At 71.6% G+C, this 57,275-nt stretch carries 46 protein-coding genes; 19 read left to right on the top strand and 27 right to left on the bottom strand.

Annotated elements, in window-relative coordinates; translation table 11 throughout:
- Positions 1-1,456: 1,456 nt before the first annotated feature.
- The 3 genes from ACGFNU_RS39525 to ACGFNU_RS39515 form a co-directional block, all read right to left on the bottom strand.
- On the bottom strand, positions 1,457-2,806 hold the full coding sequence (locus ACGFNU_RS39525) for a DUF222 domain-containing protein (protein ID WP_392601731.1): 1,350 nt from the start codon (positions 2,804-2,806) through the stop codon (positions 1,457-1,459).
- A gap of 874 nt (positions 2,807-3,680) precedes the next feature.
- Complete coding sequence (locus ACGFNU_RS39520) at positions 3,681-4,433, bottom strand: putative protein N(5)-glutamine methyltransferase (RefSeq protein WP_392601730.1); 753 nt, start codon at positions 4,431-4,433, stop codon at positions 3,681-3,683.
- Positions 4,434-4,508: 75 nt separating this feature from the next.
- On the bottom strand, positions 4,509-5,114 hold the full coding sequence (locus ACGFNU_RS39515) for a TetR/AcrR family transcriptional regulator (protein WP_392601729.1): 606 nt from the start codon (positions 5,112-5,114) through the stop codon (positions 4,509-4,511).
- A gap of 72 nt (positions 5,115-5,186) precedes the next feature.
- Between ACGFNU_RS39515 and ACGFNU_RS39510 the strand changes: the two genes are divergently transcribed.
- Both ACGFNU_RS39510 and ACGFNU_RS39505 read left to right on the top strand, forming a co-directional pair.
- On the top strand, positions 5,187-5,297 hold the full coding sequence (locus tag ACGFNU_RS39510; protein WP_392601728.1) for an SDR family NAD(P)-dependent oxidoreductase: 111 nt from the start codon (positions 5,187-5,189) through the stop codon (positions 5,295-5,297).
- Positions 5,298-5,320: 23 nt separating this feature from the next.
- Positions 5,321-6,028: a hypothetical protein gene (locus ACGFNU_RS39505; RefSeq protein ID WP_392601727.1), complete on the top strand. Its 708-nt coding sequence runs from the start codon at positions 5,321-5,323 to the stop codon at positions 6,026-6,028.
- Positions 6,029-6,411: 383 nt separating this feature from the next.
- Here ACGFNU_RS39505 and ACGFNU_RS39500 read toward each other — a convergent pair whose 3' ends face one another.
- The 3 genes from ACGFNU_RS39500 to ACGFNU_RS39490 form a co-directional block, all read right to left on the bottom strand.
- On the bottom strand, positions 6,412-7,164 hold the full coding sequence (locus ACGFNU_RS39500; RefSeq protein WP_392601726.1) for an Asp/Glu racemase: 753 nt from the start codon (positions 7,162-7,164) through the stop codon (positions 6,412-6,414).
- Between the two features lie 9 nt (positions 7,165-7,173).
- Positions 7,174-8,202, bottom strand: a complete 1,029-nt coding sequence (locus tag ACGFNU_RS39495) for a leucyl aminopeptidase (RefSeq protein WP_392601725.1) — start codon at positions 8,200-8,202, stop codon at positions 7,174-7,176.
- 196 nt (positions 8,203-8,398) lie between these two features.
- Complete coding sequence (locus tag ACGFNU_RS39490; RefSeq protein WP_392601724.1) at positions 8,399-8,989, bottom strand: TetR/AcrR family transcriptional regulator; 591 nt, start codon at positions 8,987-8,989, stop codon at positions 8,399-8,401.
- Positions 8,990-9,042: 53 nt separating this feature from the next.
- Between ACGFNU_RS39490 and ACGFNU_RS39485 the strand changes: the two genes are divergently transcribed.
- The gene (locus ACGFNU_RS39485; RefSeq protein ID WP_392601723.1) at positions 9,043-10,485 is read left to right on the top strand and encodes an ABC1 kinase family protein; all 1,443 of its coding nucleotides are present in this window, start codon (positions 9,043-9,045) and stop codon (positions 10,483-10,485) included.
- On the top strand, positions 10,442-11,542 hold the full coding sequence (locus ACGFNU_RS39480) for a cytochrome P450 (protein ID WP_392601722.1): 1,101 nt from the start codon (positions 10,442-10,444) through the stop codon (positions 11,540-11,542). The genes ACGFNU_RS39485 and ACGFNU_RS39480 overlap by 44 nt, the downstream gene beginning before the upstream one ends.
- A gap of 24 nt (positions 11,543-11,566) precedes the next feature.
- Here ACGFNU_RS39480 and ACGFNU_RS39475 read toward each other — a convergent pair whose 3' ends face one another.
- The gene (locus tag ACGFNU_RS39475) at positions 11,567-12,487 is read right to left on the bottom strand and encodes a TIGR03621 family F420-dependent LLM class oxidoreductase (RefSeq protein ID WP_392601721.1); all 921 of its coding nucleotides are present in this window, start codon (positions 12,485-12,487) and stop codon (positions 11,567-11,569) included.
- A 109-nt stretch (positions 12,488-12,596) separates the two neighbouring features.
- Between ACGFNU_RS39475 and ACGFNU_RS39470 the strand changes: the two genes are divergently transcribed.
- The 4 genes from ACGFNU_RS39470 to ACGFNU_RS39455 are packed head-to-tail and all read left to right on the top strand — an operon-like array spanning position 12,597 to position 16,487.
- The gene (locus ACGFNU_RS39470) at positions 12,597-13,394 is read left to right on the top strand and encodes a phytanoyl-CoA dioxygenase family protein (RefSeq protein ID WP_392601720.1); all 798 of its coding nucleotides are present in this window, start codon (positions 12,597-12,599) and stop codon (positions 13,392-13,394) included.
- The gene (locus ACGFNU_RS39465; protein ID WP_392601719.1) at positions 13,391-14,428 is read left to right on the top strand and encodes a phosphotriesterase; all 1,038 of its coding nucleotides are present in this window, start codon (positions 13,391-13,393) and stop codon (positions 14,426-14,428) included. The genes ACGFNU_RS39470 and ACGFNU_RS39465 overlap by 4 nt, the downstream gene beginning before the upstream one ends.
- Positions 14,425-15,651, top strand: coding sequence for a cytochrome P450 (locus tag ACGFNU_RS39460; protein WP_392601718.1), 1,227 nt, complete (start codon positions 14,425-14,427; stop codon positions 15,649-15,651). The genes ACGFNU_RS39465 and ACGFNU_RS39460 overlap by 4 nt, the downstream gene beginning before the upstream one ends.
- Positions 15,648-16,487, top strand: a complete 840-nt coding sequence (locus tag ACGFNU_RS39455) for an SDR family NAD(P)-dependent oxidoreductase (RefSeq protein ID WP_392601717.1) — start codon at positions 15,648-15,650, stop codon at positions 16,485-16,487. The genes ACGFNU_RS39460 and ACGFNU_RS39455 overlap by 4 nt, the downstream gene beginning before the upstream one ends.
- On the opposite strand, the gene ACGFNU_RS39450 is transcribed toward ACGFNU_RS39455, so the two are convergent.
- From ACGFNU_RS39450 to ACGFNU_RS39440, 3 genes are all read right to left on the bottom strand, one after another.
- A complete protein-coding gene (locus tag ACGFNU_RS39450; protein ID WP_392601716.1) occupies positions 16,459-17,589 on the bottom strand; it encodes a S1C family serine protease in 1,131 nt (376 codons plus the stop codon). The genes ACGFNU_RS39455 and ACGFNU_RS39450 overlap by 29 nt on opposite strands.
- Before the next feature lie 214 nt (positions 17,590-17,803).
- Positions 17,804-18,361, bottom strand: coding sequence for a DivIVA domain-containing protein (locus ACGFNU_RS39445; protein ID WP_392601715.1), 558 nt, complete (start codon positions 18,359-18,361; stop codon positions 17,804-17,806).
- Positions 18,362-18,477: 116 nt separating this feature from the next.
- Entirely contained in the window at positions 18,478-19,458 is a 981-nt protein-coding gene (locus ACGFNU_RS39440) for a phosphotriesterase (RefSeq protein WP_392601714.1), read from the bottom strand.
- Positions 19,459-19,545: 87 nt separating this feature from the next.
- On the opposite strand from ACGFNU_RS39440, the gene ACGFNU_RS39435 reads away from it, so the two are divergent.
- The gene (locus tag ACGFNU_RS39435; protein WP_392601713.1) at positions 19,546-20,160 is read left to right on the top strand and encodes a TetR/AcrR family transcriptional regulator; all 615 of its coding nucleotides are present in this window, start codon (positions 19,546-19,548) and stop codon (positions 20,158-20,160) included.
- A gap of 69 nt (positions 20,161-20,229) precedes the next feature.
- Here the strand turns inward: ACGFNU_RS39435 and ACGFNU_RS39430 are convergent, their stop codons facing one another.
- Positions 20,230-21,093, bottom strand: a complete 864-nt coding sequence (locus ACGFNU_RS39430) for an epoxide hydrolase family protein (protein ID WP_392601712.1) — start codon at positions 21,091-21,093, stop codon at positions 20,230-20,232.
- A gap of 199 nt (positions 21,094-21,292) precedes the next feature.
- On the opposite strand from ACGFNU_RS39430, the gene ACGFNU_RS39425 reads away from it, so the two are divergent.
- Genes ACGFNU_RS39425 through ACGFNU_RS39415 form a run of 3 tightly spaced genes read left to right on the top strand, consistent with a single transcriptional unit; the run spans position 21,293 to position 23,147 of the window.
- Complete coding sequence (locus ACGFNU_RS39425) at positions 21,293-22,183, top strand: alpha/beta fold hydrolase (RefSeq protein ID WP_392601711.1); 891 nt, start codon at positions 21,293-21,295, stop codon at positions 22,181-22,183.
- Positions 22,180-22,677: an RNA polymerase sigma factor gene (locus tag ACGFNU_RS39420; RefSeq protein WP_392601710.1), complete on the top strand. Its 498-nt coding sequence runs from the start codon at positions 22,180-22,182 to the stop codon at positions 22,675-22,677. The genes ACGFNU_RS39425 and ACGFNU_RS39420 overlap by 4 nt, the downstream gene beginning before the upstream one ends.
- The gene (locus ACGFNU_RS39415; protein ID WP_392601709.1) at positions 22,674-23,147 is read left to right on the top strand and encodes a hypothetical protein; all 474 of its coding nucleotides are present in this window, start codon (positions 22,674-22,676) and stop codon (positions 23,145-23,147) included. The genes ACGFNU_RS39420 and ACGFNU_RS39415 overlap by 4 nt, the downstream gene beginning before the upstream one ends.
- A gap of 160 nt (positions 23,148-23,307) precedes the next feature.
- On the opposite strand, the gene ACGFNU_RS39410 is transcribed toward ACGFNU_RS39415, so the two are convergent.
- The 10 genes from ACGFNU_RS39410 to ACGFNU_RS39365 all read right to left on the bottom strand — a co-directional run bounded on the left by ACGFNU_RS39410 (position 23,308) and on the right by ACGFNU_RS39365 (position 38,249).
- Positions 23,308-23,913, bottom strand: a complete 606-nt coding sequence (locus ACGFNU_RS39410; RefSeq protein WP_392601708.1) for a DUF1707 domain-containing protein — start codon at positions 23,911-23,913, stop codon at positions 23,308-23,310.
- 405 nt (positions 23,914-24,318) lie between these two features.
- The gene (locus tag ACGFNU_RS39405) at positions 24,319-25,209 is read right to left on the bottom strand and encodes an LLM class flavin-dependent oxidoreductase (protein WP_392601707.1); all 891 of its coding nucleotides are present in this window, start codon (positions 25,207-25,209) and stop codon (positions 24,319-24,321) included.
- 19 nt (positions 25,210-25,228) lie between these two features.
- The gene (locus ACGFNU_RS39400; RefSeq protein ID WP_392601706.1) at positions 25,229-26,437 is read right to left on the bottom strand and encodes a multidrug effflux MFS transporter; all 1,209 of its coding nucleotides are present in this window, start codon (positions 26,435-26,437) and stop codon (positions 25,229-25,231) included.
- A 195-nt stretch (positions 26,438-26,632) separates the two neighbouring features.
- Positions 26,633-27,331: a PASTA domain-containing protein gene (locus ACGFNU_RS39395; protein WP_392601705.1), complete on the bottom strand. Its 699-nt coding sequence runs from the start codon at positions 27,329-27,331 to the stop codon at positions 26,633-26,635.
- A gap of 156 nt (positions 27,332-27,487) precedes the next feature.
- Positions 27,488-29,278, bottom strand: coding sequence for a hypothetical protein (locus ACGFNU_RS39390; protein ID WP_392601704.1), 1,791 nt, complete (start codon positions 29,276-29,278; stop codon positions 27,488-27,490).
- A gap of 2 nt (positions 29,279-29,280) precedes the next feature.
- The gene (locus tag ACGFNU_RS39385) at positions 29,281-31,746 is read right to left on the bottom strand and encodes a hypothetical protein (protein WP_392601703.1); all 2,466 of its coding nucleotides are present in this window, start codon (positions 31,744-31,746) and stop codon (positions 29,281-29,283) included.
- A 6-nt stretch (positions 31,747-31,752) separates the two neighbouring features.
- Positions 31,753-33,000 (bottom strand): hypothetical protein, encoded by a 1,248-nt coding sequence (locus tag ACGFNU_RS39380; protein WP_392602065.1) that lies wholly within the window; start codon positions 32,998-33,000, stop codon positions 31,753-31,755.
- 2 nt (positions 33,001-33,002) lie between these two features.
- Positions 33,003-35,687, bottom strand: a complete 2,685-nt coding sequence (locus tag ACGFNU_RS39375; RefSeq protein WP_392601702.1) for a hypothetical protein — start codon at positions 35,685-35,687, stop codon at positions 33,003-33,005.
- Positions 35,688-35,703: 16 nt separating this feature from the next.
- Entirely contained in the window at positions 35,704-37,383 is a 1,680-nt protein-coding gene (locus tag ACGFNU_RS39370; protein ID WP_392601701.1) for an Hsp70 family protein, read from the bottom strand.
- A gap of 35 nt (positions 37,384-37,418) precedes the next feature.
- Positions 37,419-38,249, bottom strand: coding sequence for a nucleotide exchange factor GrpE (locus ACGFNU_RS39365; RefSeq protein WP_392601700.1), 831 nt, complete (start codon positions 38,247-38,249; stop codon positions 37,419-37,421).
- Positions 38,250-38,431: 182 nt separating this feature from the next.
- Here ACGFNU_RS39365 and ACGFNU_RS39360 point away from each other — a divergent pair, with 182 nt between their 5' ends.
- A complete protein-coding gene (locus ACGFNU_RS39360; RefSeq protein WP_392601699.1) occupies positions 38,432-39,085 on the top strand; it encodes an amino acid-binding protein in 654 nt (217 codons plus the stop codon).
- A gap of 221 nt (positions 39,086-39,306) precedes the next feature.
- Positions 39,307-40,857 carry an AMP-binding protein gene (locus ACGFNU_RS39355; protein ID WP_392601698.1) on the top strand — a complete coding sequence of 517 codons (1,551 nt, stop codon included), beginning with the start codon at positions 39,307-39,309 and terminating at the stop codon, positions 40,855-40,857.
- Positions 40,858-40,860: 3 nt separating this feature from the next.
- On the opposite strand, the gene ACGFNU_RS39350 is transcribed toward ACGFNU_RS39355, so the two are convergent.
- Positions 40,861-41,775 (bottom strand): carbohydrate kinase family protein, encoded by a 915-nt coding sequence (locus ACGFNU_RS39350; RefSeq protein ID WP_392601697.1) that lies wholly within the window; start codon positions 41,773-41,775, stop codon positions 40,861-40,863.
- Between the two features lie 73 nt (positions 41,776-41,848).
- Here ACGFNU_RS39350 and ACGFNU_RS39345 point away from each other — a divergent pair, with 73 nt between their 5' ends.
- The 3 genes from ACGFNU_RS39345 to ACGFNU_RS39335 are packed head-to-tail and all read left to right on the top strand — an operon-like array spanning position 41,849 to position 43,828.
- On the top strand, positions 41,849-42,508 hold the full coding sequence (locus ACGFNU_RS39345) for a class II aldolase/adducin family protein (RefSeq protein ID WP_392601696.1): 660 nt from the start codon (positions 41,849-41,851) through the stop codon (positions 42,506-42,508).
- A gap of 56 nt (positions 42,509-42,564) precedes the next feature.
- Positions 42,565-43,368, top strand: coding sequence for an enoyl-CoA hydratase (locus ACGFNU_RS39340; RefSeq protein WP_392601695.1), 804 nt, complete (start codon positions 42,565-42,567; stop codon positions 43,366-43,368).
- Positions 43,369-43,396: 28 nt separating this feature from the next.
- On the top strand, positions 43,397-43,828 hold the full coding sequence (locus tag ACGFNU_RS39335; RefSeq protein ID WP_392601694.1) for a TIGR03668 family PPOX class F420-dependent oxidoreductase: 432 nt from the start codon (positions 43,397-43,399) through the stop codon (positions 43,826-43,828).
- Here the strand turns inward: ACGFNU_RS39335 and ACGFNU_RS39330 are convergent.
- The 5 genes from ACGFNU_RS39330 to sbnA form a co-directional block, all read right to left on the bottom strand.
- Positions 43,825-44,820 carry an ADP-ribosylglycohydrolase family protein gene (locus ACGFNU_RS39330; protein WP_392601693.1) on the bottom strand — a complete coding sequence of 332 codons (996 nt, stop codon included), beginning with the start codon at positions 44,818-44,820 and terminating at the stop codon, positions 43,825-43,827. The two genes, ACGFNU_RS39335 and ACGFNU_RS39330, sit on opposite strands and share 4 nt — an antisense overlap.
- An 18-nt stretch (positions 44,821-44,838) precedes the next feature.
- Positions 44,839-46,008: an acyl-CoA dehydrogenase family protein gene (locus ACGFNU_RS39325; RefSeq protein WP_392601692.1), complete on the bottom strand. Its 1,170-nt coding sequence runs from the start codon at positions 46,006-46,008 to the stop codon at positions 44,839-44,841.
- A 75-nt stretch (positions 46,009-46,083) separates the two neighbouring features.
- Positions 46,084-46,317 carry a hypothetical protein gene (locus tag ACGFNU_RS39320; RefSeq protein WP_392601691.1) on the bottom strand — a complete coding sequence of 78 codons (234 nt, stop codon included), beginning with the start codon at positions 46,315-46,317 and terminating at the stop codon, positions 46,084-46,086.
- Between the two features lie 58 nt (positions 46,318-46,375).
- Positions 46,376-47,401, bottom strand: a complete 1,026-nt coding sequence (gene sbnB, locus ACGFNU_RS39315) for a 2,3-diaminopropionate biosynthesis protein SbnB (RefSeq protein WP_392601690.1) — start codon at positions 47,399-47,401, stop codon at positions 46,376-46,378.
- Between the two features lie 44 nt (positions 47,402-47,445).
- The gene (gene sbnA / locus ACGFNU_RS39310; protein ID WP_392601689.1) at positions 47,446-48,459 is read right to left on the bottom strand and encodes a 2,3-diaminopropionate biosynthesis protein SbnA; all 1,014 of its coding nucleotides are present in this window, start codon (positions 48,457-48,459) and stop codon (positions 47,446-47,448) included.
- Positions 48,460-48,803: 344 nt separating this feature from the next.
- On the opposite strand from sbnA, the gene ACGFNU_RS39305 reads away from it, so the two are divergent.
- Both ACGFNU_RS39305 and ACGFNU_RS39300 read left to right on the top strand, forming a co-directional pair.
- Positions 48,804-50,345 carry an amino acid adenylation domain-containing protein gene (locus ACGFNU_RS39305; RefSeq protein WP_392601688.1) on the top strand — a complete coding sequence of 514 codons (1,542 nt, stop codon included), beginning with the start codon at positions 48,804-48,806 and terminating at the stop codon, positions 50,343-50,345.
- Between the two features lie 451 nt (positions 50,346-50,796).
- On the top strand, positions 50,797-57,275 hold a 6,479-nt coding region (locus tag ACGFNU_RS39300; RefSeq protein ID WP_392601687.1), incomplete at its 3' end, for an amino acid adenylation domain-containing protein.

Here is a 57,275-nt window from a genome sequence, read left to right as displayed (position 1 = left end):
TCTTGCCAGGTCATTCTGGCTGGCAGCCCCGCGCCACCCCGTCGTCGCCCGCCTAGATCAGCTGCAGACGCCGAGTCTGGGGAGGGCACTCAGCTTCGAGGAAGCCGCCCGGACAACCGTGCGGCTCACCTGCTCCAAGACCCCGCCGCTGCGCGGGGGTGGCTGGTGTTGCTGGCAGGCGATCATGCTCACGTCTGCAGCCACCATCGGCATCGGTCGCCCCTCTGATGTGGCTGGTCGTCCGTCTGGGAGCCATCACGGGGCGGGGATTCGAGCTTGGCAGCGAGGTGAGCGGGGGCCTGGGTTAGGCGCGGGCGTGACCACACATTCGATGGTGAGAGAAGAGCCATGCCGCGCTGCGCGCGGGGTGGCTGCCACTGCTGTGTCGCGGGCCATGCTCTCCCGCAGCCGCAGCCGCAGCTAGGCCCCGCCTGCAGCGGCCTTGAGTTTCGAGAGCTCGGCATCGGCCACCCCCTGGGTGTGGCTGGTTGCCCGTCTGCCGGTTGTCGCGGGGCTGGGGCTCGAACTTGGCAGCTGGGCGAGCGGGGGTGGGGGCGGGTTGCGTACGTGACCGCCAGTTCGGTGGTGAGGGATGGACTTGCCGCGCTGCGCGCGGGGGGAGGGGCGCTGCTCCTGCGTCGTGATCATGCTCATGTCCGCAGTGGTTCAAAGCCCGAGACGCTCGGTCTCGGCTTCCCCTTTGGTGTGGCTGTTTGTCCGTGTGCGGGTGGTCGTGTGGCTGGGGTTCGAGCTTGGCAGCGAGGTGAGCGGGGGGTGGGGGCGGTTGCGTATGTGACCGCACGTCTGGTGGCGAGGGGTGGGTCTTGCTGCGCTGCGCGCGGGGAGGGCGGCGCTGCTGCTGCGTTGCGCTGCTGCTGTGTTGTGGTGGTGCTTGTGCCTGTTGCGGTTGTTGATTTTGGGGGTGGTGTTGGTTGGTTTGTTTGGGCTGGTTGGTTGCCGGTCTGTGGCTGTTGTGTGGTGGGGCTTGAGTTGGGTGGTGAGGTGGGCCGGAGCAGTGCGTCAGTGTGGCTGCGCGTCAACGTGGCTGCGCGTTCGGGTGGTCGGGGGCGGGCGTTGTCGCGTTGCGTGTGGTGCGGGGGGTGTTGTCGCGTGTGGGGCGCCGGGGGTGGGGTGTGGGCTGCGGGGCGGGGTGTTGGGGGCTGCGCGTGGAGGTGGGCGGTGGCTGCTGCTGCTGCGTCGCATCCGCGCTTATGTGTGTGCTGGTGTGGGGGTGGCTTGGGTGTGGGGCTGGTTGGTGTGGTGGTGGTCTGGGTCCGGTTGGTGTTGGTGGTGGTTGCCGGTGTGGGTTGCGGTGGCGTTTGGGGGAGGGTTCGGGGTTGGCGTGGGCTGTTGGACTTGATCGTGGTGGTGGTGAGAGTTGGGTGGGTGGGTGTGGGCGTGCCTGTAGGCCCGGTGCGTTGGTTGCGCCGGGCTGCAGGCTGGAGCTATGGGTGGGTCAGGCCGCGTGGTGGTCGTTGCGCCACGGGTTGTCGGCCTGATCAACCAGTCTTCGTCTGGACCGTGCGGCCTTCCCCTTGGGCGGGAGTGTCCGGTAGATGTAGCGTCCGTCCTCCCCCTTGTTGATCTGTATTTGCTCGGGGTTGGCGTGTTTCCACCGGTTGTGCCACCCGCAGCACAACGCCAGCTTGTCGATGTCGGTGGGGCTGTGACCCAGCGCCCACCCATCGACATGGTCGATCTCGCACAGCAAGCCGGGCACTTCACAGCCGCGGACCGCACAGGTGTCGTAGAGGGTTTCCAGCACCTGGCGCTGGGCGGGGCTGGCGATCCGGGCGGTGCGGCCCAGATACAGCGGCACCCCCTTTGACCCCAGGATCAGGGTGGAGATTCCGGCGTTGAGCGCCAGCCGCCTAACCTGCGCCGCGGGAATCGGTGTCCCGTCGCGCAACCGTCCCGGAGTGTCATCGCCGGTCAAGGTGTCCAGGTGGGCGATGACGGTGACACGGCTGTCCTTGTGGCCTTGGGACAGCAGGGTGGTCAACGCCGCAGCGGTGCGTTCGGCCCGGTCCCGCAGATCGTCGCCCCCAGCGGGTTTGGCCAACGGCGCCAGTGTGCCGTCGAGGATGGCGGTGTCTTCGGGGTTGAGCCAGCCTTTGAGGTAGCAGCCGCCGTCGAGGGACCGGTTGGCCGTCAGCCAGGACCGGGCGTAACCGCGTCGGATGTCTTCAGGCGGAGTCTCGGTGCCGTTGGCTTCGTTGACCCGGTCGTGGAGGGTCGTGCCGAGTTGCGCGATCTGCAGCGGTGACACGCCGCCGTCGGCGGCGGTCAAAAGGATCTGTTCGCCTTCGGCGCAGTCTTGGTCGTTGTCCAGGCGTTGGAGGGCGTCAGCGATGGTGGCGGCATACCCATGCGACAGTGTCCCGGCCGCCAGCCGTTCGCGCACCTGGTGCAGGCGGTGTAGTTGCCGGGCCAGGGTGATGCGTTCGTGGATACGGCCGCCGCGCATCCCCATCCGGCACCGCAGCCACGCCTGGGTGGACGCCAGGCCCCAGTCCTTCATCTGCCCGAACCGATCCACCACACCGATCAGCTCGGCCAACGGCAATTCACCTTGATCGAGGACGGCGGCCAGTGTTTCGGCGAGTTCCATGGCTTCGGCGCCGGTTTGGGTGCGGGGCCGGTGGGTGAGTGCAGTGATGATCGTGGCGGCGGCTTCGACCAGTTGCTGGTCGGAAGCGGCCTCCAGGTCGCGGTCTGCCACGATCGAATGCATGGGTTCATTGTATCGCTTTTTCACGGATAGTGACGAACCGTTTACATGATCGGTGTGGCGTTTTCTGGTCATTGATTTTTTGGAACCTTGAGGTGGGTTGTCGTCCCACGGTGGTGGGGTGGTTGCGGGCGGGTGAGTCAGAGATTAAGTCGGCTGATCTAGGCCGCCGGTTGAGCGGAGCCGAAATGACTCATTACGCTCCTGTCCGGCTTTTTGGGGGTTGTGGTCACGTTGGTTGCGGTTGCGGGAGTCCAGTCATGTGCGAAGGGTGGGGGTGGGCTGTGGCCTGGGGTTGCGCCGGGAATCCGCGCTCCGCGCAGCCAAGGCACGAACCTCAGCCACCAGGGGAGCCCCGCGCGCCCGAACAAACCCCGGGCCGCCGCCTCCTTTCTTGTCGATGCCGCTTTTAGATCTCCAGCCCCACCCCACCTGCCAGCCGGGCAGAATGGTTCTTCAGAGGGGTGACCGATGCCGCCAGCCGCGAAGCGGCAATGACTCAAATAGGTGATCAGGCGGTAGAACGCTCCAGAACCAAGCCCTGTTACTGTCGCTCGCGTGTCCGTGGCGAAGTTACGCGCTTCACAAGGTGTCCACGTCCGAAACTTGTGTGTCTGATGGTCGCAAGCGCATTCTGTCCGCGAAATAGCGAGGGATCATTGTTCGCCTCGCCTCCCCTCGAAGGCAGGCCCATTTACGAGCAGAACTTTTCTTGTCTAGATCAAGGAAACGCCCGCGACGGCGCCCGCGATTCTTCAGGTGGACGTCTAGAGAAAGAGAGGCCAAGGCGCCTTGTCGGGTTCTGTTGCCGACACATTGAGATTCCAATCGCGTGGACGAGAAGCATCGGGTCGGGCGGTCGTTTGGAGGCGGCTGAAGTGGTGGCCTGAGTGGTTGTGACGGCGGCGCCGCTCTTGTCGGAACGGCGCCGCCTCTGGGGTCTCTGGCGTCAGCGTCTGCCGATGATGACGGTGGCGTTCAGGTCGTCGGAGTGGGCTATCCGGGTCTCGAGGCCTGCTTGGGTGAAGGCTTCGCGGGCGGTTTCGGCTTGCCGCTTGCTGGTCTCGATCAGGAGGTGACCGCCGGGGGACAGCCAGTCCGGCGCGGCGGCGGTGACGCGGCGGAGGATGTCCAGGCCGTCCGCGCCGCCGTCTAGCGCTACCTGGGGTTCGTGGTCGCGGGCCTCGGAGGGGAGCAGGGGGACTTCGTCCGTGGGGACGTAGGGCGTGTTGGCGAGGAGCGTGTCGATGCGGCCGCGGAGGCGCGCGGGGAGGGGCTCGAAGAGGTCACCTTCGTACACTTGCCCGTTGGTGATGTTGCGGCGGGCGCAGCGTACGGCGGCTGGTTCGATGTCGGCCGCGTGCAGGTCGATGTCGTCGAGCACAGAGGCCAGGGCGGCGCCTAGGGCGCCGGAGCCGCAGCAGAGGTCGACCACGGTGGCTGGGGGAGTGGTCAGGGCTACTGCCTGGTCGATGAGGAACTCGGTGCGGCGGCGGGGGACGAAGACGCCGGGGGAGACGTGGATGCGCAGGCCGTAGAACTCTGCCCAGCCCAGGACGTGTTCTAGGGGGAGGCCGGCGACGCGGCGTTCCACCATGGCGTCCAGCTCGGTGGCGCTGCGGGCGGTGGAGGTCAGGAGGGCGGCTTCGTCTTCGGCGAAGACGCAGCCTGCGGCGCGGAGCCGGGTGATGATGTCGGACACGAGAGCCTCTCGGGACGAGGGGTGCTCTCTCAGCCGAGGCGGCGAGAGGTGAGAGCACCCGACCATGAACTGGCGTTAACGGGTCTCACCTCCTTTGGCCGTGCCTGGGTCTGTAACGGTATCGGATGCCTGCCGGAGGTAGCCGAACAGGTCGTCGATCAGGTCTTCGGGGTCGGCGTGACCTTTGCCTCCGGCGGCCAGGTGGCCGGCCGCGGCTAGGTCGGCGGCGCCGTGGGCGAGGGAACGGATCAGGGATGCCAGGCGGACGGGGTCTCCCGGTGGGAGGGCGCCGGCCTGCTGGGCGGCGGTGACCAGGTCGACCAGGGCTGTCTGGGCGTTGTGCGCGGCCTCGCCCAAGCCCTCGGCGTCGGCCGTCCAGGTGCCGAAGACGAGCTTGAACCGGTTGGGGTGGAGTTGTGCCCAGGCGACGTAGTCGTGCATCGCGGCGCGGAGCGCCTCGCCGGGTGGACGGTCGCGGAGGGCCGACAGGGAGGCGCTGCGCCGGGCGAGTTCCCGGGCCGCGACGGCCGCGAGGAGTGCCTCTTTGCCCGCGAAGTGCTTGTAGGGCGCGTTGTGCGAGACGCCGACGCGGGCGCCGACCTCGCGCAGCGTCACGGCGTCGGCGCCGCCCTCGTCCAGAAGGCCGGTGGCCGCGTCGACCAGCGCCTCCCGGGTGCCCATCCAGGCAGCCTAGCGGCGGTTGACGTTGTCAACCCCATGTCCCAGGTTGACAACGTCAACCTGGGAGGCGCGATGAGGCGTGTGGTGGTGACCGGGGCGACGTCCGGGATCGGCGAGGCGATCGCGCGGCGGCTCGCCGCGGACTCGGTGGTGGTGATGGTCGGACGTGAGACGCGAGATTGAAGGCGGCGGCGGAGCGTGTGCGAGTGGCCGTGCCGGATGCTGAGCTGCAGCTTGAACGGGCCGATCTGGCGTTGATGAGGGACGTGCGAGAACTCGCGGAGCGGCTACCGGCGGTGGACGTCGTGATCTCCAACGCGGCCGTGATCGCAGAGCTCGACGACATCACGGAGGAGGGCGTCCAGCGGACGCTGGCGACCAACCATCTCGCGCCCCATCTGCTGATGCGGCTCCTCGCGGGAGAGCGGGCGGCGCGCTTCGTGGTCGTGGGCGCCGACCCCGGGGCCCTGGCCCGGGTGCCGGTCGATGTCGATGACCTGAGGTCGGTCCGGGGCCTCGGCAAGGTGCCGGGCATGCGGCCATTCGCGCTGTATGGACGAACCAAGAACATGAACGCGATGTTCGTCTACGCGCTGGCCAGACGGCTTGACGGTACGACGGTCACGGTGAACGGCGCACATCCGGGCATCATCAAGGGCACCGGCCTCGGGCGGGACGCGCGAGGCGCCTTGAAGGCCTTCGGCGCGGCGATGCAGGCCAATCCGCTGCTGAAGGGACCCGACGCGGGCGCCGACACACCCGCCTGGCTGGCCACGTCGAACAACGTCGATGGTGTGACGGGACGGTTCTTCGTCGACCGCGAACAGGTCGATACCGCACCGCACACCACCGACGCCGAACGGTGCGACCGCCTGTGGGACGAGAGCGCGCGGCTCGTCGGGCTCGATCCTTAGGCGGGCGTGTCGAGACCTCCTGGCGGACGCCTTCTCGCGAGCACTGCCCTGGCAGGTGCCAGCCGGCCCGCCCGGCGCTGCCCTGGCGAAGGCGGTGCTGACTGGCTGACTGCCCTGGCTGGCGCTGGCCCGGCGCCTGCGCTGCCGAGCACTGACCTAGCTGGTGCCGGTCGCTCCGGCTGACGCTGCGCTGACGGGCGTCCGCCTTGCGGGCGCGGTGCTGGTGAGCCTGGCTTGGCAGGTGTCCGGGCCTGGCGGACGTTGCCCTGGCGCCTGCGCTGACGGCCGCTGGCCTTGCGGCCGCTGGCTTGGCGGATGCTGGCTTGGTGGACGTCGGTCCGGCTGGTGCTGGCTTGTCGGGTTTCTGGGCTGGTGGGGTCTGGCTAGTGGGCGCCTGAGAGGAGGCTTCCTGCGTTCGGGACGGTGGTCTCTAGGCCTAGCTTCGACAGGACGCTGTATGTGGTGGCGGTCGCGGCGGAGAGGACGGGGAGGTCCGCTTCGTCCTGGACGGCCTGGATCGCGGCGAGGGACGGCATCTGGACGCAGGCCGAGAGGACCAGGGCGTCGGCGTTGGTCAGGGAGAGTTCGCGCCAATGGTCGCGCAGGTCGGCGGGGTCCAGGCGGCCTACGGCCAGGTTGTCGGGGACTTCCAGGCTCAAGGCGTCGACCACCTCGACGCCCGCGTCCTCGATGTAGTCCACGACCTTCTGGGTGAGCGGCTTCATGTACGGGGCGATGATCGCGATGCGTTTCGCGTTGAGGGCGGCGAGGCCCGTGAGGAGCGCTCCGGCGCTGGACACGACGGGGGCCTGCGAGCCTTCGGCGCGGAGGACCTCGCGGATGGAGTCCTCGGCCGTGCAGTGGTAGCGCGGGCCCTGCGCCATGATCGCCACGAGGCAGGCGGTGGTGACGATGTCGGGGCGGGCGTCGGCGAGTTCGGCCGCGGCGCGTTCGGCCTGGGCGTTCATGGCGCGGAGCTGCTCGGGCGTCACGTGCCGCATGCGGGCGCGGGCGCTGTGGAAGACGAAGCGGTCGGCGGGGTCGGCCTCCTCTCGGGCGCGCAGCATGCGGGGCAGCTCGGTCTCCATGGTCAGGTTCGAGCTCGGCACGATGAGGCCGATGTGATGGTCGGTCATGGAGTCCTCCTAGCGGCCGGCGGGACGCATCTCGGGGACGACGACGTCGCCGTCGCGGACGATCGGCTCGTCGTCCAGGAAGAGGCTGCAGCCGCGCATCGGGATGTCGAAGTGGCAAGGGGTGTCGTTGGGTCCGCCAAGCTCGTTGTTGGGCCCGATAGAGAACATGACGTTCCCGTAGAACGACCTCAGCTCCATGCCCATGCCGCCGGGGAACTGGGTCAGGCCGTGCCACTGCGCGCGCTCGTCGAGGCCCCAGCCGACGTGCGACATGCCGTAGCCGCGCGGGTCGTCGAAGGACGTGATGTACGAGGAGAGCAGGTCGGCGTCGAGTCCGCCGCGGATGTCGGTGATGAAGCCCTGCTCGATCGTGAGCGTGACGGGTGCCTGGACGTAGGTGTTGAACGGGAGCAGGACGTCGCCGGGGGAGAGCACGATGGTGCCGTCCACGCCGTCGTCGGCGCCGCCGGTGAAGACGAACGCGGCGGGCCAGTGGTCCCAGCGGCCCGGGGTGTCGGTGTAGCCGTACTCGCTGAGGGTCGGGTAGACGCCCAGGCGGTACGTGACGTCCGTCCCGCCAGGGCTCGTGATGCGCATGGTGCTCGCCTTGGCCAGGAGCTCGGCGCCGGCCTCCACGCGTTCGCGCAGCTCGGGCGTGGGCATCAGCCGGGCGAGCAGGGGAGCGGGTTCGACGCAGGTCAGGATGCGGGTGCCCGCGTCCTGAATGGAGAACTGCTCCTTGGAGAACAGCAGGAACTTCAGGTCGACCAGCATGTCGGCCCGCTTGAGCGCCTCGACGGCCTCGGGGTTGCCGCCCAGGCCGGAGTCGCCGACGGCCCAGGCCCCGGACAGATCGAGGGAGTTGGGCAGCCGCATGTGGTACGAGCTCGCGCCCAGGCGGCTCGCCGCGTACAGGAACGCGTCGGCGTAGTCGAGCCGCTCGTCGCCTTGGGAGAGCACGGCGACGGTCTCGCCCTCGTGCACTCCGCTCAGGGTGAGCTGCCGTACGCAGATCTCGTTGAGCAGATTCTGGTCCATGGCGCCTCCACGCTCGGTCGGTCGCAGCCAGTTAGTCCGGACACGGACGATCTGGCCAAACTAATCCGAACACGGACGAGTTGCCCGGCGCAAGGGGCGGGGCGGAGTTGTCCCATGTGATCTCGGCGGCTCACCTGTCGTTCCGGCGGCTCATTCGCTGATCCGAGGACGGCTTGCCCGCTGATCCGAGGGCGGCTCACTCGGTCAGGAGGGCCTGCATCATCTCTACCCAGGTCGCCACGAAGGTGTCGTCGTCGACCCCTACCGCGGTGACCCGCAGCACGCTGCGCAGCATCCGGGACGACAGCAGCGAGCCGAGCCCCACGGCCGCCACGGCGGTCGCGCGGTCCGCGGGCAGGCCGGCCCGTTCGCGCAGCCAGGCCTCGAACTCGGTGTAGGTGGCGCTCACCAGCTGCTCGATCGCCACCTCGACGATCCCGGGCAGGTTGCGCGCCTCGGACGCCATGATCCGCAACAGTTCCTCCTCGCCGTCCAGTTCGGCCAGGACGTAGCGGGCGGTGAGGGTGAGCTCGGCGCGCAGGTCGCCCAGGCCGGTGAGGACGCGGCGGATGTCGCGCAGCGCGTCGAGCCGGGCGAGGTGCCGCTCGATCCCGGCCGAGAGGACGGCCTCCTTGGTGCGGAAGTGGTGGTAGAGGCCGCCGGCGCCGGGGGTGAGCCCGGCGGCCTTCTCGATCTGGGCCACGCTCGTGCCGCGGTAGCCGTTCTCACCGAACAGCCACATCGCCGAGTCGATGATCCGCTCTCGGGTCGGGGTTGACGTCGTCACGCTCCTAAGTAAACACTGAGGCAGAAGCAGTGTCTACTTACGGGGACTCGCTTATGGCTGAGAACGAGCGACCACAGGCCATTCGCAGGGGACGGGTCGTCCGCGCGGCGCCTCTGCTGGGCGCGGCGAGCCGGACGGCAGGCGAGGCGGTGGTGGCGTCCCTGCGCAAGAGAGCGACCGGCAACGACACCACGGCCGACGTGCACGCGCGTGCGGCCGAGCGCTACGTCCAGAGCCTGGGCCGGTCCAAGGGCGTGCTGATGAAGGCGGGCCAGCTGCTCTCGTTCGTGACGTTCGCGCCGGCGGTCGGCGGCGACTACCAGGGCGTCTACCGGGCCGCGCTGGCCCGGCTCCAGGACGGCGCGCCGCCCATGCCGCCCGAGGTGGCGCGCGGGGTGGTGATCGCCGAGCTGGGCGCGCCGCCCGGCGAGGTGTTCGCCGAGTTCGATCCGGAGCCGCTGGCGGCGGCGTCGATCGGGCAGGTGCACGCGGCGCGCCTGCACGACGGCCGCCGGGTCGCGGTGAAGATCCAGTATCCGGGCGTCGCGGAGGCGATCAGGGCCGATCTGGGCAACACCGAGCTGCTGGCCACGTTCTTCCAGATGGCGCGCCCGCTGACCGGCGACATGACCCGGATGAACGTGCGCATGCTCGCCCGCGAGGCCACCGAACGCATCTCCGAGGAGCTGGACTACCGGGCCGAGGCGGCCAGCCAGGCCGAGTTCGCCGACGCCTACCGGGGTCATCCGTTCATCCGGATCCCCGAGGTCGTGCCCGAGTGCTCCACGGGCAAGGTGTTCACCATGGACCTGGCCGACGGCGTGCGATGGTCGCGGGCGCTGGAGGCCCCGCAGGAGCTGAAGGACCGCTGGGGCGAGGCGATCTACCGGTTCACGCTCGGCAGCCTGCGCCGGCTGGGGCTCTTCAACGCCGATCCGCATCCGGGCAACTACCTCTTCAACTCCGACGGGACCGTCACCTTCCTCGACTTCGGCTGCGTCAAGCGCTTCAGCCGCCGCCAGGTCACGGGAATCGTCGACCTCGTCCAGGCCACGGCGGACGGTGACGCGGACCGGGTGTTCATGGCGATGACCGAGGCCGGGTTCGTCGACGCCGCCAATCCCGATCTGCCCGAACCGGACGAGCTGCTGGCCTGGTTCGGCTCGTCGCTGCGTCCGATCATCGCCCCGCAGCCGTACACCTACACCCCCGAGCAGACGGCCGAGGTCGTGCAGGCCATGTTCTCCCCGTTCGGCCCGCAGAGTTCGGTGGTGCGGCGGCTGTCCATGCGTCCCGACTACCTGCTGCTGACCCGGATCGACCTCGGCATGACCGCCGTGCTGGGAGAGCTGCGCGCCACCGGCCGGTGGAGGTCCGTCTGCCGTGAATGGGACCGCGGCGACCCGCCCGTCACGCCGTACGGAGAACTCGACCAAGCCTTCTGGAGGGAACATGGCGACCACGAGCGCCTTGACCGGGCCGGTTCGGTGGGCTGACGACCGGGAGGCCTTCGTCGTCACCGGGTTCGAGGAGGCGTCGGAGGTGCTGCGCGGGCCGGGCTGGAGCAGCGACCCGGGGCGCGATCCGAACGCCCCGGAGGTGCTGAAGGCGCTGCCGCCCGGCGTCCTGCTCTTCATGGACCCGCCGGACCACACGCGGCTGCGGCGCCTGGTCGCGCCCGCGTTCACCCCTCGCGCGGTGGAACGGCTGCGGCCCCGCGTCGTCGCCGTCGTCGAGGCGGTCCTGGCGGGGCTCTTCGCCGAGAGCAGCGAGATCGACCTGATGGAGGAGGCCGCCTACCTGATCCCGCTCGCGGTGATCGCGGAGCTGCTGGACGTGGGCGTGGAGGGCGCCGAGGTGTTCCGCGCGGAGACACCGGCGATGGTCCGCATGCTGGAGTTCGACGCGCGCCCGGACGAGCTGGAGCTGAGCGTGGCCGCGTCGCAGGAGCTCGCGATGTTCCTGTTGCCGCTGGTGACCGAACGGCGGCGGCGTCCCGGCGGTGACTTCGTCAGCGGGCTCGCCGCCGCGGGGCTGACCGCCGAGGAGATGGTCGGGATCTGCGTCCTGCTGCTCGCCGCCGGACACGAGACCACCGCCAACCTCATCGGCAACGGAACCCTGGCACTGCTCCGGCATCCCGGCCAGATCCCGCACCTGCACGCCGACCCCGTCCGCGCCGTCGAGGAGCTGCTGCGCCTCGAAGGCCCGGTCAAGCTGGTCGGACGGCTCGCGGTGACGGACCACCGGCTCGGCGGCCACCACATCAAGGCCGGCGACCGGGTCGTCCTCCCCATCGAGGAGATCCACCGCGACCCGCGCCGCTACGCGGATCCGCACCGGCTCGACGTCACCCGCGACCCGCTGCCCCACCTGGCCTTCGGCGCCGGCCACCACTTCTGCCTAGGCGCAGGGCTAGCCCGCATGGAAGCCGCGGAGGCCCTGCCCCGCCTCTTCACCCGCCACCCCGATCTACGCCTGGCCGCCGAGCCCCACTGGCGCGACTCGACCGCCTTCCACAGCCTCCAATCCCTCCAAGTCACCCCGTGCTAACCCCCGCGTGCTCTGGCCCTGTGGTCACGTGCCGGCGAGGGTTGAGACCACTGGGGTGAACGCCGCCAGGTCGGTTTCGTGGTGCAGGACGAAGTGCGTCAGGCCGAGGTCTTCGCGCCAGCGGCGCAGGTCGTCGCAGATTTTGGCGGTGTCGCCGGTCAGCACCTGCGGCGTGTCGATCTGCGCCTCGGGGGCGGCGGCGCTCCAGGCGGCCCCGCCGCCTCCGCCCGCCTTGCCGCCCTGGTCGCTGCCGATGCTCAGGATCGACGTGCCCAGTTCGATGTCGCGGCCGCCCGCCTCGGCGCGGATGATGTCGATCTTGTGGCGGAACGCGCCGGGGCCGCCGTCGGTGGTGTCCGGGCCGGCGCCGTCCGCCCGTACGCGCATGGTCAGGTTGACGACGTCGGCCTCGCGGGCCGCCAGCCGCAACATGCGCGGCCCGCCGCCGCCCAGCATGAGCCGTGGTCCCGGCCGCTGGATCGGCACCGGCTCCTGCTCCAGGCCGTCCAGGCTGTAGTGGCTGCCCTCGTACGAGAACGGCCCGCCGCGCCACAGGCCCTTGAGGACGTCGATCGCCTCGGTGAGCCGGTCGACGCGGACGCCCGGCGGGTCCAGGGTCAGCCCGGCGCGGTGGTAGTCGTGGGCCATCCAGCCGGTGCCGATGCCCAGCTCCAGCCGTCCGTCCGAGAGCACGTCGATCGTCGCGGCCTCCTTGGCGAGCACGGCGGGATGGCGGAAGTCGTTCGCGAAGACGAGCGTGCCGACCTTGAGCCGGGACGTCGCGCAGGCCGCCGCCGTCATGGCGGCGACGGGCGCGAAGCGCGGGCCGACGAGGTGGTCGGGGACGAGGAGGGCGTCGAATCCGGCGTCCTCCAGACGGCGGGCCTTCTCCGCCCACGCCTTGCCCGACTCGGCCATCCGGATCACTGCGGCGAAGCGGAACATCCGACCTCCGTATGACAAGCACGTATACCAAGCGCTTGCTCGCCAAGATATGCGGCGCTACCGTCGCGGGGGAAGGGACAGTCTCGGCCGGTAGCGAAGGGCGGCGCCGATGGGTCTTTCCGTACTGCGGGCTCCGGTACGCGAGGTGACGGAGCAGGAGATCACCGACTTCCGCGCGAACGGCTGGGCGCGGCTGCCCGGGCTGGTGGCGCCCGAGTTCATCGCCAACCTGCGCGAACGCGCCCTGGAACGGCTCGCCGAGCAGCGTGAGCGGTTCCGCAACAGCTTCGTCGACCAGGCGTTCGGGCAGGACCGCGACATCGCCCGGCACGACGAGGCGTACGCCGCGCTCGCGCTCTCACCGCAACTGGCCCACAACGTCACCCGGCTGCTGGTCGGCGTGGACGCGGTCCGGCTCCAGGTGACCAACCTCCTGATCAAGGAGCCCGCCAACGGCGACGGCCACGGCGCGACGGTGTTCCACCAGGACTTCCCGTGGATGCCGATGGACCGGTCGGCGATGCTCACCGTCTGGCTGGCGTTGGCCGACATCCCCGCCGACATGGGCGCGCTGCGCTTCTACAACGGCTCGCACCTGTACGGGTCGCTCGGGCGCAGCTTCGTCCGCGAGGACGACGACGCGCTCAGCCAGCATCCGTGGCTGGAGAAGCTGGAGCTGTCCGACCCGATCGACCTGTCCGCGGGCGACGCGACCGTGCACAGCTCGCTGGTCATCCACGGGGCACCGGCCAACCGGCGCGACAGCCCGCGGCTGTCGTTCACCGCGACCTACTTCGACGCGACCACCCTCTACACCGGCGCCGCGTACGGGCAGACCGACGGCCTCGGCCTGGAGGTCAACAAGCCCTTCGACCACCCGATGTTCCCGGTGGTGCCGGCCCCATGAGCACCGAGGACAGGGATGCTGGGAAGGCTGGCGTCGAGACCTTCCGGGGGACGGTCGCGGAGCCGGGCGCGACGCTCATGCACGAGCACATCTTCGGGCTGAGCCCGGAGATCCTCTGGAACTGGCCCGACATCCCCGAGGGCTGGGACCTGGAGGAGCGCGCCCAGGAGGCGGCGGGCAAGCTGAACGACCTCAAGGCCGCCGGGGTCGACACCGTCGTGGACCTGACGGTGATCGGCCTCGGCCGCTACGTCCCCGCCGTCCAGCGCGTCGCCGAGCTCACCGACGTCAACATCGTCGCGGCGACCGGCCTCTACACCTACGACGCGCTGCCGCCCTACTTCGGCAACCGCGGGCCGGGCAGCCTGTTCGGCGGGCCGGACCGGCTGGCCGAGTTCTTCGTGCGCGACATCACCGAGGGCATCGGCCGGACGGGCGTCAAGGCGGGCATGCTCAAGTGCGCCACCGGCCGCCAGGGGATCACACCCGGGGTCGAACGGGTCATCCGCGCGGTCGCCCAGGCCCACCGCGAGACCGGCGTGCCGATCACCACGCACAGCGAGTCGGCCACGCGCAACGGTCTCGACCAGCAGAAACTTCTCGCCGAGGAGGGCGTGGACCTGTCCCGCGTCGTCATCGGGCACGCCGGCGACTCCACCGACCTCGGCTACCTGGAGGAGCTCGTCGCGAACGGGTCGTACCTCGGGATGGACCGGTTCGGGATCGAGTTCACCTCGTTCGATGACCGCGTCGCCACCGTCGTCGCGATGTGCGAGCGCGGCCACGCGGGCCGGATGGTCCTGTCGCACGACTCGTACTGCTTCAACGACCGCTTCGAGCCCGCGGTGGTCAAGGAACGCCATCCCAACTACCACCTGCTGCACATATCGCGCGACGTGCTGCCCGCGCTGCGCGCCGCAGGCGTCACCGAGGAGCAGATCACCCAGATGCTCGTCGACAATCCCCGCACGATCCTCACCGGAGCGCCGGACGGCACCGGTCAGCAGAACCCCACCGGAGGCCGCCGCCCATGATCCCCGCGGACTTCGACGTCAGCGCCGACTGGCATGTCGCCGATCCCTATCCGTTCCTGCGCCATCTGCGGCACGACAAGCCCGTCTTCTGGAGCGACCACCTCCAGATGTGGGTCCTCACCCGCTACGACGACGTCCGGGGCGCCTATCGCGACCACGAGACGTTCTCCAGCGTCGGCTCGCTGACGATCTCGCGGACGCTCACCGAGGACGTGAAGGAGACGCTGGGCGAGCACCGCTCGTTCCTCGACGACTTCGCGGCCAACGTCGATCCGCCCAAGCACACCCGCATGCGCCGCGCGATCTCCCGGGCGTTCACGCCGCGCGCGGTCGCCCGCCTCGGCGACGACTTCCGCACGAAGGTGGACGCCGTCCTCGATCAGGTGATCCCGCGAGGCCAGGCCGACTTCGTGGCCGAGATCGCGCACCTGCCGTCCGCGCGGCTGGCGGCGGTCTTCATCGGGGTGCCGCCGGAGGACGAGGAGCAGGTCAAGCACTGGGTCTACTCCTGGTTCCAGCTCTTCCTGTCGCCCCAGCCCGAGGAGCGGCAGCGGGAGCTCGCCCAGGACTTCCTCAAGTACCTCGACTACGTCGACCGCCTGGTCACCGAGCGCCGCGCCGAGCCGCGCGCCGACTTCGTGTCGCTCATGGCCGAGCTCATCGACACCGGCCCGGAGGGGCTCTCGCACCGCGAGGTCGTCGAGACGATCAGCGCGCTGCTCCTCGGCGGCAACGACACCGTGCCGAACGGCGTGTCCAACGCCGTCTACCGGCTGATGCGCGAGCGCGGCGCCTGGGAGGAGATCGTCGCCGACCCCGGACTCGTCCCCGGAATGATCGAGGAGAGCTTCCGCATCGACGGCGCCAGCCTCGGCAGCTTCCGCACCACGACGACCCCGGTGGGGCTGCACGGGGAGACGATCCCCGAGGGCGTTCAGGTGCTTCTGCACGCCGACTCGGCCGCCCACGACGAGACGGTCTTCCCCGATCCCGAACGCTTCGACATCCGGCGGCCCAACGCCCGCGACCACCTGGTCTTCGGCTACGGCGTCCACCATTGCGTCGGGGCGGCGCTGAGCCGGCTCAAGATGGAGATCGCCTTCCAGCAGCTGATCACCCGGATGCCGTCGCTCCGGCTCGCTCCGGGGGCGCGGCCCGCGTACCGCAGGAGCCTGGTCGGCCGCGGGCTGGCGGCCCTTCCCGTCGAGTGGGACGAACGGTGAGGTTCGCCGGCAAGGTCGCCCTCGTGACCGGGGCGGGGTCGGGCATCGGCCGCGCCTGCGCCGCCCGCCTGGCCGCGGAGGGCGCGAGCGTGGCGGTCGCCGACGTCAACACCGGCACGGCCGAGGACACCGCCCGCCTGATCACCAAGGACGGCGGCACGGCGCACGCGTTCACCGCCGACGTGAGCAGCGAACGGGACGTCCGGGCCATGATCGCCGCCGTCCTCGACGCGTACGGCCGGCTCGACGTGCTCCACAACAACGCCGCCGTGCTGTCGCGCGACGTCTACGGCCGCGACCTCGGGCTCACCGAGATGGACGTCGACGTCTGGGACCGGACGCTGGCGGTCAACCTGCGCGGGCCGATGTTGTGCGTCAAGCACGCCGTGCCGCACCTCGGGCCCGGCGCGGCGATCGTCAACACGTCGTCGGTGTCGGCGCTGGTCGGCGACACCGACCACGCCGCGTACGGGTCCGCGAAGGCCGCGCTCGTCTCGTTCACCCGGTATGTGGCCACGATGTACGGCGACCGCGGGATCCGCTGCAACGCCGTCGCGCCCGGGCTCGTGCTCACCGAGGCCGCGCGCCGGGTGATGGCGATGGCCCCCGAACGCCTCGCCGAGAAGGCCGCGGAACGCATCCTGCCGGACGCCGCCGAGCCCGAGGACGTCGCCGCCCTCGTCGCGTTCCTCGCCTCGTCCGAAGCGCGCTGCATCACCGGCCAGACCATCGTGATCGACTCCGGCACGACCGCCCACCGGCCCGAGCACGCCCTGCGCAACTGGAAGGCCCAGGGGAACGGGACCACTACTGCGGGGGGCCGTCGCCGAGGGTGACCGCCGTTCTGAACCGGTTGCCCGCCGCGTCGGTCCAGATCACCTGGACGGTGTCGCCCGGCTGGTGCTGGAGCAGCAGATCGGTGAGCGTGCCGGGGGAGTCGACCTGCTGGTCGTCCAGGGCGACGATGGTCGTCCGCCGCCGCAGGCCCGCCTGCTCGGCGGGCGTGCCGCGCAGGAGGCCGGTGATGAACGCGCCGTTGCCCTCGCCGCCGGACTGCGTGGTGGGGGTGCGGACCTGCACGCCGAGCAGTGCGGTCCGGCCGATGTGCACGCCGTTGGACGAGTCGCCGCGCTGGATCTGCCGGACGATGGTGAGCGCCTGGCGGGAGGGGATGGAGTAGCCGCGGGGGCTGGGGCCGCCCTCCTGCTTCATGCTGTAGTTGGCGGACGCGGCCGTGTTCATGCCGATCACCTGGCCCTTGGTGTTGAGCAGCGGGCCACCGGAGTCGCCGGGCTTGATCGGCGCGTTGGTCTCGATGAGGCCGCTCAGCTTCTCGGAGCTGCCGTCGGACTGGTCGGTCGCGGTGATGTCGCGGTCGAGCGCGGTGATCGTGCCGGTCACGACCTCGGGGTCGCCGCCCTTGCCGCCCGCGTTGCCGACCGCGGTGACGACGTCGCCCTTGCGGGTGTCACCGGAGTCGTCCAGCACGGCGGGGATGAGGTCGGCGGCCCCGACGAGCTGGATCAGGGCGATGTCGCCGGACTTCTGGTAGCCGAGGACCTTCGCCCGGTAGGTGCGGCGGGTGTCGGTGTTGGTGCCCCTGATCGTGGTCGCGCCCTGGATGACGTGGTTGTTGGTGAGCACCAGGCCCGAGGGGTCGATGATGATGCCGGTGCCGGCGGATCCCACGCCGCGCAATCCCTGCTCGGTGAAGATGTTGACGACGCCGGGACGCTTTCCGCTGGGCTTCTTCGACCGGGGCTTGGCCAGCGGGGTCTCGGACGCGGCCACCGTGCCGCCCTGCTGGTCGGCGCCCCCGGGGAGAGGGCGGCCGAGCAGGACCGAGACCAGGGCCGCCGCGGCCGCGACGACCAGGACCGCGACGACCGCGCAACCGGCAGTGGTGCCGGCGCCGCGGCCGTTCGGAGCTTCGTGCACGACGTGTGCCTCCTCAGGCGTGCGGTGCCCGAAAAGGGGCGCTTCTACACCCATGTACGCACGGGGAGTCACCAGCGTTCGAGAAGCGCGCGAGATATCGGGGTGGGAGGCCACTGCCGGTCGGGAGGAGCTCCGCGAGGATCTCGGGCCGGGGAGCCGCCTGCGTTCGAGAAGGTCGTGAGGCTCCAGAGGCTGGGAGTCAGCGGCGGGGGAGTTACCGGCGTTCGAGGAGTTCGCGGAGGTAGCGGCCCAGGGTCTCTTCGACGGTGGGGCGGTCGTAGCCGCGCAGGACGACGTCCAGCCGCGGGTTGTTGAGCTCCTCGCGGGTGACCGGGGGGCCGTTCAGCGGGGTGCGGCCGAGCGTGCCCCAGACGCGGGCGATCAGCTCGTCGACCTGGGCGCGGTCGTAGCCGCGGAACCGGACGGGGAAGGAGTGCTCGCCGCGGATCTCGCTGAACAGCGGGGTGTCGGGGGCGGCCTCGTCCGCGGAGCCGAGGATGAGCCCGAGACCGGCGTCGGGCTCGTCCAGGTCGGCGGGCAGCTCGACGCCCTCGGCGGCCGCCAGCTCGCGGCGGTAGGTGCGCATGACGCCGTCGACCTCGAAGCGGTCGTAGCCGCGGACCGCGACGTCGAACTCGATCCAGCCGAACTCCTTCAGCGTGATCGGCGTGCCGGCGAGCGGCGCCCGGCCCAGCGTGCCCTCGACCCGGGCGGTGAGCTCGTCCACCTGCCGCCGGTCGTAGCCGCGCATGACCACAGAGAACTCCGGCATCAAGGACACCTCCTGGCAGGCGAATCTACTTTTTCCACCCACCTGACGGCCTCGTCCGGTAACGGCCGGCTCGGAAGTGAGTCGACCTTTTATACAGCGGCCATGGGGTCGCCGGGTCAGCGCGGGTTGAAGTACCGCCGGGGATTGTCGACGAGCATCTGGTCGATCTGGGCGTCGGTGACGTTCAGGGCGCGCAGGGCCGGCAGGACGTCGTCGCTGATGTGCCGGTAGTTCCAGTTGGGCGCCATGCCGCGCAGCATCTCGGGGTCGGGCCCGAACCAGTCCATGTAGCAGCTGGCGTCGTGGCTGAGCACCATGCGGTCGGCGTAGCCGCGTTCGCAGAGCGCGGCGATCGTGCTGACGCGGCTGGCGGTCGGGTTGAGGAGGTCCAGCCCGAAGCGGTCCATGCCGAGGATCGCGCCCGTGTCGGCGAGCTCCATCAGGTAGCCGAGGTCGTTGCTGTCGCCGGCGTGCCCGATGACGACCTTGGTCAGGTCGACGCCCTCCTTGCCGAGCAGCTCGACCACGACGCGCCCGGCGTGGGTGTCGCTGTGGGTGTGCACGGTGAGCGGCGCGCCCGTCTCGCGATGGGTCGCGGCGACGGCGCGCAGGATGCGCTCGACGCCCGGCGTGAGGCCCGGCGTGTCGATCGCGCACTTGAGGAACGCTGCCTTGACCCCGGTGCCGGCGATGCCCTCGGTGAGGTCGCGGGTGAAGTCGGCGATCATCGGGTCCGGCCCGCCCAGCAGCGTCCCGGGACCGCGGTAGTGGAACTGGAACGGCACGTCGTTGTAGGAGTAGATGCCGGTGGCGACGATGATGTTGAGCTCGGGGACGCGCTCGGCGATGCGCTTGATCCGCGGGATGTAGCGGCCGAGTCCCCACACGGTCGGGTCGGCGATCGTGGTGATCCCGCGGTCGACGAGCTGGCGGAGCTTGGTCACCGCGTCCTCGACCCGCTCCTCCTCGTCCCACCAGGCGGCGGTGCCGTAGTTCTCGACATGCTCGGTCGACAGGACGAACACGTGCTCGTGCATGAACGTGCGGCCCAGCGCGGTGACGTCGACGGGGCCACGGGCGGTCTCGACTGCGGGCATCGGGGTCTCCTCGGCTGCATACCGACTGGTCGGTTTCTGGCAAGCTATGACCGGGCCTGCGTACACGTCAATGGGAGGGGCCGCACGATGACGGATCGTCCGCGGACCGCGACCCCGCGATCGAGCCCCGTGGAGCGGCGGATCCTGGACGCGGCGGTGCGGCTGTTCGCCGAGCGCGGCTTCGACGGGACGTCGGTCCAGGAGATCGTCACGGCGGCCGCGGTCACCAAGGGCGCGCTCTACCACTACTTCGACTCCAAGGACGATCTCCTCTACGAGATCTACCACACGCTGATCACCCGCCAGCTGGCCGACCTCGACCGGGTGGTCGCGGCGGGCCGTCCGCCGCGCGAGACGATCCGCGCCATCCTGAGCGAGCTGATCCAGAGCACCGCCGAGCACATCGACGAGGCGAAGGTGTTCTCCCGCGAGTCGCACCGGCTGGACGAGGACTACATGCACGTCCTGCGCTCCGACCGCCGCCGCTACCACGTGACGTTCCGCCGCATCGTGGCCGCCGCCCAGAAGGAGGGGCTCTTCTCGACCGCCGCCTCGGCCGACACGGTCACCATCGTCGCCCTCGGCATGGTCAACCAGATGCCCTCCTGGTTCCGCGCCGACGGCCCGAAGACGGCCGCCGAGCTGGCCGACGAGGTGACGGCCTTCGTCCTGGCAGCCCTGGACCCGCCAGGGAAGGCCTGATCAGCCCTCCGGCAGACTCGGCGCAGGCGGGCATCGTGGCTGGCGGGCATCGTGGCTGGCGGGGCGCCGTCAGCTGAACGCGGGGCGGGGCGAGCGGCGGGCCGTGAGGGAGTGGAGGGTGAGGCCGGTCAGCAGTTGCTCGCGTTCGTCCTCGTCCGAGGGCAGGTGGCCGATCCACTCCGCGCTCCTCAGGGCGAACCACGCCAGCAGGTCGGCGGGTGAGTCTCCCGGCGGCAGTACCGGGGCCATCCCCTCGAAGTGGGCGCCGAGCACATGCCCCGCCGCCCGCCGCTTCAGCTCCATGGAGATCCACGCCCCGGCGCCGGAGCCCTCCACGTGGTAGCGGCGGTATCCCAAGCGGCACATCAACGCGTCGAACGTCCTGGCGACCTTGGCCGTGGTCCACCAAGGGCCGCTCAGAGGAGCCGAGAACCCGGCTCCTGGCACGGAGGGGACGACCACGTCGAAGTCCTGCGACAGCGTGTGCAGCACGTCCAGGTATTGAACGAACGTGCCGGGGCGGTCGTGGACAAGGAGCAGCGGAAGGGCACTGCGGTTACTGGATCGGAGATGGACGAAGTGAAGGGGCTGCCCGTCCACTCGGGTGAGGTAGTTCGGGTAGTCGTTCAGCCGCGCCTCAGCCTTGCGCCAGTCGAAGCCGCACGCCCAGTACTCGGCGAGCTCCTCCAGATAACCGGCCGGCAATCCTCGGGCGGCGTCCTGAAGCCCCGCTCGCCTCAGCCGTCCGGCGAGCCCGTCCAGCCCGGCGAGCCCACCTCGCCCGTCCAATCCGGCGAGCCCGCCTTGCCCGGTAAGTCCGTGCCGCCTGCCTGGCCCGGAGAGCCCATCTAGTCCGATCAGTGCGGTCTGCCCGTCCAGGTCGGCCTGCGGGACGTCGATCAGATACGGTTCGATCTCTTCACACCAGTACACGCTCCAAGCCTCGTGATGAGCCCTGTGCGCTGGTAGTGCCTGCAGCATCAGTTGGACCGCGTTCCGCACGGGCCCCGAATGCTCGGCCGCACATCCCGCCCGTGCACTTTGCACACCCGTCCCGAAACTCGCATGGAACGTTTGGCCGCTCGCCCTCCTCCCTACTTCTGACAGGTCGTTCAGGAGTAAGGAGCCGCACATGCAGTCACGTCCGATGCCGCAGGTGGCAGGGGTCGAGCACCGGTACGTCGTGGCGAACGGCATCCGTTTCCACGTCGCGGAGGCGGGCGCGGGCGAGCCCCTGCTGCTCCTGCACGGGTTCCCGCAACATTGGTACGCCTGGCGGCACCTCGTCCCCCTGCTCGCCGCGCAGCACCGGCTGATCATGCCGGACCTGCGGGGTTTCGGCTGGTCGGACGCGCCCCACCGGGGCTACGGCACGAACGCGCGGGTCGACGACCTGCTCGCCCTCATGGACGCGTGCGGCCTCGACCGGGTCACCCTCGTCGCCCACGAATGGGCGGCCTGGGCTGGTTTCATGGCGTGCCTGCGCGAGCCCGGCCGGTTCCGGCATCATCTGGCGCTCAACATCGTCCATCCATGGCCCGATCACCGCGCGACCATCCGGCACGCCTGGCGCATGTGGTACACGGCGCTGTGGGAGTATCCGCTGGTAGGCGGCGCGGTGCTGCGACATTGGCCGGGCTTCACGCGCTACATACTGCGCCGGGGCGTCACCGGCGTGTGGCAGACACCCGCCTTGGAGGAGTTCGTCGAGTCCGTGAGGTCAAGAGCCCGCGCGCATGCGGGCCAGGCCCTGCACTGGCAGTACGTGCTGCGCGACATCCCTCGCCTGGCAACTCGGAGGTTTCGCCACCAGCGGCTCCAAGTGCCGACCACCCTCCTCTTCGGCGAGGACGACTTCGCGTTCGCCGCCCAATCCCTCGATGTCGGCGGTTCTCACGGGGTGGACGTACGCGTCGTGCCGGGCGGCCACTACCTGCCGGAGGAACGCCCTGACCTGGTGGCCGCCACAGTGTCGGAGCTGTTCGGCACCATGGAGTCACACCGAGAGGAGATCGTTGGGTGACCGCCGAGCGCATCGCCGCGCTGGTCCGAGGTGCCCAGGCCGGCGACGGCATGGCCATGCACGAGCTCCTCGACCGGCTGGCCCCCTACGTCGAGCGCCTCTGCGGCCCGATCGCCCTCCAGGACGGCCCGGACGCCGTCCAGGAGACGCTGATCGCCGTCTTCAAGGGCATCAGGCGGCTGCGGGACCCCGAGGCGCTCTTCGGCTGGGTACGGGCCATCGCGGTCCGCGAGTCCCTTCGCGTGGTGCGCCGCTCGGGCCCGCATTCCGCCGAGCTGCACGAGGTGCCCCAGCGCGGCGACCCCAACCTCGCGGCCGACATCCGCGACGTGCTCGCCCGGCTGTCCCCCGAGCACCGAGCGGTGCTGATGCTGCGCGACGTCGAAGGACTGGACGAGAAGACCGTCGGCGAGCTCCTGGCGATCTCGACGGGCACGGTGAAGTCGCGCCTGCACCGGGCGCGGCAGGGCTTCCGGAAGGCGTGGGAACGATGACCGACAACTGGCCGGTGGCCGAGCTGGACGCCGTGCGCCGTCTCCGCGTCCTGGCGGCGGCCACCCGCGGAGCGATGTACGCCGAGCAGGTGATCGATGTGAGCTTCCACGACGCCTGGACGGTCGCCGTGGACCTCGAACACGAGTTCCCGAAGCTCCTCCCCGACGTCCGCTCCCTCCATGTGATCCACACCGAAGGCGAACGCCTCGAAGCCCAGGCCCGCGGCCGCCTGGGCCAACGCGCCCGCTTCCGCATCGTCATGCGCCCCGGCTGGTGCTGGATGCAGAGCCGCTTCCTGGTGGGCGGCATCGCCGCCGTGGCCGAAGGAGAAAGCACCCGCGTCGCCTTCATGGGCGCCCTCCGCCTCCCCGGCGCCCGAGCCCTCCGCCCCCTCCTCAACCGCACCAATCCCGCCACCGCAGTGATCACCCGCCTGGAGACCCGCGCGCGATCCCGCAGATCCACCTGAAAATCAAGCAGCACACTCAGAAAGCTCAGAACCTGCATCCGAGCCGTCCTGCATCCGAGCCGTCCTGCACCCGAGCCGTCCCGCGGGCGAGTCGTCCCGCGGGCGAGTCGTCCAGCGGGCGTGGCCGGTCCCGGGCCGCGTGCTGTGGCTGGGCTGCGAGTCAGGGGGTGCCGTAGTTGGGCGGGCGGCGGAGGAGCCAGGCCAGGAGGCCTCGGCGGGGCGGGCGCGACACGATGCTGCCGCTGTCGACCGAGCCGACCACCTCGACGCGGAGGAACGTCTCCGGGGACGGGCCGTCGGGTGGCGGTGTGCGTACCTGGACGGAGCCGCTCCGGACCTTGACCTGGTCGGCGTCCACCTCGATGCCGGGCCGGGTCACGAGGGTCAGGCTGCCGCTCGTGACGGCGGCCATGATCCGCAGAGTGGGGCTGTTGATCACGGCGGTGGTGAGGTCGAGCTCCACGCTGCCGCCGTCCGCGGTGATCTCCAGGACGCGTGGCACGATCCACCGGCCGTTGCGCTTGGCGATGGCGCCCTGGACGTCGATCCGGACGAGGTCCTTGGGGGCGGGCGGCCCGGTCAGGGGGAGGTCGTTGACGAGGGCGACGAGTTCGCCCGCGGTGCGGGCGGAAAGTGCCTTCTCCAGGCGCTCGTCGAGCTCTTCCAGCGTCAGACGGCCGTCGCCGGCGGCGATCCTCAGCTGCTCGGCGACCCGATCCCGGTCCTGGTGGGATGCCCTCAGCTTGGGCGAGGTCTCGTCCGTCATGGCAGTACAGTATGCGCCTATCGGCTCATTCTGCCGGTGATCGGCAGAGGCGGCGCATCAGGGCGGTCAACTGATCGACTCGGCGGAGGTCGCTTCTTGCCGGGCTTCCCCGGCCGGTGCATGGCCTTGCTCTGTTCGTGCGCCCGTCCATCGCGTGGTGCGGCTCGGCCGCGCGGTGCCAGCCGCGATGCCGCCGAAGCGGGACGGATCAGCGCGATGGCGTTCTCCATCGGGTACGCGTGCGCCGCCGTCGGGCCCGTGCTGTTGGCGCTCTGCGGGACGGAACGGGCGACTTCCGCTTGGCCTTCGTCCTCTTGAGCGCGATGACCGCGCTCATGCTTCTGCCGATCGTCCGGTTGCCGCACCATCGCTGAGCATGGCCTAAGCCCAGGTTGGCAGCGATCGCTAGCGGCGGGTCTGCAGGGAGAGGACGGCGTCGCGTACTTCGGCCAGTTCGGTGTCCCAGTCGAGGGGAGGAGCCAGGGGGACGAGGACGAACTTCGAGAGGCCCGCCTCGATGAGGCGTTTGAGGTGGGTCTCCAGGTTCTCCAGCGTGGGCATCACGTCGTCGATCGGGGCCGGGCCCCGGACGGCGCGGGCCCGGGCGAAGCGGGTCTCCAACTGGGGGTCCAGCCCTCGGCGGTACGGGACGACGGCGCCGAAGTGCTCTTCTTCGATCTCGCGGCCCGCCTCGGCGGCGGCCTGCTGGATGAGGACGCGGCCTCGTTCGCCTTCGGCGGGGGTCGTGAACGCGGCGAGCCAGCCGTCGGAGAGGCGGCCGGTGCGGCGGAGCACGGCGTCGGAGGCGCCGCCCATCCAGACGTCGAAGCCCCGCTTGGCCGGCTTGGGCAGGACGCGAAGGTTGTCGTAGTGGAAATGGTCGCCGTGGTGCGTGACCTCGTCCTCGGCCCAGAACCGGCGGAGGAGGGGCAGCGCTTCTTCGAAGATGGCGGCTCGTTCTTCGCGGCGCACGCCGAAGGCCTGCTGCTCGCCCACATTGCGCAGGCCCAGGCCGAACGCGGGGAGCAGGCGGCCGTTGGAGAGGTTGTCCAGCGACGCCATCTCCTTGGCGACGAGGGCGGGACGGCGGCCGGGCAGCGTCATGACGGACGTGCCGAGTTTGATGCGCGAGGTCAGCGCGGCCGCGTAGGTGAGGGCGACGACGGGGTCGGGGCCGGGGCCCGTCGCGCGTTCGGAGACCCAGAGGGAGTCGAAGCCCTCGCGTTCCAGGCCCAGGACCAGCGAGGCGAGGTCGGTCGGGCCGCCGGGGGAGTTGAAGCCGATGCGCACGATCACGTTCCGACCGTACGTTCGGTTAGTTCTTTGACGCAACCCTTGCGGCGAGCGCGGCGGCCAGGGCCGTCGCGGCGATGGTGACGGCCATGGGGACCGCGGTGTCCGGGCCGAGGATCCCCGCGAGGGGCGCCGCGGCTCCGCCGATGCCGAACTGGGCGAGTCCGAGGAGCGCGGAGGCGCTGCCCGCCACGTTCGCCGGACGGCCGGACAGGGCCAGCGCGGTGGCGTTCGGCAGGACGAGGCCCTGACCGGCGACGACGAGGAAGAGCGCCGGGAGGACGGCGGGCAGACCGAGGCCGGCGAGCACGGCGATGAGGAGGCCCGCGCCGCCGGTCGCGACGATGGCGAGCCCGGCGGCCAGCAGCCGGCCGAGCGCCACGCGGCCGGCCAGGCGGCCGCTGAGCTGGCCCGCGAGGACGATGCCGAGCGCGTTGACGCCGAAGACGATGCTGAACGTCTGGGGTGACAGCCCGTAGATTTGCTGGAGGACGAACGGCGAGCCGGAGATGTAGGTGAACATCGCCGCGAAGGCCAGGCCGCCGGACGCCGCGTACGCGATGAACGCGCGCTCGGACAGCAGCGTCCGGAACGCCATGCCGTGTGTCCCGCGGTGTTCGGGCGGCAGCGTCTCGCGCATGCCGAGCAGCGCGGACAGGAACATCGCCACGCCGATCGCCGAGAGCACCGCGAAGATGCCCGGCCAGGGCGTGACGCGCAGGAGCTGGCCGCCGAGGACGGGCGCCAGGATCGGCGCCAGGCCGTTCACCAGCATCAGCATCGAGAAGAACTTCGCCGCCGCCACGCCGTCGTACAGGTCGCGGACCACGGCGCGGGCGATCACGATCCCGGCGGCGCCGGCCGCGCCCTGGATCAGGCGGAACGCGATGAACGCCTCGACGGTGGGCGCCACGACACAGAGCAGCGAGGCCACCGAGTAGGCGAGCAGGCCGATGAGGAGCGGCCGGCGGCGGCCCCAGCGGTCGCTGAGCGGGCCCGCGATCGCCTGGCCGGTGGCGAGGCCGACCACGCAGGCCGTCAGCGTGAGCTGGGCCCGCATCGCGCCGGTCGACAGGTCGGCGGTGAGCCGGGGCAGCGCCGGGAGGTACATGTCGATCGACAGCGGCGCGATGGCGGTGAGGGCGCCCAGGATGACGATCAGCCGGAGGCGGTGATCGGACGACGCCGGTTCGCGCGCGGTCTGGGGCGTGGTGTCCTGGGAGGCGGTCATGATCAGATCGTCGTGACGACCTGATGATAGATCGCTCGCACGTCGAGGACCGGCGGGCCGTGGGTCATCTCGTCGCCTCTCCGTGGTCGCCTTCCACGAGATCTCAACGAGGTGACTGTCAGTTATCTGCCACGCCAGCGAGTGTGATGCGTCACATCAGCGCGCGACGTGACACATCGATCGCGATACGTCAGGTCAACGCAGGGTGATCGTGATGGTCGAGCCACGGAGATATACGGCGCCGGGACGCGGCTGCTGCGTGGCCACGACGGTGCCGCTGTTGGCCAGGGTGACCTGGAATCCCAGCATCGCGGCGGTGCTGCGCGCCTGCTGCTCGCTCAGCCCGATGAAGTACGGCACGGCGACCTGGTTGCCGGTGATCGAGCCGCCCTGTCCCGCGGAGACGTAGAGGGTGACCGGGGCGCCGGAGCGCACGGTCGTTCCGCCCGCGGGATAGCTCCGCACGACCAGCCCCGCCTGCTGCGAGGACGGCACGCGGATCACCGCGCCGAGCGGGATCTTGGCCGCCGCCAGGCGGCCGACGGCGGACGTGGTGCTGAGCCCCGTCACGGTCGGAAGGGCGACCGGCGGTGCCGCCGTCGCGCCCGTTCCGGACGGGGCGGGGCTCGCGGGCTGCTCCTGCTGGGCCGGGGCCAGGCCGCCCGCCGGGGCCCCTTCGGCGCTCTGCGACGTGCCGCCGACGAGGAGCGTGAGCCCGAAGACGCACACCACGGCGACGCTCATGATGCCGCCGAGGAGCAGCATGGCGCGCCCCGACATCTCGGGTTCGGCCTCGTCCGGTGGCCGTTCCGTCACGGCGGCGCCCGCCCCGCGGGGCCCTGCGACAGGCACGTCCGGGGCCTGCTGCGGCCGTTCGGGCACTTGCTCGGGCATGTGCTGCCCCCATCCTCTGGCGGGGTTCGAACCCCTCTTGTCCGATGGGACGCCCGCTCACGTGCCGGAGTTCGCCAGCCCCGCGTTTGGGCATCGATCGGGCGGGACGCCGCGGTGGTTCAGATGGCAGGCCCGGAAGGCGGCGGGGGCAGTGGATCAGCCCCAGGGGAGGCGGGCCGCCGCGACGACGACGGAGGCCGTCATGGCCGCGGCCGTGAGCACCGACAGGCCGGCGAGCACGGCCCAGCGGCCCAGCTGGTAGCCGAGCGGCACCCGCGAGGCGTCCCGGCCCCGTACCGGCCAGGGAGAACGGAGCGGAGCCGTCCCGGGCACCTCGCCCGTTTCCGGGGACGGCGGGGAGCCTGGGGCACTTGGGGCGTCTGGGGAATCGGAGGGGCTTGCGGGCGCTGGATGCTTCCCGGCCGCTCCGTTCGCCGGCGAGGGCGCCGGGAGGCCGGACACCCATCCCAGCAGACCGGCGACGTCGGCAGGGTCGGTCGCCAGTCCGGAGCCGAGATAGCGCACCTGCCCGGCGACCTGGTCGAGCGTGCGCACCGTGTTGCCGAGCCCGACGCCGCCGAGCCAGCCGCGCAGGTCGGTGCCGTTGAGCAGCGGCCGGCCGATCTCGGTGCGTTCCAGCAGGTCGGTCTTGGTGACGACGACCGCCACCCGCCGCTGCCGGCCGCGGTCCGGGCGGGATCGCAGCTCGTTGAGCACGCGCTGCAGGGTGTCGGCCGGGTCCTCCTCGGACGACGCGGCCGATCTGTCGACGAGCCCGCGCTCGTCGGCGGTCAGCGAACGCCGGACCTGCGGCAGCGCGAACGGGTCGACGATGAACAGCAGCGCCTCGCCGTGATCGAGATAGCGCAGCGACTCGACCTCGGTCGCGCCGGTGTAGTGCTCGCCCGCGGGGTCGAAGAGGTAGAGGATCCGGCGCGCGCGCCCGGGCAGCTCGACGTCCACCATCGTGGCGAGGGGCAGCTCGGGTCCCGTCTTGGCCAGCTGCCCGCCTCGCTGGAACTCCCGGATGGCGCCCGCGTACGCCTGCGCGTGCCGCTGTTCGACGAACGCCAGCCGTCCCTCCACGGCGCGCGCCCGCGCGTGCAGGGCCCTGATGCCCAGGAACATGAACGTGGTCTTCCCGGCCGCGGGCCCGCCCACGAACGGCAGCGGCTCGACCCTCACGCGCCCGATCCGTTCGGGCAGCCGCCCGTCGCAGTGCGGGCAGTACGCGGCGAGCCGGAAACGTCCCAGCGGAACGGTCGTCGGCAGCCGCGCCCCGCACCGGCACACATGCCTGAACGCCCCGCCGGATCCCGGCGCGAGCCTCGGATGGCGGGCCCCGCACCCCGGGCACTCGTAGACCGGGAGGCCGACCTTCTCGTAACAGAACGGATGGGGGCAGGTCTGCAGGATTCGCCCGTACGTCATGAACAGCCGCTCGACCGCCGCGAGGACGAGGACGCACACCATCCAGCCCGCGAGCCCGATGGCGGCGACCGTCCCGTACAGCACGGTCAGGACGACGCCGAGGATCACCGCGGGCACGGCCGCCGCCACGATCCCCGCGCACAGCGCCAGCCAGAACGGGAACGTGAAGAAGCCCCACAACCCCCCGAGCAGGACGGTGTGGGTGAGGACCGCGAGGGAGCCCACCGCGCGCTTCCAGATCCGGGGCACCACCGTCCGCGTGATCGCCCACCAGTCCCGCCACACCTGCGCGAGCAGGTAGTGCCGGTAGGACACCTCCGGCGCCGGCACCGGTGACGGCCCGGCGGTCGTGGTGCGGGCGAGCGTCCGGCAGGCGTGCCAGTAGTAGAAGCCGAGGGCGCCGATCGCGGCCACGATCAGCGTGGCCGGGAAGAGGAGGGGGAACACCACCACGAACCCGAAATACATGATCGCGACCCAGACGGCGGCGAGCAGCAGGACGGCGATCATCTGCATGGTCAGTCACCCCGCCCGGCGCCGCGCGTCTCGGCGATCAGGTTCCGGAGCGCGCCGCGCAGCTCGCGGTCGCCGGAGAAGTGCGCCTCCAGTTGCCGGGACGGCAGGAACCGCGCCAGCGCCGTCCGCGCCCACGCCTCCAGAACAGGTTCGGTGATCCCGCGCAGCCGCAACCGCAGGACGACCTCCACCAGTTCGTTGCGCCGCGCGTTCTCCGCCGCGCGGACGGAGGGCCGTGTCAGGGGCGCCCGCCGGCCGGACGTCGGCTCCGCCGCCCAGGAGGCCGCCAGCCGGGCGCGCACGGTCTCGGACGCGGCGGTCAGCGCCCCCGCCCGGAACCGCGGATCCCGCCGGGCCACCCGCCGCGCCGCTCCGTCGAACGCCGCCTCGGCCAGCCGCGGCGAGGCACCCGCCCCGGCCAGCGAGCTCAGCGCTTCGGCCGCCCTCTCGGGCCGGTCGGCGGTCACCGCGTCGGCGTACGCCTGGACGGCGGTGCCGTCACGCTCGGCGCCCGTCCCCGGCAGCATCGCCCGTGCCCGCGCCGCCAGCCGCAGGGCCGCCGCCTCCGCCAGCGCCGTCGCGTCCGAGGAGGCGGCCGCGCGCGCGAACGTACGGGACGGCAGCACGCTCAACGCCGGATGTTCGAGCATCGCCGCGGAATGGGCCTCCAGCAGTTCGAGGCATTCGGCGACGGTCGGGGGCCCGTCCCAGACCCGGCTCAACGGCGGATCGAGGTCCGCGGCGCCCCGTCCCGTCCGCAGCAGCTCCCCGGTGACCGCGAGCCGCCGGTCGCGGCGCCGGTGGCCGACCGAGGCGAGCACCACGAGCCCGACGGCCGGCGTCGCGGCGAGGAGCTCTGGTCCCCGCTCGTACAGCAGGTCGCACGCGGTGTTGGTGAGCACCGCGTGCCGCGTCTTCTCGTCAGCGGCGGCAAGACCCGCCAGCACCCCGGACAGCAACGCGTCCCGGGCCGCGGGAGGGCAGGCGGAGAGCGCTGTCGGGAGATCCGCGGCCCCGGCCTCCGCGCGCCCGGCCGCGACCGCGATCACTTCGGCCGCCGCCACCTCAACGCCCGTGCCCGCCGCCACCGCCAGCACCCGCGCGGCCTCGGTCAGATCGGGCGCCGCCGCCAGCGCGGCACCGACCTGTGGAATCACCTCGGCATGCAGCTCAGCGGGAAGCTCATGCGCGGGCAGCCGATCGTGGACGGACGGATCCGACAAGGCGATCACGGTGGCCCGCAGCGCGCACTGCCCGGCGACCTCGGCGGCCCCGGCGTCCCGGGCCCAGTCATGGAGGGCCAGCGCCAGGTCGAACCCGACCGACGGAACGCCCCGGACGAGATCCCGCCACACCCACTCGGGCACCGCACGTCCATGCCGCGTCAGCATCGCCGCGACGGCGGCCTCCTCCGCCGCCGAAACGGCCGCGTCGCCCCGGCACAGCGCGAGCAACCCCGCCGCCCGATTGAGCACATCGGGATCGACCCTGTCCGGCTCCAGCAAAGCGAGCTCGCCCAGCGCATCGAGCCCAGCGAAGTCCAGCGCCCGCCAACACCGAGCAACCATCCCCCCGAACCGCGCTGTGTCCCCAAACCCCGCTGGGCCTCCGCTCCGCACGGTGTCTCCAGCCCGCGTCGCGTCTTCGAACGAGGTTGCTGGCGTGTTTGAGGCGCTGCCTGCGTTGGGCCTGCTCCCCGCGCCTGGTGGGTTTTGCAGGTCTATCGATAGGGCGGTTGTGGTGTGGTGCTGGGCGGTTGCCCATACGTCCGGTGTTGTGCCTACGAGGCGCTGGGCTGCGGCGGCGGGGTCGGCGCTGTAGGTGACGAAGGACATGCGGGCCGCCATCGCTACCGGGAGGGAGTAGGAGACCACTGCGATCCAGCGGGCAATCTGCTCGATGTCGTCCGCGACGAGGACGACGCGTCCGTGGCCCTGGCCGAGCACCGTGACGATCGCGTCGATCAGCCGCCCCAGGAGGTCGTAGGGGGCGTTCCGGTCCCCTGGGTAGGTGTTGGCCAGCCATTCGGCGAGCATCTCGGGCTCGAACGCGGCGCCTGGTGTCAGCTCGTCCAGATCTGGCAGGGCGGTGGTGTTGCCGGGGTGTGGTGACCACAGGGGCGCACGCCACAGCTCGGCCGGTCGCAGGCCTTCTAGTTCGTCGGGGTCGGCTACTACGGCGTGGGCGAAGAAGTTGCCTGAGCGGCCCGAGTAGTCCTGGCCCACGTAGCGGCACCAGAGCAGAAGTGCCCGCTCTCCCGCGCGGTCGTAGAGGAATGTGACGGGGAAGCCTTCCAGCTCGTCCTTGTCCGGGTCGAGTGGGGCGTTGGGCGGGGGCCGGTACGACAGGTGCGGGGTGACGGCGGCGCGCACGCCCTCGGGCAGGCCGGGCGTCTCGGCGACGAACTGGAATCCGGCCCGGCCGGTCGGGCCGTGACGTGCCGAGGTGTAGTGCAACTGCCAGGCCACGGGTGCTCACATCCCGGCGGCCCGGCGCCCGAAGCGCCCAGGGCCGGGACGCGCGCCGTCCAGCATCCCGAATCGGTAGAGCAACCACAACAGCGGATCCTCGGCCCGGTACGGCCGGACGCCGCCCGCGCCCACCCTGCCGTCGCGTGGTACGCCGCCGAGCGCCGACAGCCCGAACAGCGCGTACTCCGCGTACTGCTGGCGCAGGTAGAGGTCGAGCCGTCCCGCCTGCCAGTCGTGCAGCATCGCCCGGACCTGCTCGTCGACCGCCTCCCGGTCGTCGAGGTCGAGCACGCCCACGCCGTCGCGCGTTCGCTGCAACGCCGACTGCTTGAGCAGGCCGGGTCGCAACGCGTCGATCTTCGTCAGCGCGACCGCGACCGGAATGTGCAGTTGGTTGCCTGGTTTCGTCCCGTTCCGTTCGCGGAGCGCCTCGGTGACGCGCGCGATGATGTCGACCGGCTCGCCGTCCCGCGGTTCGGGATCCGGAGGCGGTCCGTCGGCGACCTCGGCCCGCGCGCCGGGCAGTTCCAGCGGATCGACCAGGAAGATGATCGCGTCGGCCGCCTCCAGATACCGCAGATGCAGGTCGCGGACCTCACGGCTGCGCAGGTCTTCGCCGGCGGTGTCGAAGAGCACCAGCGCGAGCGAATCGCTGCGGCTCCGCGCGAACCGGCCGCTGCGGCTCCGCGTCAGCAGGTAGACCAGCGGCTCGCGCGGGCTCGTCGCGGCGCTCGTCGTGGTCGGCAGGAGCCGCCGCTCCTCCAGGAGGGGCCGGGCGAAGTCGCGTTTGTAGCGTTCGATCGTGCGGTCGTCGCACGCCACCAGGGAGGCGTCGAGCTCGGTGCCGACGCGGTTCATGAGCTCGTGGAGGAGCACCGCGATATAGGTGCTCTTGCCCGCGTTCTTGGCGCCGACCAGGGCCACGATCCGGCCGGGGGAGTCGCAGTAGGCGGACGGCAGGGCGTTGTGGCACTCCGGGCAGACGCGGCTCCCGGTCTCCTGGCCGCAGTCCGGGCAGGCGGCGCGGCTCCGGCGGCCCGACGCCGCGAAGACCGGCGGCAGTGACGCGCCCGCCGTCGACCCGGTGTAGCCGGCGAGCCTCTCGTCCAGGACGGGCGCACAGCCGGGCCGCCGTCCCGCCTGCCCTCGGCAGCGGAACCGCACCCGCTGCAACGGCACCACGGCGAAGCAGTACGGGCACTTGACGTCGTCCTTGGCGTGCACGCCGGGAAAACGGGCCTTGTCGAGCATCCTCACCTCGTGACCTGGAGGCGGCGGACCGGGGGGTCGCTGAGTTCGATGACATCATCATCGGCGAAGCAGCGCAGCCAATATGGCCCGGACACCTGTGGCAGCGGAAGGGACACTTCCCCGGGGACCGGGATCTCCTCCCACGACGCGACGGTCTCGCCGTCGCTCGCGCGGTGCGGCATGACCCGTCCCGTGCGCAGGACGAGCTCCAGCCGGGCGACCCGCAGCGGGCGGGCGGCCGACAATCTGATCGTGAGCGCGCGCCGCCACGGCGGGCCGCCGCGTTCGACGTCGTAGGAGACCACGGTGCGGCCGGTGACCTCGGCGCTCACCGCCGGGCCGGTGACGCGGGCGCCGCCGACCGTGCCGGCCGCCGCCACGTGCAGCTCGACCGGCTGGTCTTCGGGCACCGCGATCCTGATCCCGCCCTGGGTGTCGTACGCGGCGCGCGTGACGATCCGGCCGGTGGCGCTCTCGTCCGGGCCGATCCGGTAGGTCAGCTCGATCTCCGCGACGTCCGCCGGCCAGTCGAACCCGACGTGCACGAACGCGCCGCGCCGCTCGGCGAGGACGCGGCGCGGCGGCGGCAGGTTGACGTGCCGGTGGTACGCGCCGATCGCGGCGACGCCCCCGGCGACGCTCACCGCGACCAGCCAGCCGCCCGCGCCCGGCCGCACCGCCAGGCCGCCCCTCGCGGGTGTGGCCGCCACGCGGCGGCCGACCTGCCGCACCTCGTCCACCGGGACCAGGGCGCTGCGCGGCCACGGCGGCGGCTCGGTCGTGAGCACCAGCTCGACCGTGCCGTGCCGCGGCGGCTCGAACCGCACCAGCAGCGATCCCGGATCGGACGGGTCGGGCTCGGCGGTGAGCTCGTACACCGGTTCCGGCGGGGCGCTCGGCGTGGCCGACACCCGGACCCCGGGCGTCACCGCCTCCCGGCCGTCCGCGTCCAGATAGACGGCGCAGATCCGGTAGTGGTGGACGACGCCGTTCGGCACCCGTTCCTGGAACCCCTCGCGCCCGGCCGCGACCGCCTTCCCGTCCCGGACGACCAGGGCGCGCGCGGCCTCCGGCGGGCAGCGCCACCGGCCGGTGACCACGCCGTCGCCGGAGAGCAGCTCGATCTCCCGGGGCTCGGGCCGCACGATCACCGGCCCGGCCACGGCGGGCGCCGCGGCCGCCTCGCCCCGGACCGCCACCACGCCGTAGTACAGCGGCACGTTGACCGGCGGGCGGTCGTCGCGCGGGCCGGGCAGCGCCTCGCCGTCGGCGGCGTTCCGCGGCGGCCGGTCGCGCCGCCGCACCACGTGGTAGAGCAGCTCTCCGGCGGTGGACGGGGACGGCGGCCACGACAGCCGTACCCGCGTGCCCCTGTCGTCGCTCGTGTCGCCGTCGGTGTCGCCGTCGATGTCGGCGCTCAGCGAGGGCACCGGACGCGGCGGGAGGCGCCGCTGGTGCTCCGCCGCCCCCGGCAGGTCGCCGACGAGCTGGAGGGCGTCCGCGAGAAGCCGCCACGCGGTGTCGGGGTCCCGCTCGGCGGCGGCGGCCTCGCGCAGCCGGACGGCGGTGGCGACGCGCTGCCGGGCCTCCGCCGCCAGCAGGCCCGCCTCCTCGCCGTCGTCCTCGCCCGCCGCGCCGGCCAGCTCGGCGGCCGCGTGCACCTCGCCGCCGTCGAGCAGCGCGCGCAACCGCGCCGCCACGCCGCCGCCCGGCCCGGTCTCGCGCAGGACGGCGAACACCAGCCGCCGCGCGTCGCCCGGCTCGATGCCCAGATCCTCCAGCGCGTGCCGCAGCAACGCCCGCTCGGAGGCGCGCTGCCGCCGCCGCTCCCGAAGCCGTTCGGCCAGGTCGTAGAGCACCAGCTCGGTGAGATCGACCCCGGCCTCCCGGGGGTTGGCCGGGGTGGGGCTCTGAGCCTGATCGGACGTGGAGCTTTGCGGCGTGAGGGTGGAACGCAGCGCGGCCAGGACCGTGTCGGCGTGGGTCAGGCTGGTGTCGCGGCTGCGGCGGGCCCAGCGTGCGGCGACGGTGGTGACGGCCGCCGCGTCCAGGCGGAGCGGGCCGCCCTCCGCGACCGGCACGGAGAAGCCGTCCAGCACGCGCATCGGCCCGGCCAGCCGCTCGCCGAACAGGAAGTCGGGCAGGTGCCGGCGGCCGAGCACGTCGAGCGACTCGCGGACCTTGCGATAGGCGGCGTACGGCGGCGTCGCGGGCAGCTCGTCGGGCTCGCGGATCTCGATCCGGTCGTCCCCGGCCACCGACTCCAGCTCGGCCCGCGTCACGCCGCCGGCGCGCGCGATGTCCTCCACCTCGCCGGGGGTCACCATCCGCAACATGCCGGCCGCGTCGGCGAGCCGGGCGCGGGCCTGCGACGTCCGCCGCCGCGTCGCCTCCTGCCCGCCGCGCAGCCGCTCGGCCAGCGGCCGCGGATCACCGCGCTCGGCGGCGGTGAACAGCGGCGCCAGCTCGCGGTGCTCGGCCTCCAGCCGGTCGATGAGCTTGCGGTACTTCAGCTGCCCGCGGGCCCGCCGCCAGCACTGCCGCACGAGCTTGACCCGCGCCGCGACGGCGGCGGGCGACAACGGCTCGTCCAGCGCGTACCGGACCCGCAGGTCCTCGGGCGGCTGGTCGCCGGCCGCCCGGCCCGGCTCCAGGACCGTCCGCTTGTAGTCGTCGTCGAAGGTCACGGCGATGCCGGCGGCCTCAGCTGACCCGCACCCGCGACAGGGCCGTCCGGGACTTCTCGACCTCCTCCTCGGACATCCCGCCCACGTCGATCTTGAGCTCCAGCCGTTCGCCGGTCTCCTTCTCCACGGCCGTGACGTGCAGCAGCCCGGACGAGTCGAGAGTGAAGGTCACCTCGATCGGCCAGCCGGCCTTCTTGCCGCCCGGGATCGCGACGACGCCCGTGGCGATCTCGGTGTTGTCGATGAGCTCGGGCGACTCGACGCTGCCCGCCTGCTCCATCACCCGGATGTCGGCCGACGTCTGGTCGTCGAAGACGGTGAAGAAGTCCTCGGTCTTGGCGGCCGGCAGCTCGTCGTTGGCGTGCACCAGATGCGCGACGTTCTCGGCGGAGGTCTCGCGGTCGACCACCACGATGCCGAACGCGTGCGACGCGACGGTCTTGATCTGGCGGCCGGCGATCTGCCGCTGCTGCTCGGCCGACAGGCCCGCGCGGCCCGCCATCTCCTCGGCGCGGTCCTGCTCGCCCGCCGCCAGCAGCCGCCGGTAGGTCTCCTCGAACGCGTACAGCGCCGCGCCCTTGGCCACCGCGAGATCGGGATCCTGCAAGCGCGGCGCCAGGCCGAGCTCGGTCTCCAGCCGCGCCGCCACCACCGGCATCTTGGTCGAGCCGCCCACCAGCACCAGGTCGTCGTAGTCGTGCACACCCTTGTCGGCGGCGGTGGCCAGGGTACGGCCCGTGATCTCTATGGTGCGGTCGAGCAGGTCCTTGGTCAGCTCCTCCAGCTTCTCGCGGGTGATCTCGATCGCGGCGGCGCGGCCGTCGTGCATGACCCGGACGGTGTGGGCGGTACGGGTGGTGAGCGCCTTCTTGGCGTCCTCGGCGTCGCGCCGCAGCTGCTGCTCGGTCTGCTTGTCGTCGAGCGGGTCGCCGGCCTCGGGGTGCTCGGCACGGAACCGCTCGGCCAGGTACTCGACGAGGCGGGAGTCCCAGTCGGCGCCGCCCAGCTCGTGGTCGCCGTCGGTGCAGACGACCTCGATGTGGCCCGAACGCAGCGCGATGACCGTCGTGTCGAACGTGCCGCCGCCCAGGTCGTACACCAGGATCGTCCGGTCCTGCCGCACGTCGATGTCGGTGCCGCCGTCCGCGTCGTCGCCGGCGTCGCCGCCGGTGTCGACGGTCGTGGCGACGCCCGTGGCGCCGCTCGGCTTCGCGGGCGGGTTGAGCACGCCGTAGGTGATCGCGGCGGCGATCGGCTCCGACACGATGTCGATCACGTTGAGGCCCGCGATCTGGCCCGCCTTGCGGGTGGCGTCGCGTTCGGCCGCGCCGAAGTAGGCGGGCACGGTGACCACCACGTCGCGCGCCTCCTCGCCCGTGGTGGTGCGCGCGTCGGTCGCCAGCTTGAGCAGGATGAACGCCGACAACTCCTCGGGGGTGTAGTCGAACCCGTGGATCTGGCGCGTCACGTCGCGGCCCATGTCCCGCTTGATCAGGCTGACCACGTCGTCGGGCGCGAGCACCGCGGTGTCCTTGGCGGTGGCCCCGACGACCACGTTGTCGCCGCTCTCGAAGTAGACGACGGACGGGGTGGTGTCGGTGCCCTCCAGATTGCGCAGGACCGAGGGCCGGCCCACATCGTCGATCGAGGCAATGCAGGAGTAGGTGGTTCCCAGGTCGATCCCGTAGACAGCCATGTCCCTCTCACCAATCGATACCGGGGGCGCTGTGCTCATGGTCGGTGCCCGGCGGCCGGACGTCCATCCGGGCCGCGTTCCTCGCCCGCTCCGCTCTGGCGTTCATCGTCTCCCCGCGCCCCGGTCTCGCGCAGCGGTTCGGAAGTGCCAGGTCCGGCCGTGCCGGACTTGGCGGATTCGGGCCCCGAAACCGCCGGAGATTTTGCCGTGGCTTTGACCGCCCGCCCGGCCGCGGGCCCGGCCGCCGGCTTGGCCGCGGCCTCCGCGACCGTCTGCTTCACGGGCTCTTCGGGGACGGCCTTGCCGACCGAGACCTCGGCCTTGCGCACCACCCGGCCGTCCTGCTCGAAGCCGTCGGTCCGGACCGCGACCACCGCGCCGGCCAGCGCCGGGTCGGTGACGGGCTCGACCGCGACGGGACGGTGCCGGGCGGCGTCGTACGGCTCGCCCGGCTCGACGGTGAAGCGTTCCACACCGGTGCGCGCCAGGGCGTCGGCGACCTCGTCGGCCATGGCCGCCAGCAGCGAGGCGGCGTCGGCGGGCCGGGGCGGCAGCGGGGCGGCCCACCGCTGCGAGCCGGTGCGGGCCAGGTCGTGCAGGCGGTAGAGGGCGGTGCGCAGCGGTTCGAGGGTGGCCTGGAGCTCGCCCCGGCGCAGCCGCTGGTTGTCGTCGTGGAGCCGGTCGATGACCGCCTCGCGATGCGCGGCCCGCTCGTGCTCGCGGGCGAGCTCGCGGTCGAACCGCGCGGCCAGCCCGGCGAGGGCGTCCCTGATCTCCGCCTGGAAGTCCGGCGCGGCGCCGCCGGCGGTCTCCCCGGCGTCCTCCCCCGCGTCCCGGATGACAGGCTCATCCCGACCGCTCGACACGTGCAGTTACCTTAACGGGATGCAACGCGCCCGGATAGACCCCGCGCGTGACCTTCCCGTGGGCCTCCGGTGACGTGACCGGCCATTCCGCCACGGACTTCTCGACCCCGACACGCATGGGTAACAGGATGGAAATCCGGCTCCCGCACGCTGGGTCGGTCGATCGAGTACAGGAGGTGGCGATGTTGCTGCGGATTCGCGTCCGGTTGCCGGACCGGCCGGGCTCGCTGGGAAAGGTGGCGCGGATCCTCGGCGTCGCCGGGGCCGACGTGGTCCAGATGGCGGTCCTGGAACGTGACAGCGGCCGCGCCCTCGACGACTTCGCGGTGGCCTGGCCCGCGGGGGCGGGCATCGACCGGCTCTGCGACGGGCTGGCGTCGATCCCGGGAGTGGAGATCATCGGAATCTGGCCGACCGAGGAGCCCCAGGGCGCCTTTCCGGACGCCGCGCTCATCGGCCAGCTCGCCGCCGAGCCGCGGCGCGGGCCGGTGACGCTGGTGGACGCGGTGCCGGCTCTGCTGAGCGCCGACTGGGCGGGGCTGGCTGAGATCGGGCCGGCGGGGGCCGTGCTCGCGCACGCCAGTGCGGGCGGCGGGACGAAGGTCGAGCTGCCCGAGCTGGAGCCGGTGCGGCCCCGGGCGTTCACCGCCCCGGACGGCATCCAGTACGCGCTGGCGCCGATCGTGGACGCCGAGGGCGCCGAGCTGGTCCTGCTGGTGGCCCGTACGGGTGCGCCGCCGTTCCACCGGACCGAGGTCTTCCGGCTGGCGCAGCTCGTCGGCGCCGCCGAGGCCGTGCTCGGGGTACGGCACCCGGATCCGGTACAGAGTTCTTAACGAGGACGAAACCGGCCAGACGCCTCACGCATCTACGTTCACTGACATGGCTCCCGGCGCGGCGGCGCGGTCGCGCCGGGGCCATGGTCGGGCCTCGCGGGATTCGGGCATTGCAGGATTCGGGCATTGCGGGCATTGGCCCGGCCGCTGACCTGTCCTTTCGGCCGTTCGGAGTCTTAGAGTCCATTTCTAGGATTCCCGCCGGTCCTCTGGAGGTCATCGTGGCCCAGCTGCTCCGTCCGTTCGCCGACGCCCACCCCGACGAGCCCGCGATCACCGACGAGCGCGGCGCCTCCTCCTGGCGGGAGCTGAACGCCACGACCGACCGGCTCGCCGGTGCGCTGCGCGGTCTCGGGCTGGGCGCCGGAGACGTGATCGCGATCCACTCCGGCAACCGCCGCGAGCACTTCGAGCTCATGTGCGCTGCCGGGCACATCGGGCTGCGCTACGTCCTGGTCAACTGGCACTGGACGGCCGACGAGCTGCGCTACGTGCTGGCGGACGCCGGCGCCAAGGCGCTGTTCTCCGAGGCCGCCTTCGCCGGGATCGCCGCCGAGGCGGCCGAGGGGCTGGAGCTCGGCGCCCGGGTGGCGATCGGCGGCGAGATCCCGGGCTTCACGCCGTACGCCGAGTTCGTGGCGAGCGGCCCGGACGGGGAGCCGGCCGGCCAGTGCATGGGCGTTCCGATGATCTACACCTCGGGCACCACCGGGCGGCCGAAGGGCGTCAACCGCAAGCTCCTGGCGGCGGGCGCGCCGATCGAGACCGCCACGCTCATCGGGCGGACGTTCGCCGAGATCCTGCTGATCCCCGAACGCGGCCGGTCGTTGCTGGTCGGGCCCGTCTACCACTCGGCGCAGTGGCTGTGGTCGTTCGTCTTCCTGATCACCGGGCGGCCCGTCGTGATGCGCCGGTCGTTCGACGCGGCCGAGACGTTGCGGCTCATCGACGAGCACGCCATCACGCAGGTCCACCTCGTGCCCACACAGTTCGTCCGGCTGCTGCGGCTGGAGGAGAAGGTGCGGGCCGGGTTCGACGGGTCCAGCCTGGCCGCGGTCTGGCACGGCGCCGCGCCCTGCTCGCCCGCGGTCAAGCGGCAGATGATCGACTGGCTCGGCCCGATCGTGCACGAGTACTACGGCTCCACCGAGGCCTCGGTCAACACGATCATCACCGCGCCGCAGTGGCTGGCGCGGCCGGGCAGCGTCGGCCGCCCGCTGCCCACCACCGAGGTGCACGTCCTGCGCGAGGACGGCGAGCCGGCCAAGCCGGGGGAGCCCGGCCAGATCTGGTTCCGCTACACCAGCGGCGACGACGTGGAGTACTGGGGCGACGAGTCCAAGACCAGGTCGGTGCACCGGTCCGACGGGCTGTTCACCACCGGCGACATCGGCTACTTCGACGAGGAGGGCTATCTCTTCCTCGCCGACCGCGCCATCGACATGATCATCAGCGGCGGGGTGAACATCTACCCGGCCGAGATCGAGGGCGTGCTCATCACCCATCCGGCGGTCCGCGACGTGGCGGTCTTCGGCGTGCCGGACGAGGAGTTCGGCGAGCAGGTCAAGGCGGCCGTCGAGCTGGCAGACGAGGTCAATCCCTCCCAGGGCCTGGCCACCGAGCTGATCGCGCACTGCCGCGCCTCGCTGGCCGGGTACAAGGCGCCGCGCACGGTCGACTTCATCGAGGAGATACCTCGGACGCCCACCGGCAAGCTCTACAAGCGCCTCCTCCGCGACCCGTACTGGAAGGACCACGACCAGCAGATCTGACGTTCACAGGAGGGTCAGGACGGCGTCCAGGTCGGTGAGGCAGGCGTCGGAGCCGAGCCCCTGCGCCACGGTGGCGGCCGCGGCCGTGCCCCAGCGGGCCGCTTCCAGCAGCTCCTTGCCGTGTTGCAACCCGGTGATGAACCCGGCGCAGTACGCGTCGCCGCAGCCCGTCGTGTCGACGACGTCGACCTCCAGTGCCGGGAGGCGTTCGACGCCCTCGGCCGAGACGATGAGGCTGCCGTGCTCGCCCAGCGTGACCAGCACCGCGCGCGGTCCTTCGCCGAGCAGCTTGCGCGCGGCCCGGACGACGTCGTCGGTGCCGGCCATCGCCATCGCCTGCTCCTCGTTCGGCAGGAAGTAGTCGACGTGGGGGAGGAACGCGCCGGCGCCGGTGAGCAGATCGGGCATGTTCGACAGCAGGTCCATCGTGACGATCGTCCCGCCGGCCCGGGCCGCCGCCAGCATCTCGAAGAAGGCCGGGTCGTTCAGGCCGAACGTGACGTCCGTCCCGCCGAGGTGCACCACGTCGGCCGCCGCCAGCAGGCCCGGCTCGACCGCGCTGGTGGTCAGCGTCAGGTTGGCGCCCGGCACGTGGAACGAGGGCCTGCCGCCGTCCGCGCGGATCGGCAGGATCGAGGCGCTGGTCTGGTCGGCGGTGCGGCGGACCAGGCCGGTGACGTCCACGCCGTGGCGGGTCATGACCGCCACCAGGATGTCGCCCAGATCGTCGTCGCCGATGGCGCCCACGGAGACGACGTCGTTGCCGAGTTTGGCCAGCGCGACGGCCGTCCCGGCCGCCGAGCCGGCCGCGGTCAGCCGGACCTGGTCGACCACGACGGTGCCCTGCCCCGGCGGGATGGCCTCGACCGGGCGGGCGAGGACGTCCACGATGTGCACGCCGAGCGTGACGACGGCCATGACGGTTCTCCCTTGTGATCGTCAGGGCCGTAGCGTACGGCCTGAAGGTGGTCGAATGTGAGGGGGATTCACAATGAAATTGGCCGAGGAGCGGCGGGAGCTGTGCGAGATCGGCCGGCGGATGGCCGGAACCGGGCTCGTGAGCGGCGCGTCGGGCAACATCAGCGTCCGCGCCGGCGACCTGGTCGCGGTCACCCCGGGCGGGGTGATGCTCGACCGCATGACCCCGGAGGGCTGCCCCGTGATCGATGTCGAGGGGCGGCTGGTGGAGGGGGAGCGGGCGCCCTCCTCGGAGACGCCCATGCATCTGGCGATCTACGACTGCACCGACGCGGTCGCGATCGTGCACACGCACTCGACGTACGGCGCGGTGGTGGCGACGACGATGACGGAGCTGCCGCCGATCCACTACAACACGCTGCTGCTCGGCGGGGTGGTCAAGGTCGCCGAGTACGCCACGTACGGCACCCCGGAGCTGGCCGCGAACGTGCGGGCCGCGATGGAAGGGGGCAAGCGCGCGGCGCTGATGGCCAACCACGGCGGGGTGACCATCGGCCGGGACCTGGAGGACGCGTACGAGAACGCGCGGCTGCTGGAGTGGCTGTGCGGCGTGTACGTCCGCGCCAAGGCCATCGGCGAGCCGAGGATCCTCACCGAGGCCGAGCTTCTCCAGGTCATCGAGCGCGGTCTCAACCCGCCCGTCTTCCCGCGCCGGGACGAGCCCGTCGCCTGACCGGCATGTAACCTAGCGCTTGCTAGGTTCGCGCCCACGGGATTGCAGAGGCCCCGATGTCCTTCGTGCTGATCGACAAGCCGCGCCCGCACGTCACGCTGATCACCCTCAACCGGCCCGACCGGATGAACGCGATGGCGTTCGACGTGATGGTGCCGTTCAAGGAGGCACTGGAGGAGGTCAGCGCCGACAACGACACCCGGGTCGTGGTCGTCACGGGGGCGGGCCGCGGCTTCTGCTCCGGCGCGGACCTGGAGTCGCCCGGCCGCATCCCGGGCATCGAGGGGCTCACGGTCTCGGCGATCGCGCTGCGCTCGATGGAGCTGCTGGACGACGTCATCCGCGCGCTGCGGCGCATGCACCAGCCGGTGATCGCGGCGGTCAACGGCCCGGCGATCGGCGGCGGGCTCTGCCTCAGCCTCGCCACCGACATCCGGATCGCGGCCGAGGGCGCCTACTTCCGCGCGGCCGGGATCAACAACGGGCTGACCGCGAGCGAGCTCGGCCTGAGCTACCTGCTGCCGCGCGCGATCGGCTCGTCCCGCGCGTTCGAGATCATGCTGTCCGGGCGGGACGTGGGCGCGGCGGAGGCCGAGCGGATCGGCCTGGTCTCGCGCGCCGTGCCCGGCGACAAGCTGCTGGACGAGTGCTACGAGCTGGCCGAGCGCATCGCCGCGTTCAGCCGGCCGGGTGTCGAGCTGACCAAGCGGATGTTGTGGTCGAGCCTGGACGCGGCGAGCTTGAACGCCCACATGGACCACGAGGGGCTCGCGCAGCTCTTCGTCCGCCTCACGACCCGCAATTTCGAGGAGGCGATCCAGGCCCGCAAGGAGAACCGGCCGCCCGAGTTCCGCGACTAGGGCACGGGGCACGCTCTAGGCTGCGGCTGTGCCCAGCCTTCCGCAGGACCTCGCCCGGCGCCGGCTGCTGACGGTCCCCGTCGTCCGCCTCGCGACCGTGGACGAGAAGGGCCTGCCGCACCTCGTCCCGGTCGCCTTCGCCGTCGAGCGCGGCACCGTCTACACCGCGGTCGACCACAAGCCCAAGGCCAGCCGCGACCTCAGGCGCCTGGCCAACATCCGCGCCAACCCGCACGTCACCCTGCTCGCCGACCACTACGACGACGACTGGGACCGCCTCTGGTGGGTCCGCGTGGACGGGCACGCCCACGTCATCGACGACCCCGCCCGGATGGCCGCCCCGATCGACCTGCTGACCGCCCGCTATCCCCAGTACCGCGAGCACCGTCCCGAGGGCCCGGTCATCGCCGTGATCATCGACGGCTGGACCGGCTGGTCCGCCACGCCTGAGGTGGGCTAGTCCCAGGCCTCGCCTGTGCGGGTCAGCTGATCGGCGTACTCGATGCGGGCCTGCCATTCGCGCGGCCAGGCGTCCATGCCCAGGTGCGCGCCCGCGAAGGCACCGGCCAGGCAGGCGATGGAGTCGGAGTCGCCGGAGCTCGCGGCGCCGCGCCAGATGGCGGAGACGGGATCCTCCGGGAAGAGCAGGAAGCAGAGCAGCGCGGTCGCGAGGGCCTCTTCGGCGACCCAGCCCGCGCCCGTGAGCTCGCAGGGATCGGACTCGCGGTCACCGCGCCGGAGCGCCTCGTCGAGCCGGTCGAGGGCCTGGCGGCATTCGTCCCAGCCACGCGCGATGAACTCGGCGGGGGAGGGGGCCTCGGAGTGCTTCCACAGGTCGCCGAGCCAGCGTTCGTGGTACGTGGAGCGCTGGACGTGGCAGCGGTCGCGGAGGGCGGCGGGCAGGTCCGCCGGGGCCATGCCTTCGCGGAGCCACCACGTTGCGAAGGCCGTCAGGTCGCTCGCGGCGAGGCCCGTCGGGTGGCCGTGGGTGAGCGCCGCCTGGAGCTGGGCGGCGCCGGAACGGGTCTCGTCGGTGAAACCCGGGACGAGCCCGACCGGGGTGACGCGCATGTTGGCGCCGCAGCCCTTGGAGCCGTGCTGGGTCGCCTCCACCCACGGGAGCCCGGAGTCCATGCCCCGGCAGGAGCGAAGGCAGGTCTGGCCCGGCGCGCGGTTGTTCTCGGGGTCGTGCAGCCAGTCGAGGAAGCGGCGCCGCCAGATCGGGGTGATCAGGTCGGGGGTGAACGGGGGATTGTCGAGCGCGTTCAGCATGCCGCCCGCCACCGCGAGCGCCATCTGGGTGTCGTCGGTGACCAGCGGGTTCTCCGGGAGGTCGCGTGGCCCGTCGTGCCCGTAGCGCTTGTGGATCTGGCGCATGTTCAGGAACTCGGTGGGAGCGCCGAGCGCGTCCCCGTACGCCAGGCCGAAGATGCTTCCGCTCGCCCGTCTCATCCCGCCATCGTATGAGCGTCAGATGCCCACGAGGTGAGCGAGACGGTTGCGGTGGTGGGCGGGCGCGCCGAAGAGCTCCTGCGACGACTTGGCGCGCTTGAAGTAGAGATGCGCGTCGTGCTCCCACGTGAAGCCGATGCCGCCGTGGATCTGGATGCTCTCGGCCGCGGTGTGGAAGTACGCGTCCGAGCAGAACGCCTTGGCCAGGGCTGCGGCGACCGGCAGCTCGCCGGGGTCCTCGTCGGCGGTGGCGGCGGCCTGGAGCACGGCGGAACGGGCCGACTCGACCTGGACGAACATGTCCGCGCAGCGGTGCTTGATCGCCTGGAAGCCGCCGATCGGGCGGCCGAACTGGTGCCGGACCTTCGCGTACTCCACGGCCATGTCGAGCGACACCTGGGCGCCGCCGAGCTGCTCGGCCGCGAGGCCCACGGCCGCGATGTCGAGGGTGTGCGCGAGGACCGGCTCCGCGCCGCCCTCCGTGCCGACGAGCCGGGCGGGCACGGCGGCGAAGTCGAGCCGGGCGAGTTTGCGGGTCTGGTCGAGGACGGGGAGAGCCGTGCGAGTAAGACCAGCGGCGGAGCCGCTTCGGGGGGTGTGGGGGGTCGTCCCCCCTCGAGAGGTACTGCCTGTGATGTCGCCGTCTACCGCGAAGAGCGACAGGCCTAGCGGGGTGCGGGCGGCGACGAGCACGAGATCGGCGATGTGGCCGTCGAGCACGTAGGTCTTGGTGCCGTCCAGGACCCAGCCGTCCGCGGTCTCGCGGGCCGTCATCACGACCGCGCCGAGGTCCCAGCGTTCGTTCTCGGTCCAGGCGAGCGTCGCGATGGTGGTCCCGTCGGCGATGCCGGGGAGGAGGTCGCGCTGGGCGGTCTTGTCGTCGGAGGCCTGGAGTGCCGTCGCCGCCAGCACCACCGTGGCGAAGTAGGGCGCGCACACGAGCGCGCGGCCCATCTCCTCCAGGACGATCACCAGCTCGCGGACGCCGAAGCCGGAGCCGCCGTACTCCTCGGGGACGGCGAGGCCCTGGAGGCCCAGCTGCTCGGCCATCTGCTTCCAGACCGCCGGTTCGTAGCCCGTCGCGCTCTCCATCAGGCGGCGGACCTCGGCGCCCGGCGACTTGTCCGCGAAGAACCTGCGCAGCGCGCCGCGCAGTTCCTCCTGCTCCTCGGTGACGACGAGCCTCATCCCCGGAACCTCCCGTACAGCCAACCTGACGCTTGCTTGGTTGATTCTGCCGTACGGGCGGCCCAGGGGCCAGCGTCAGGGTGCCCAGTCGTGCGGGCCGAGGGTGAAGCCCTTGGCGGTGGAGTGGACGTGGTTGGCCGAGACCAGATGGCTCAACGCCGCCCAGATGTCCTCTTCCGGGCGGTCGATGAGGTTGCGCAGCGTGTCGATGTTGGCCGCGCCACCGGCCTTGTCGATCTCGGCGACGGTCTCGTAGACGTGGAGCTCGAAGTCGGACAGCTCCTGAACGTCGGCTCGTTTGTCTTCCATGCCCGAGACCTTCCCGTTCTTTCGGGAATCCACCCGCCGGGCGCCCGGCCGCCGCGTGTCAGCCGTAGCGCTTGAGCTCGTGGAAGAAGCCGGGCACGGTCTGCAGGTCCCCGGCGGCGGTCACCTGGTCGTAGACGAAGCGGGCGACGGCGAGGTCGAGGACGCCGAGGCCGAACGGCGAGAACACGACGGGCTTGTCGGCGGGCGGCGTGGTGGCGCCGGTCAGGACGTCGTAGAGGGTCCCGGCGACGAAGTCGCGGTCGCCGACCCGCTGCTCGGCCAGGTGCGGGGACGTGTTGGCCTTCATGCAGTGCTCGACGTCGTCCACCACGTTGTACGAGGACAGGATGATCTCGGGGGAGAGGTCCCGCAGCGAGACGTGGAGCACGAGCGGGTTGTGCTCGAACCAGGCCGGGTCGGTGACGTGCGGCTCGCCCGCCACGGTGGCGAACACGATGAGGTCGGACGACCGGACGAGGTCCTCCGCCGACTCATGGATGGTGATCGTTCCCTTTTCGGACCGTTCGAGGTAGCCCTTGAAGCCCTCGGCGTGCTCGCGCGACAGGTCGTGGACGCCCAGCTCGTCGAAGGTGAAGCCGTTGCCCGCGAGATAAGTGTGGATGTAGCGGGCGATCAGGCCGACGCCGAAGAACCCGACCCGGGCGGGACGCGCGCCCCGCCGGTCGCTGAGCTCGGCGGCGGCGAGCGCCGCGGAGGCCGCCGTCCGCGCGGCGCTGATGATGGAGCTCTCCAGGCAGGCGAACGGGTAGCCCGTCGCGGTGTCGTTGAGGATCAGCACGGCGGACGCGCGCGGGATGCCCGCCTGCACGTTCTCCGGGAAGCTGGAGATCCACTTGATGCCGTGCACGTCCACGTCGCCCTTGACCGAGGCGGGCAGCGCGATGATCCGCGACGACGGCCGGTCGGGGAAGCGCAGGAAGTAGGAGTCGGGGTTGACGGTCGCGCCCTCGCCGTGCAGCCGGTAGGCGGCCTCGATCATCCGGGTGACCTCGGCTTCCCGGCCGGTGATCGCCTCGTGGACCTGGGCGCCTGAGATCACGGCGAAGGAGGGGGGCTGCGTCATGGCTCGTCGAACTCCGAGAAACGTGAGGGAAGGGTGGAAGGTGACTAGATGCCGAGAATATCGGCGTTGGGGAGGTTGAGCTCGGAGAGGATGTGACCGAAGTTGTCGCGCAGCCAGCTCTCCTCGTAGATGGAGTCGAGGTAGCGCTCGCCCAGGTCGGGGGCGATGGCGACGGCCACGGGCGACTCGCCGGGGTACTTCTCGGCGAGCCAGCGCTCCGCGCCGCTGACCACGGTGCCGGTGGACCCGCCGAAGAGGAAGCCCCGCGACGACAGCCGGTGCACCGTGCGGATCGTGTCGGTCTCCGGCACGTGCACGACGTCGTCGATGAACGACTCGTCGACGAGGTCGGGGCGGCTGCTGGTGCCGAGGCCGGGCACCATCCGGCGCTCGGGGATGCCGCCGAAGGTGACCGAGCCGACCGCGTCGACCGCGACGATGGTGACCGGGCGCGCGTGCTCGCGGAAGTAGCGCGCGCAGCCCATCAGCGTGCCGGTCGTGCCGGCCCCGACGAAGAGCACCTCCAACTCGGGGAAGTGCTTGTCGATGGCAGGGGCGGTGCCCCGGTAGTGCGCCATCCAGTTGTTGTGGTTGGCGTACTGGTTGAGCCAGACGTAGTCCGGCCCGCCGCCGGGCCCGCCGGCGCGCTCGGTCTCGCAGAGCTCCCGCACGTACCGGATGCGACTCTCCAGGAAGCCCCCGTTGGCGTCCTGCCGGGAGATGACCCGCACCTCGGCGCCGAGCGCCCGCATGAGGCGCATCGAGGCCGGGTTGCAGCGGGGGTCGGTGACGCAGATGAAGCGGTATCCCTTGCTCGCCGCGATGATGCTGAGCGCGATGCCGAGGTTGCCCGAGGACGACTCGACGATGATCGACTCGGGCGTCAGGGCGCCCTCCCGCTCGGCGGCCTCGACCATCTCGGCGGCGGCCTTGAGCTTCACCGAGCCGGCGAAATTGAATCCCTCGCACTTGAGATAGAGCGGGCAGTCGAGAACCGGCCGAAGATCAACATAGAGATCCTCGACGTTGAAGTCCTGCGGCGAGGTGATTACGGGCACGCTGCCACCCTTGAAGAAACGACGATCAACAGGTCTGTTGAAATTGTGACTTTCCTGCCGTGGGACATGGATTCGTCATCCCGCGCCGTCCCCTGTATCGAATACCCAGAAAGCGATTTCGGGTGTTTCCCCCGTGTCCCCGAAGCATGTCGCGAGGTTCTGCCCGAACCGTAGCGGAGCATCACGGTACCTTCGGGGTTGTCCCCCCGCAACCCCCTACTTACTGGCCGGTAGTCTCCTAAGTACCGATTCTAGTGAAGGTTCGGCCGGGGTCGGACATAAGCTGTTACGCCACCATGATTAACCGATGACGGTGGAGAATTCCTACATCACGGAGAGTTAAGATGAATGCTCGCGGACAGGTCGCTGAACGGCTGCTCGGTCCGGCCGAGCTGCCCGTGCTCGACATCTCCGCCGCCGAGGCCGCGCGGGCCCGTGAGCTGGCCGATCGCCACGGCATGACCCGCGAGCACGCGATCGACCTCGCCGACCCGGTCATCACCCGGGTCGAGCGTTTCGCCGCCGAGTTCGCCGCCGGGTTTCCCGCTGGAGGTGACCGCCCCGCCGTCACCGACGCGACGCGTTCGCTCTCCTATGCCGGGCTCGCCGCCGAGGCCCGCCGCATCGCCACCCTGCTCGAACGCGCGGGCGTCGAGCCGGGCACGGTCGTCGGCGTGGGCGGCGCGCGCTGCGCCACCGTGATCTCCGCGTTCCTCGCCATCGAGCTCATCGGCGCGCTCTACGTCCCCGCCGACGAGACCTGGCCCGCCGCGCGGGTGCGGGACGTGCTCGTCCAGGCCGGGGCGCGCGTCCTGCTGACCGTCGACGTCGGGGACTCCGCGCCGGCGCTCGTGGCGGGCGCGGCCGAGGCCGGCTGCGAGATCGTTCCGGCCGCGCGCGCGGACGCCTGCGAGCCGTGGCAAGGCGAGCCGCGGCTGCACGCTCTTGACCAGCCCCGGTACGTGCTCTTCACCTCGGGCTCGACCGGCACCCCCAAGGGCGCCGTCGTCGAGCACCAGGGAATGATCAACCACCTCTACGCCAAGGTCGTCGACCTGGAGATGACGCCCGCCGACGTGCTGGCGCAGACCGCCCCGCTGGGCTTCGACATCTCGGTCTGGCAGATGCTCTGCCCGCTGCTGCTGGGCGGCCGGGTGGACGTCATCGGCGATGACGTCGGGCACGATCCGGTGGCCTTCGCGCGGGCCGTCGACGAACAGGGCATCACCATCGTCGAGCTGGTCCCGACCATGGTCAGGCATCTTCTGGACGACTTGGAGGAGGCCCAGCAGGGGTCGCTGGGCGGGTTGCGGTGGATGATCGCGACCGGGGAGGAGCTGCCGGCCGAGCTGTCGCGCCGCTGGCTGGAGGCCATGCCGCACGCCCGGCTGCTCAACGCCTACGGCCCCACCGAGTGCTCCGACGACGTCACCCACCACACGGTGACCGCCAAGGACCTGGAGCTTCTCCGGCTGCCGATCGGCACGCCCATCGTCAACACGCAGCTCTATGTGCTGCGGAACGAGGACGACGGCACGTGGAGCGCCTGCGACATCGGTGAGACCGGTGAGCTCTTCGTCGGCGGCGTCTGTGTGGGGCGGGGTTATCTCGGCAACCATGAACGCACCCGCGAGGCCTTCTACGCCGACCCGTTCGAGCGGACGCCCTCCGGCCGTCTCTACCGGACCGGGGACGCCGTCAGGCTGCTGGAGCCCTCGGCGTCCGGCGCGGGCGTGCCTGCTCTGCAGTACCTGGGCCGCGTCGACCGCCAGGTCAAGATCGCGGGCGTCCGGATGGAGCTCGGCGAGATCGAGGCCGTGCTGCAACGGCATCCGGGCGTCGGGGCGGCCGCGGTCGTGGTGCACGAGTACCCGGCCGGCGGCTGACGGATCGGGTCCGCCCTTAGTGATCACCCTCTGTGATCACACTGGCCGGGTTCGGTCGTCAACCCTTGTCACTTGTCGAGCGTCCCACATGCCACGAACAGTCTCTTTTGTCACGACTGTGAGCAATTTCTGAGGCTAAGTTCTGCAAGATGGGGGATTGCGAGGCATGTGACAGGCTGGTTAACTGTGGCTCCGCTACTCCTGAGTACAGACGTGGTCGAGGGCTCGCCCTGACCGAGGGGCGGGAAACAGCGGCGCTCTGCACTGGTCGGGAGCTGGCTCGGCGCGATGGGGTCGCGCGTGAGCGACGCGAGGCCGGCAGGGACTCGGGGAAAGGGGACGGGGTAGGGCCCGAAGTTCGTCGTCACGCAATTCCATCCGTCCCCCTGAAGGGGACCCGCCCCCACCTGGGCGTTTTATAAATCCCCTCAGACCGGGAAAGTGCCTCCTGATGTCGTCCACTGAGTACATTCCGCTTTCCGCCCCTCAGCAGAGCGTCTGGTATGCGCAGCAACTGGCACCCGAAACACCGATTCATATTGCGCAGTACATCGAAATCGACGGGCCGATAGATCACGCGGTGTTCGATCGGGTGGCGACCATCGCGGCGCACGAGGGCGAAGCCATGAATGCCCGGATCGTCGAGCGGGACGGCATTCCCTACCAGGTGCTCAATCGCGAGGCGACGGCGACGGTTCCGCTCATCGACGTCAGCGGTGAAGAGGACCCGCGCGCGGCCGCGCGCGCGTGGATCCGCGAGCGCATGACCGAGCCGCTGCCCCTGGACGGCGAGTGCCTCTACGTCACCGGCTGGCTGCGGCTCGGGCCGGAACTGCACTGGTGGTTCATCCGCGCCCACCACATCATGGCCGACGCCTTCAGCGGCTCGATGGTCAGCCGCCGGGCCGCGGAGGTCTACACGGCGCTGGCGAACGGCGGCGAGTACGAGGAGGTCGAGCACGGCTCGTACGTCGGGCTGCTGGCCGAGGACGCCGCGTACCGCACCTCGGAGAAGTTCGAGCGGGACCGCGCCTACTGGACCGAGCGCTTCGCCGACAAGCCGGTCGCGGTGAGCCTGACCGACGGCATGGCCGTCCCGACCGCGTGGCCGATCAGCCGCACCGTCACGCTGCCGCCGGACGCCACCGCCGGCCTCGCCGTGGGCGCGCGGCGGCTCCGCACGGCCACCCAGGCGGTGGCGATCGCCGCGACCGCCGCGTACGTCGGGCGCATGACCGGCACGCGGGACGTCATCATCGGCCTGGCCGTCACCGGCCGCACCACGCCGCTGGCGCAGGAGACCGCCGCGATGGCCTCCAACATCGTGCCGCTGCGCGTGGAGGTCCGGCCGGACATGCCGGTCGAGGACCTGGTCCGCTCGGTCACCCGGGCCACCGCGCGGGCGCTGCGCCACCAGCGCTACCGCCGCGAGGACCTCCTGCGCGACCTGAAGATCCTGGGGGAGCGGCGGCGGCTCTACGGGCCGACGGTCAACATCATGGCCTTCGACTACCGGCTCGACTTCGCCGGCACGCCCGGCCGCATGCACGCCCTCACCACCGGGCCGGTCGACGACCTGTCGGTCAACATCTACGACAACTTCGACGGCAAGGGCCTGCGGGTCGACTTCGAGGCGCACCCCGACCTGTACACCGAGGCCGAGGTCGCGGCCCACCAGGAACGCTTCATGCGGTTCCTGACCGCGCTCGGCGACGTCGACCCGGCCACGCCCCTGCGCGACGTCGAGTTCCTGGACGAGGCGGAGCGCCGCCAGGTCCTGGAGACCAGCAGCGGCGCCGTGGTGCCGCGTTCCACGCAGGCGTGGCCAGAGCAGTTCGAGCGCCAGGCGGCCGCGACGCCGGACGCCCCGGCCGTCCGCCACGGCGCGGAGACGCTCACCTACCGGGAGCTCAACGCCCGCGCCAATCGCCTCGCCCGGCGGCTGATCGCGCTCGGCGTCGGCCCCGAGGACCTGGTCGGCATCGCCCTGCCCCGCGACGCCGCCATGGTCGCGGCGCTCACCGCCGTCCTCAAGGCGGGCGCCGCGTACCTGCCGATCGACCTCGCCTACCCGCCGGACCGGATCGCCTACATGCTGGCGGACGCCGCGCCGGCCTGCGTCATCACCACCAGCGCCGCCGGCGCCGCGCTGCCGGACGGTGTCACCCGGATCGAGCTCGATCACCTGGAGGACGATTCGGAGTTCGCCGGCACCGACGTTACGGACGCCGACCGGGTCCGGCCGCTCCTGCCCGGCAACCTCGCGTACGTCATCTACACCTCGGGCTCGACCGGCCGGCCCAAGGGCGTGGCGGTCAACCACGCCGACGTGAACGCGTTCCGCACCCGCGTCCTCGAGTTCTTCGGCGCCGGCGCCCTGCGGAGCGTGGCGTTCGCGACCTCGCTCAACTTCGACCTGTCGGTCCAGGAGTGGCTGCTGCCGCTGACGCTCGGCGGCGAGATCGAGGTGCTGCGGGACCTGCTGGAGATCGGCGAACGCGGCGGCTGGTCGGGCACGTTCGTCGGCGGCGTCCCCTCGGCGGCCTCGGCGGTGATCGGCCGCGAGGGCGTGCGGATCGACTCCGAGCACATCACGCTGGGCGGCGAGGCGCTGCCCCCGCCGATGCTGCGCGAGGTCCGGCGGCAGGCGCCGGACGCCCGCGTCTCCAACATCTACGGGCCGACCGAGGCGACGGTCGTGGTGACCGGCTGGTACGACGACGGCAATCCCGAGGGGCGGGCCCCGATCGGCCGCCCGATGGCCAACGTGCGCGCCTACGTGCTGGACCCGGCGCTGCGGCTCGTCCCGGCGGGCGTGCAGGGCGAGCTCTACCTCGCCGGTCCGGGCGTGGTCCGCGGCTACCTGCGCCGGCCGGGCCTGACCGCCGACCGGTTCGTGGCCGACCCGTTCGGTGCGCCCGGCGACCGCATGTACCGCACCGGCGACCTGGCGCGCTGGGCCCCGGACGGCGATCTGGAGTACCTGGGCCGCGCCGACCACCAGGTCAAGGTGCGCGGCTTCCGCATCGAGCTGGGCGAGATCGAGACCGCCTTCGCGGCCCACCCCGGCGTCCGGCAGAGCGTCGTCGTCGCCCGCACCGACGACGTGGGCGACACCGTGCTGGTCGCCTACGTCGTCCCCGTCGAGCCCGGCATGCCGCTCGACCCGGCGGCGCTGCGCGGATTCGCGGGCCGCACGCTGCCGGAGTACATGGTGCCGACGGCGGTCGTGCCGCTGGCGGAGCTGCCGCTCAACCCGGCCGGGAAACTGGACCGTGCCGCCCTGCCCGCCCCGGACTTCGCGGCGGCGGTCACGGGCCGCGGCCCGCGCGACGCGCGGGAGGAGATCCTGTGCGGGATCTTCGCCGAGGTGCTCGGGCTGCCGGGCGTCGGCATCGACGACGGTTTCTTCGACCTCGGCGGCGACTCGCTCAAGGCGACCCGCGTGGTCTCGCGCGCCCGCGCCGTCCTGAACGCCGAGCTGCCGATCCGGGTCCTGTTCGAGACGCCGACCGTCGCCGGGATCGCGGCCCACCTCGCCGCCGCCACCGGGCGCCGGGACGAGGTGCGGCCCGCGCTCATCCCGGCGGCCCGTCCCGACCCGCTGCCGGTCTCGTACGCGCAGGAACGCCTGTGGTTCCTCAACCGGCTCGAAGGCCCGACGGCCACCTACAACATGCCGATCCCGCTGCGGCTGAGCGGCGAGATCGACTACGCCGCGGTGCGGGCCGCGCTGCGCGACGTGATCGCCCGGCACGAGTCGCTGCGGACGCTGTTCGGTGAGGCCGACGGCGAGCCGTACCAGCGGATCCTCGACGCGGACGAGGCCGAACCCGAGCTCAGGATCGCCGACCTGACGACCGCCGGGGCCTCGGGCGACGACCTGCACGGCCGGCTCTTCACCGACGCCACGCGCGGCTTCGACCTGGCCGCCGAACTCCCGCTGCGCGCCTTCCTCTACCGGCTCGGCGCCGGCGAGCACGTCCTGCTGCTCGTCATGCACCACGTCGCCGGTGACGGCTGGTCGCTTGCACCGCTGGCGAGGGACGTCATCACCGCCTACGTCGCCCGCCGCGACGGCGCCGGACCGGACTGGAAACCGCTGCCGGTGCAGTACGCGGACTACGCGCTCTGGCAGCGGCAGCTCCTCGGCGACGGCCCCGAAAGCCTTGCCGCCCGGCAGCTCGACTACTGGAAGGGCGCCCTGGCGGGGATTCCAGACCAGCTCGCCCTGCCCACCGACCGCCCGCGTCCCGAGCGCGCGTCCTACCGGGGCGGGCAGGTCACCTTCGACGTGCCGCAGGAACTGTCGGACGGCCTGTCCGCGCTGGCCCGCACCCATCAGGTCAGCCTCTTCATGGTGCTGCAGGCCGCGCTCGCCGCGCTCCTCACGCGGCTGGGCGCCGGGACCGACGTGCCGATCGGCTCGCCGATCGCGGGCCGGACGGACGAGGCGCTCGACGAGCTGGTCGGCGTCTTCGTCAACACCCTGGTGCTGCGCACCGACACCTCCGGCGACCCCGCGTTCGCCGAACTGCTCGCCCGGGTGCGCGAGACCGACCTGGCCGCGTACGCCCATCAGGACGTGCCGTTCGAGCGCCTCGTCGACACCCTCAACCCGGCGCGGTCGCTGTCGCGGCATCCGCTGTTCCAGGTCATGCTCACCCTCCAGAACAACCCGGCCCCGTCGGTCGAACTGCCCGGGCTGACCGTCGGCGTCGAGCCGGTGGACGCCGGAGTGGCCAAGTTCGATCTGGAGTTCCTGCTGGACGAGCCGGTGGGCGGCTCGGGAGGCATGGTCGGGACGATCGAGTACGCGCTGGACCTGTTCGACCGCGCGACCGTCGAACGGCTCGCGGGCTGGTACCGGCAGGTGCTCGAAGCCGTCGTCGCCGACGCGGCCGTCACGGTCTCCGGCGTCGGCCTGCCGGGCATCGAGGACCTTCAGCCGGCGGCCGCCACCGGCGAGGCCACGGAGAAGCGCCTCGTCGCGTACGTCGTCGCCGCTCCCGGGCAGACCCTCGACGCCGAGGAGCTGCGCGCCTACGTCCGCCAGAACCTGCCCGAGTCGATGGTGCCCTCGGCCGTGGTCGTCCTGGACCAGCTGCCGCTGACCCCCAACGGCAAGGTCGACACCAAGGCGCTGCCCCGCCCCGAGATCACCGTGGCGGGCACCGCGACCTCCTACCGGGCCCCGCGCGACGCCCGCGAGGAGACGATCGCCGCCGTGATCGCCGAGCTGCTGGGCCTCGCCCGGGTCGGCATCGACGACGACTTCTTCGAGCTGGGCGGCAACTCGCTGATCGCGATGCGGGTCGTCAGCCGGATCCGCCGGGCGCTCCAGGTGGAGCTTCCCGTCCGCGCGCTGTTCGAGGCGCCGACCATCGCGCTGCTCTCCGAGCGGCTGGGAGAGCTGGCGGCCGGCGAGCCCGGCCGTCCCGTGCTGGAACGGCGCGAACGTCCCGAGGCCGTCCCGCTCTCGTACGCGCAGCAGCGGCTGTGGTTCCTCAACCGGTTCGAGGGGCCGTCCGCCACCTACAACATGCCGCTGGCGCTGCGCATTCGCGGCGCCCTCGACCGGGCGGCCATGCAGGCCGCCCTCGGCGATCTGGTCGCGAGGCACGAGACGCTGCGGACGATCCTGCCCGACAGCGGCGGCGTGCCGCGGCAGCTCGTCCTGGACCCGGCGGTCGCGCGCCCCGAGCTCCAGATCACCGCGACCACGGCGGCCGAGCTGCCCTCCCGGCTCGGCACGGCCGCGGGCTACGCGTTCGACATCTCCGCCGAACCGCCGCTCCGCGCGCATCTCTACGAGATCGCGCCGGACGAGCACGTCGCGCTGCTGCTCATGCACCACATCGCCGGGGACGGCTGGTCCCTGGCGCCGCTCGCCAAGGACCTGATCTCGGCGTACGCGGCGCGGGCCGGCGGCCAGGCCCCGGACTGGGCGCCGCTGCCGGTGCAATACGCGGACTACACGCTGTGGCAGCAGGAGCTCTTCGGGTCCGAGGATGATCCGGACAGCCTCATCTCGCGGCAGATCGCGTACTGGAAGGACACCCTCGCCGGGCTTCCCGAAGAGCTGGAACTGCCCGCCGACCGGCCGCGCCCGGCCGAGGCCTCGTACCGGGGCGGTACGGCCCGCTTCCGGCTGGGCGCCGGTGTGCACGCCGCCCTCCTGAAGATCGCCCGGGAGACGGGCACCAGCCCGTTCATGGTCGCGCAGGCCGCCTTCGCGGCGTTGCTGACGCGGCTCGGCGCCGGGACGGACGTGCCGATCGGCTCGCCGATCGCGGGCCGGACGGACGAGGCGATGGACGACCTCGTCGGCATGTTCGTCAACATGCTGGTCTTCCGGACCGACACCTCCGGCGACCCGACGTTCCGCGACCTCGTCGCGCGGGTGCGCGAGACCGACCTCGCCGCGTACGCGCACCAGGACGTCCCGTTCGAACGGCTCGTGGAAGTCCTCAACCCGCCGCGCCACCTCGGCCGCCACCCGCTCTTCCAGGTCGGCCTGACCTTCCAGAACAACCCCGAGGCCAAGCTGGAACTGCCCGGCTTCAGCGCCGAGGTCGAACCGCTGCACGCCGGGGTCGCCCGCTTCGACCTCCTCATGGTCCTCACCGAGCGGGAGGACGGGCTCGACGGCGAGCTGGAGTACGCGCTCGACCTCTACGACCCGGCCACGGCGCGGCGGCTCATCGGCCGCTTCGAGCGCTACCTGACCGCGCTGCTCGCCGAACCCGGGGCCCGGCTCAGCGAGATCGACGTCCTCGACCCCGCCGAGCGCAAGACCATCCTCACCGAATGGGCGGGCGGCGCCGCGGAGCCCGTGGAGCGGGCGACGATTCCGGCGTTGTTCGAGGTGCAGGCGGCTTCGAATCCGGACGCTCCCGCCGTGTCGTTCGAGGGCGTGACCCTTTCGTA

Source organism: Spirillospora sp. NPDC048911, from assembly GCF_043198015.1.
Classification (GTDB): domain Bacteria; phylum Actinomycetota; class Actinomycetes; order Streptosporangiales; family Streptosporangiaceae; genus Spirillospora.
This window is presented reverse-complemented; position numbering and strand designations above follow the sequence as displayed.

What these genes read in the sequence shown, in the direction of transcription:
- ACGFNU_RS39380 (WP_392602065.1), bottom strand. Translation starts at nt 33,000, where the DNA reads ATGCTCGACAAGGCCCGTTTTCCCGGCGTGCACGCCAAGGACGACGTC.
- ACGFNU_RS39510 (WP_392601728.1), top strand. Translation starts at nt 5,187, where the DNA reads ATGAGGCGTGTGGTGGTGACCGGGGCGACGTCCGGGATCGGCGAGGCG.
- ACGFNU_RS39495 (WP_392601725.1), bottom strand. Translation starts at nt 8,202, where the DNA reads ATGGACCAGAATCTGCTCAACGAGATCTGCGTACGGCAGCTCACCCTG.
- ACGFNU_RS39445 (WP_392601715.1), bottom strand. Translation starts at nt 18,361, where the DNA reads ATGCCGGAGTTCTCTGTGGTCATGCGCGGCTACGACCGGCGGCAGGTG.
- ACGFNU_RS39330 (WP_392601693.1), bottom strand. Translation starts at nt 44,820, where the DNA reads ATGAGACGGGCGAGCGGAAGCATCTTCGGCCTGGCGTACGGGGACGCG.
- ACGFNU_RS39440 (WP_392601714.1), bottom strand. Translation starts at nt 19,458, where the DNA reads ATGCCCGCAGTCGAGACCGCCCGTGGCCCCGTCGACGTCACCGCGCTG.
- ACGFNU_RS39415 (WP_392601709.1), top strand. Translation starts at nt 22,674, where the DNA reads ATGACCGACAACTGGCCGGTGGCCGAGCTGGACGCCGTGCGCCGTCTC.
- ACGFNU_RS39475 (WP_392601721.1), bottom strand. Translation starts at nt 12,487, where the DNA reads ATGTTCCGCTTCGCCGCAGTGATCCGGATGGCCGAGTCGGGCAAGGCG.
- ACGFNU_RS39350 (WP_392601697.1), bottom strand. Translation starts at nt 41,775, where the DNA reads ATGGCCGTCGTCACGCTCGGCGTGCACATCGTGGACGTCCTCGCCCGC.
- ACGFNU_RS39305 (WP_392601688.1), top strand. Translation starts at nt 48,804, where the DNA reads ATGAATGCTCGCGGACAGGTCGCTGAACGGCTGCTCGGTCCGGCCGAG.
- ACGFNU_RS39460 (WP_392601718.1), top strand. Translation starts at nt 14,425, where the DNA reads ATGATCCCCGCGGACTTCGACGTCAGCGCCGACTGGCATGTCGCCGAT.
- ACGFNU_RS39425 (WP_392601711.1), top strand. Translation starts at nt 21,293, where the DNA reads ATGCAGTCACGTCCGATGCCGCAGGTGGCAGGGGTCGAGCACCGGTAC.
- ACGFNU_RS39470 (WP_392601720.1), top strand. Translation starts at nt 12,597, where the DNA reads ATGGGTCTTTCCGTACTGCGGGCTCCGGTACGCGAGGTGACGGAGCAG.
- ACGFNU_RS39465 (WP_392601719.1), top strand. Translation starts at nt 13,391, where the DNA reads ATGAGCACCGAGGACAGGGATGCTGGGAAGGCTGGCGTCGAGACCTTC.
- ACGFNU_RS39480 (WP_392601722.1), top strand. Translation starts at nt 10,442, where the DNA reads ATGGCGACCACGAGCGCCTTGACCGGGCCGGTTCGGTGGGCTGACGAC.
- ACGFNU_RS39340 (WP_392601695.1), top strand. Translation starts at nt 42,565, where the DNA reads ATGTCCTTCGTGCTGATCGACAAGCCGCGCCCGCACGTCACGCTGATC.
- ACGFNU_RS39435 (WP_392601713.1), top strand. Translation starts at nt 19,546, where the DNA reads ATGACGGATCGTCCGCGGACCGCGACCCCGCGATCGAGCCCCGTGGAG.
- ACGFNU_RS39370 (WP_392601701.1), bottom strand. Translation starts at nt 37,383, where the DNA reads ATGGCTGTCTACGGGATCGACCTGGGAACCACCTACTCCTGCATTGCC.
- ACGFNU_RS39515 (WP_392601729.1), bottom strand. Translation starts at nt 5,114, where the DNA reads ATGGGCACCCGGGAGGCGCTGGTCGACGCGGCCACCGGCCTTCTGGAC.
- ACGFNU_RS39525 (WP_392601731.1), bottom strand. Translation starts at nt 2,806, where the DNA reads ATGACCAGAAAACGCCACACCGATCATGTAAACGGTTCGTCACTATCC.
- ACGFNU_RS39325 (WP_392601692.1), bottom strand. Translation starts at nt 46,008, where the DNA reads ATGAGGCTCGTCGTCACCGAGGAGCAGGAGGAACTGCGCGGCGCGCTG.
- ACGFNU_RS39500 (WP_392601726.1), bottom strand. Translation starts at nt 7,164, where the DNA reads ATGACCGACCATCACATCGGCCTCATCGTGCCGAGCTCGAACCTGACC.
- ACGFNU_RS39390 (WP_392601704.1), bottom strand. Translation starts at nt 29,278, where the DNA reads ATGCAGATGATCGCCGTCCTGCTGCTCGCCGCCGTCTGGGTCGCGATC.
- ACGFNU_RS39395 (WP_392601705.1), bottom strand. Translation starts at nt 27,331, where the DNA reads ATGCCCGAGCAAGTGCCCGAACGGCCGCAGCAGGCCCCGGACGTGCCT.
- ACGFNU_RS39345 (WP_392601696.1), top strand. Translation starts at nt 41,849, where the DNA reads ATGAAATTGGCCGAGGAGCGGCGGGAGCTGTGCGAGATCGGCCGGCGG.
- ACGFNU_RS39400 (WP_392601706.1), bottom strand. Translation starts at nt 26,437, where the DNA reads ATGACCGCCTCCCAGGACACCACGCCCCAGACCGCGCGCGAACCGGCG.
- sbnB (WP_392601690.1), bottom strand. Translation starts at nt 47,401, where the DNA reads ATGACGCAGCCCCCCTCCTTCGCCGTGATCTCAGGCGCCCAGGTCCAC.
- ACGFNU_RS39410 (WP_392601708.1), bottom strand. Translation starts at nt 23,913, where the DNA reads ATGACGGACGAGACCTCGCCCAAGCTGAGGGCATCCCACCAGGACCGG.
- ACGFNU_RS39320 (WP_392601691.1), bottom strand. Translation starts at nt 46,317, where the DNA reads ATGGAAGACAAACGAGCCGACGTTCAGGAGCTGTCCGACTTCGAGCTC.
- ACGFNU_RS39485 (WP_392601723.1), top strand. Translation starts at nt 9,043, where the DNA reads ATGGCTGAGAACGAGCGACCACAGGCCATTCGCAGGGGACGGGTCGTC.
- ACGFNU_RS39360 (WP_392601699.1), top strand. Translation starts at nt 38,432, where the DNA reads ATGTTGCTGCGGATTCGCGTCCGGTTGCCGGACCGGCCGGGCTCGCTG.